The sequence below is a fragment of the Paraburkholderia sp. BCC1884 genome, from assembly GCF_900996225.1.
Lineage (GTDB): Bacteria > Pseudomonadota > Gammaproteobacteria > Burkholderiales > Burkholderiaceae > Paraburkholderia.
In genome coordinates this window covers 1-56558 of record NZ_CAAJGL010000090.1, presented here as the reverse complement: position 1 = coordinate 56558, position 56558 = coordinate 1, and the positions used below count along the sequence as shown (strand labels likewise).

At 62.0% G+C, this 56558-nt stretch carries 51 protein-coding genes and 1 pseudogene (1 of these 52 running past the window's edge); 23 read left to right on the top strand and 29 right to left on the bottom strand.

Translation table 11 applies throughout. The features are described 5' to 3' along the window. The 4 genes from ttcA to FQ705_RS19100 all read left to right on the top strand — a co-directional run. Positions 1-870, top strand: partial view of a tRNA 2-thiocytidine(32) synthetase TtcA gene (ttcA, locus tag FQ705_RS19115; protein ID WP_144143633.1) — the 3' portion only. It extends 105 nt beyond the left edge of the window; the window shows 870 of its 975 coding nt (coding positions 106-975); its start codon lies beyond the left edge, outside the window; its stop codon occupies positions 868-870. Between the two features lie 131 nt (positions 871-1001). Next, a complete protein-coding gene (gene glmU / locus FQ705_RS19110) occupies positions 1002-2363 on the top strand; it encodes a bifunctional UDP-N-acetylglucosamine diphosphorylase/glucosamine-1-phosphate N-acetyltransferase GlmU (protein ID WP_144143632.1) in 1362 nt (453 codons plus the stop codon). Positions 2364-2412: 49 nt separating this feature from the next. Beyond that, a complete protein-coding gene (glmS, locus tag FQ705_RS19105) occupies positions 2413-4230 on the top strand; it encodes a glutamine--fructose-6-phosphate transaminase (isomerizing) (protein ID WP_144143631.1) in 1818 nt (605 codons plus the stop codon). 126 nt (positions 4231-4356) lie between these two features. Beyond that, positions 4357-5055, top strand: a complete 699-nt coding sequence (locus FQ705_RS19100; RefSeq protein WP_144143630.1) for an SDR family NAD(P)-dependent oxidoreductase — start codon at positions 4357-4359, stop codon at positions 5053-5055. Positions 5056-5125: 70 nt separating this feature from the next. Here FQ705_RS19100 and FQ705_RS19095 read toward each other — a convergent pair whose 3' ends face one another. From FQ705_RS19095 to FQ705_RS19080, 4 genes are all read right to left on the bottom strand, one after another. After that, positions 5126-5485 carry a superinfection immunity protein gene (locus FQ705_RS19095; RefSeq protein WP_144143629.1) on the bottom strand — a complete coding sequence of 120 codons (360 nt, stop codon included), beginning with the start codon at positions 5483-5485 and terminating at the stop codon, positions 5126-5128. A gap of 43 nt (positions 5486-5528) precedes the next feature. Then, positions 5529-5804, bottom strand: a complete 276-nt coding sequence (locus tag FQ705_RS19090) for a hypothetical protein (protein ID WP_144143628.1) — start codon at positions 5802-5804, stop codon at positions 5529-5531. Between the two features lie 181 nt (positions 5805-5985). Further along, on the bottom strand, positions 5986-6885 hold the full coding sequence (locus FQ705_RS19085) for a transporter (RefSeq protein ID WP_260854564.1): 900 nt from the start codon (positions 6883-6885) through the stop codon (positions 5986-5988). 120 nt (positions 6886-7005) lie between these two features. Beyond that, a complete protein-coding gene (locus tag FQ705_RS19080) occupies positions 7006-8394 on the bottom strand; it encodes a DUF1254 domain-containing protein (protein ID WP_144143626.1) in 1389 nt (462 codons plus the stop codon). 501 nt (positions 8395-8895) lie between these two features. On the opposite strand from FQ705_RS19080, the gene FQ705_RS19075 reads away from it, so the two are divergent. Together FQ705_RS19075 and FQ705_RS19070 are read left to right on the top strand one after the other, a co-directional pair. Continuing rightward, entirely contained in the window at positions 8896-11316 is a 2421-nt protein-coding gene (locus FQ705_RS19075; RefSeq protein WP_144143625.1) for an arylsulfatase, read from the top strand. 70 nt (positions 11317-11386) lie between these two features. Continuing rightward, entirely contained in the window at positions 11387-11791 is a 405-nt protein-coding gene (locus FQ705_RS19070) for a helix-turn-helix domain-containing protein (protein ID WP_144143624.1), read from the top strand. Positions 11792-11810: 19 nt separating this feature from the next. Here FQ705_RS19070 and FQ705_RS19065 read toward each other — a convergent pair. The 3 genes and pseudogenes from FQ705_RS19065 to FQ705_RS19055 all read right to left on the bottom strand — a co-directional run. After that, positions 11811-11954, bottom strand: a pseudogene (locus tag FQ705_RS19065) (carboxylesterase); the annotation flags it as partial. Between the two features lie 60 nt (positions 11955-12014). Further along, complete coding sequence (locus FQ705_RS19060) at positions 12015-13133, bottom strand: porin (RefSeq protein WP_144143623.1); 1119 nt, start codon at positions 13131-13133, stop codon at positions 12015-12017. Between the two features lie 207 nt (positions 13134-13340). Beyond that, the gene (locus tag FQ705_RS19055; protein WP_144143622.1) at positions 13341-14264 is read right to left on the bottom strand and encodes a LysR family transcriptional regulator; all 924 of its coding nucleotides are present in this window, start codon (positions 14262-14264) and stop codon (positions 13341-13343) included. Between the two features lie 115 nt (positions 14265-14379). Here FQ705_RS19055 and FQ705_RS19050 point away from each other — a divergent pair, with 115 nt between their 5' ends. Continuing rightward, a complete protein-coding gene (locus tag FQ705_RS19050; protein WP_222105662.1) occupies positions 14380-15831 on the top strand; it encodes a DUF1254 domain-containing protein in 1452 nt (483 codons plus the stop codon). Here FQ705_RS19050 and FQ705_RS19045 read toward each other — a convergent pair. After that, positions 15816-16436 (bottom strand): hypothetical protein, encoded by a 621-nt coding sequence (locus FQ705_RS19045; RefSeq protein WP_144143621.1) that lies wholly within the window; start codon positions 16434-16436, stop codon positions 15816-15818. The two genes, FQ705_RS19050 and FQ705_RS19045, sit on opposite strands and share 16 nt — an antisense overlap. Positions 16437-16493: 57 nt before the next feature. Next, positions 16494-16754 (bottom strand): DUF6723 family protein, encoded by a 261-nt coding sequence (locus FQ705_RS19040; protein ID WP_144143620.1) that lies wholly within the window; start codon positions 16752-16754, stop codon positions 16494-16496. A gap of 284 nt (positions 16755-17038) precedes the next feature. On the opposite strand from FQ705_RS19040, the gene FQ705_RS19035 reads away from it, so the two are divergent. The 5 genes from FQ705_RS19035 to FQ705_RS19010 all read left to right on the top strand — a co-directional run bounded on the left by FQ705_RS19035 (position 17039) and on the right by FQ705_RS19010 (position 22164). Next, on the top strand, positions 17039-18268 hold the full coding sequence (locus FQ705_RS19035) for an alkaline phosphatase family protein (RefSeq protein ID WP_144143619.1): 1230 nt from the start codon (positions 17039-17041) through the stop codon (positions 18266-18268). Between the two features lie 8 nt (positions 18269-18276). Beyond that, positions 18277-19563, top strand: coding sequence for a cytochrome-c peroxidase (locus FQ705_RS19030; protein ID WP_144143618.1), 1287 nt, complete (start codon positions 18277-18279; stop codon positions 19561-19563). A 112-nt stretch (positions 19564-19675) separates the two neighbouring features. Then, complete coding sequence (locus FQ705_RS19025) at positions 19676-20305, top strand: lytic transglycosylase domain-containing protein (RefSeq protein WP_144143617.1); 630 nt, start codon at positions 19676-19678, stop codon at positions 20303-20305. A 180-nt stretch (positions 20306-20485) separates the two neighbouring features. Beyond that, the gene (locus FQ705_RS19020; RefSeq protein WP_144143616.1) at positions 20486-21175 is read left to right on the top strand and encodes a DUF2242 domain-containing protein; all 690 of its coding nucleotides are present in this window, start codon (positions 20486-20488) and stop codon (positions 21173-21175) included. A gap of 737 nt (positions 21176-21912) precedes the next feature. Then, a complete protein-coding gene (locus tag FQ705_RS19010; RefSeq protein ID WP_144143614.1) occupies positions 21913-22164 on the top strand; it encodes a hypothetical protein in 252 nt (83 codons plus the stop codon). A gap of 16 nt (positions 22165-22180) precedes the next feature. On the opposite strand, the gene FQ705_RS19005 is transcribed toward FQ705_RS19010, so the two are convergent. Continuing rightward, on the bottom strand, positions 22181-23113 hold the full coding sequence (locus tag FQ705_RS19005) for a DMT family transporter (protein ID WP_144143613.1): 933 nt from the start codon (positions 23111-23113) through the stop codon (positions 22181-22183). A 126-nt stretch (positions 23114-23239) separates the two neighbouring features. On the opposite strand from FQ705_RS19005, the gene FQ705_RS19000 reads away from it, so the two are divergent. Next, positions 23240-23992 carry an IclR family transcriptional regulator C-terminal domain-containing protein gene (locus tag FQ705_RS19000; RefSeq protein WP_144143612.1) on the top strand — a complete coding sequence of 251 codons (753 nt, stop codon included), beginning with the start codon at positions 23240-23242 and terminating at the stop codon, positions 23990-23992. A gap of 224 nt (positions 23993-24216) precedes the next feature. Next, positions 24217-24423, top strand: a complete 207-nt coding sequence (locus FQ705_RS18995) for a hypothetical protein (protein WP_144143611.1) — start codon at positions 24217-24219, stop codon at positions 24421-24423. Positions 24424-24583: 160 nt separating this feature from the next. Here the strand turns inward: FQ705_RS18995 and FQ705_RS18990 are convergent, their stop codons facing one another. Together FQ705_RS18990 and FQ705_RS18985 are read right to left on the bottom strand one after the other, a co-directional pair. Beyond that, the gene (locus tag FQ705_RS18990; RefSeq protein ID WP_144143610.1) at positions 24584-24856 is read right to left on the bottom strand and encodes a hypothetical protein; all 273 of its coding nucleotides are present in this window, start codon (positions 24854-24856) and stop codon (positions 24584-24586) included. Between the two features lie 90 nt (positions 24857-24946). Continuing rightward, a complete protein-coding gene (locus FQ705_RS18985) occupies positions 24947-25702 on the bottom strand; it encodes a Mut7-C RNAse domain-containing protein (RefSeq protein WP_144143609.1) in 756 nt (251 codons plus the stop codon). A 94-nt stretch (positions 25703-25796) separates the two neighbouring features. Between FQ705_RS18985 and FQ705_RS18980 the strand changes: the two genes are divergently transcribed. Both FQ705_RS18980 and FQ705_RS18975 read left to right on the top strand, forming a co-directional pair. Next, a complete protein-coding gene (locus tag FQ705_RS18980; protein ID WP_144143608.1) occupies positions 25797-26666 on the top strand; it encodes an NAD(P)-dependent oxidoreductase in 870 nt (289 codons plus the stop codon). A 151-nt stretch (positions 26667-26817) separates the two neighbouring features. Continuing rightward, complete coding sequence (locus FQ705_RS18975) at positions 26818-27453, top strand: LysE family translocator (protein WP_144143607.1); 636 nt, start codon at positions 26818-26820, stop codon at positions 27451-27453. 277 nt (positions 27454-27730) lie between these two features. Here the strand turns inward: FQ705_RS18975 and FQ705_RS18970 are convergent, their stop codons facing one another. The 6 genes from FQ705_RS18970 to FQ705_RS18945 all read right to left on the bottom strand — a co-directional run bounded on the left by FQ705_RS18970 (position 27731) and on the right by FQ705_RS18945 (position 34367). Then, the gene (locus FQ705_RS18970; RefSeq protein ID WP_144143606.1) at positions 27731-28555 is read right to left on the bottom strand and encodes an OmpW/AlkL family protein; all 825 of its coding nucleotides are present in this window, start codon (positions 28553-28555) and stop codon (positions 27731-27733) included. A 169-nt stretch (positions 28556-28724) separates the two neighbouring features. Continuing rightward, entirely contained in the window at positions 28725-29969 is a 1245-nt protein-coding gene (locus FQ705_RS18965) for a DUF2957 domain-containing protein (protein ID WP_144143605.1), read from the bottom strand. A gap of 99 nt (positions 29970-30068) precedes the next feature. Continuing rightward, complete coding sequence (locus FQ705_RS18960) at positions 30069-31457, bottom strand: DUF2957 domain-containing protein (RefSeq protein WP_144143604.1); 1389 nt, start codon at positions 31455-31457, stop codon at positions 30069-30071. A 490-nt stretch (positions 31458-31947) separates the two neighbouring features. Continuing rightward, complete coding sequence (gene argC, locus FQ705_RS18955) at positions 31948-32895, bottom strand: N-acetyl-gamma-glutamyl-phosphate reductase (RefSeq protein ID WP_144143603.1); 948 nt, start codon at positions 32893-32895, stop codon at positions 31948-31950. A 196-nt stretch (positions 32896-33091) separates the two neighbouring features. Continuing rightward, positions 33092-33661, bottom strand: a complete 570-nt coding sequence (locus FQ705_RS18950; protein ID WP_144143602.1) for a flavodoxin family protein — start codon at positions 33659-33661, stop codon at positions 33092-33094. A 172-nt stretch (positions 33662-33833) separates the two neighbouring features. Beyond that, the gene (locus FQ705_RS18945) at positions 33834-34367 is read right to left on the bottom strand and encodes a YbhB/YbcL family Raf kinase inhibitor-like protein (protein ID WP_409934725.1); all 534 of its coding nucleotides are present in this window, start codon (positions 34365-34367) and stop codon (positions 33834-33836) included. Between the two features lie 332 nt (positions 34368-34699). Between FQ705_RS18945 and FQ705_RS18940 the strand changes: the two genes are divergently transcribed. Further along, a complete protein-coding gene (locus FQ705_RS18940; protein ID WP_144143600.1) occupies positions 34700-35389 on the top strand; it encodes a response regulator in 690 nt (229 codons plus the stop codon). 98 nt (positions 35390-35487) lie between these two features. Here FQ705_RS18940 and FQ705_RS18935 read toward each other — a convergent pair whose 3' ends face one another. Next, a complete protein-coding gene (locus FQ705_RS18935; RefSeq protein ID WP_144143599.1) occupies positions 35488-36174 on the bottom strand; it encodes an orotate phosphoribosyltransferase in 687 nt (228 codons plus the stop codon). A gap of 387 nt (positions 36175-36561) precedes the next feature. On the opposite strand from FQ705_RS18935, the gene FQ705_RS18930 reads away from it, so the two are divergent. Both FQ705_RS18930 and FQ705_RS18925 read left to right on the top strand, forming a co-directional pair. Further along, entirely contained in the window at positions 36562-37794 is a 1233-nt protein-coding gene (locus tag FQ705_RS18930) for an MFS transporter (protein WP_144143598.1), read from the top strand. Positions 37795-38117: 323 nt separating this feature from the next. Next, positions 38118-40400 carry an NADP-dependent malic enzyme gene (locus FQ705_RS18925; protein WP_144143597.1) on the top strand — a complete coding sequence of 761 codons (2283 nt, stop codon included), beginning with the start codon at positions 38118-38120 and terminating at the stop codon, positions 40398-40400. A gap of 137 nt (positions 40401-40537) precedes the next feature. On the opposite strand, the gene FQ705_RS18920 is transcribed toward FQ705_RS18925, so the two are convergent. Then, positions 40538-44137: an indolepyruvate ferredoxin oxidoreductase family protein gene (locus tag FQ705_RS18920; protein WP_144143596.1), complete on the bottom strand. Its 3600-nt coding sequence runs from the start codon at positions 44135-44137 to the stop codon at positions 40538-40540. 360 nt (positions 44138-44497) lie between these two features. Between FQ705_RS18920 and FQ705_RS18915 the strand changes: the two genes are divergently transcribed. Then, positions 44498-44698 (top strand): hypothetical protein, encoded by a 201-nt coding sequence (locus FQ705_RS18915; protein ID WP_144143595.1) that lies wholly within the window; start codon positions 44498-44500, stop codon positions 44696-44698. A gap of 145 nt (positions 44699-44843) precedes the next feature. Here FQ705_RS18915 and hppD read toward each other — a convergent pair whose 3' ends face one another. Continuing rightward, the gene (hppD, locus tag FQ705_RS18910; protein WP_144143594.1) at positions 44844-45941 is read right to left on the bottom strand and encodes a 4-hydroxyphenylpyruvate dioxygenase; all 1098 of its coding nucleotides are present in this window, start codon (positions 45939-45941) and stop codon (positions 44844-44846) included. A 170-nt stretch (positions 45942-46111) separates the two neighbouring features. On the opposite strand from hppD, the gene FQ705_RS18905 reads away from it, so the two are divergent. Continuing rightward, on the top strand, positions 46112-46609 hold the full coding sequence (locus FQ705_RS18905) for an Lrp/AsnC family transcriptional regulator (protein ID WP_144143593.1): 498 nt from the start codon (positions 46112-46114) through the stop codon (positions 46607-46609). Positions 46610-46693: 84 nt separating this feature from the next. On the opposite strand, the gene FQ705_RS18900 is transcribed toward FQ705_RS18905, so the two are convergent. The 8 genes from FQ705_RS18900 to paaA all read right to left on the bottom strand — a co-directional run bounded on the left by FQ705_RS18900 (position 46694) and on the right by paaA (position 52963). Then, a complete protein-coding gene (locus FQ705_RS18900; RefSeq protein WP_144143592.1) occupies positions 46694-47362 on the bottom strand; it encodes a GNAT family N-acetyltransferase in 669 nt (222 codons plus the stop codon). 242 nt (positions 47363-47604) lie between these two features. Continuing rightward, a complete protein-coding gene (locus FQ705_RS18895; RefSeq protein ID WP_144143591.1) occupies positions 47605-48213 on the bottom strand; it encodes a TetR/AcrR family transcriptional regulator in 609 nt (202 codons plus the stop codon). Between the two features lie 14 nt (positions 48214-48227). Beyond that, on the bottom strand, positions 48228-49040 hold the full coding sequence (locus tag FQ705_RS18890) for a DUF1835 domain-containing protein (RefSeq protein WP_144143590.1): 813 nt from the start codon (positions 49038-49040) through the stop codon (positions 48228-48230). Positions 49041-49188: 148 nt separating this feature from the next. Next, entirely contained in the window at positions 49189-50277 is a 1089-nt protein-coding gene (gene paaE, locus FQ705_RS18885; protein ID WP_144143589.1) for a 1,2-phenylacetyl-CoA epoxidase subunit PaaE, read from the bottom strand. Between the two features lies 1 nt (position 50278). After that, positions 50279-50821, bottom strand: a complete 543-nt coding sequence (gene paaD / locus FQ705_RS18880; protein WP_144143588.1) for a 1,2-phenylacetyl-CoA epoxidase subunit PaaD — start codon at positions 50819-50821, stop codon at positions 50279-50281. Positions 50822-50828: 7 nt separating this feature from the next. Next, entirely contained in the window at positions 50829-51632 is an 804-nt protein-coding gene (paaC, locus tag FQ705_RS18875) for a 1,2-phenylacetyl-CoA epoxidase subunit PaaC (RefSeq protein WP_144143587.1), read from the bottom strand. An 8-nt stretch (positions 51633-51640) separates the two neighbouring features. Further along, entirely contained in the window at positions 51641-51925 is a 285-nt protein-coding gene (gene paaB / locus FQ705_RS18870) for a 1,2-phenylacetyl-CoA epoxidase subunit PaaB (protein WP_007179854.1), read from the bottom strand. A gap of 39 nt (positions 51926-51964) precedes the next feature. Next, the gene (paaA, locus tag FQ705_RS18865; protein ID WP_144143586.1) at positions 51965-52963 is read right to left on the bottom strand and encodes a 1,2-phenylacetyl-CoA epoxidase subunit PaaA; all 999 of its coding nucleotides are present in this window, start codon (positions 52961-52963) and stop codon (positions 51965-51967) included. A 219-nt stretch (positions 52964-53182) separates the two neighbouring features. Between paaA and FQ705_RS18860 the strand changes: the two genes are divergently transcribed. Next, positions 53183-54808 (top strand): NAD(P)/FAD-dependent oxidoreductase, encoded by a 1626-nt coding sequence (locus FQ705_RS18860; RefSeq protein WP_144143585.1) that lies wholly within the window; start codon positions 53183-53185, stop codon positions 54806-54808. Between the two features lie 96 nt (positions 54809-54904). Then, positions 54905-56176, top strand: a complete 1272-nt coding sequence (locus tag FQ705_RS18855) for an SGNH/GDSL hydrolase family protein (RefSeq protein ID WP_144143584.1) — start codon at positions 54905-54907, stop codon at positions 56174-56176. Positions 56177-56558 lie beyond the last annotated feature (382 nt).

Sequence of the window (56558 nt, the reverse complement as noted above, 5' to 3'; positions counted from 1 at the left end):
AAGCGCCTCGCGCGCCAGGTCGGCGAGGCGATCGTCGACTTCAACATGATCGAGGACGGCGACAAGGTGATGGTGTGCCTGTCGGGCGGCAAGGACAGCTACGCGATGCTCGAAATCCTGATGCGGCTGCGCGAACGCGCGCCGATCAATTTCGAGATCGTCGCCGTGAATCTCGACCAGAAGCAGCCGGGCTTTCCCGAGCACGTGCTGCCGGAGTATCTGAAGCAACTCGACATTCCGTTTCACATCGAGAACCAGGACACCTACAGCATCGTCAAGCGACTGGTGCCGGAAGGCAAGACCACCTGCTCGCTGTGTTCGCGGCTGCGTCGCGGCATTCTGTATCGCGTGGCGGGCGAACTCGGCGCGACCAAGATTGCGCTCGGCCATCATCGCGACGACATCCTGCAGACGCTGCTGCTGAACATGTTCTACGGCGGCAAGCTGAAGGGCATGCCGCCCAAGCTGCAATCGGACGATGGCAAGAACATCGTGATCCGCCCGCTTGCCTACGTGAAGGAAACCGATCTCGAGAAATACGCCGAGTTGCGCGAATTCCCGATCATTCCGTGCAACCTGTGCGGCAGCCAGCCGAACCTGAAGCGCGCGGAAATGAAGGCGCTGGTGCGCGATTGGGAAAAGCGCTTCCCGGGCCGCATCGAAAATATGTTCAACGCCTTGTCGAACGTCGTGCCGTCGCACTTGATGGATCACAAGCTGTATCCGTTCGCGAATCTGCGAGCGAGCGGCGAAGCCGATCCGCAAGGCGATACCGCCTTCGACGAAGAGCCGTGTTCGACCGACAGCGGTGCCGGCGCCATGCCAGGCATCTCGAAATCGATCTCGATCGTTCAGTTCGACGATCTTTGATAGCGGGTGAAAGCGCCTGATAACCGGCGTTTGCACGTTTTACCGCTCACTATGAGGCCGCGTCTGCGGCCTTTTTCACATGAGGCTGCGTGATAGAATCGTGCGCTCCAAACTTGTCTGGTTGCCGTGCCATGAATATTGTGATTTTGGCGGCAGGCACCGGTAAGCGCATGCGGTCCGCGCTTCCCAAGGTGCTCCATCCTCTGGCCGGTCGGCCTCTTCTCGCTCACGTCATCGACACTGCTCGCACGCTCAAGCCCACGCGGCTCGTCGTGGTGGTCGGCCATGGCGCCGAAGCCGTGCAGAAAGCCGTTGCGGCGCCCGACGTGCAATTCGCCACGCAGGAGCAACAGCTCGGCACCGGCCACGCGGTGCAGCAGGCGTTGCCGCTGCTCGATCCGTCCGTGCCCACGCTCGTGCTGTACGGCGACGTGCCGCTCACGCGCGCGAGCACGCTGCAGGCATTGACCGAACGTGCGGGGCAGGGCGGCTATGGCGTGCTCACCGTCACGCTGGCGGACCCGAGCGGTTACGGGCGCATCGTGCGCGATCAGCACGGCAAGGTGGCACGCATCGTCGAACAGAAAGACGCGAGCGCCGAGCAACTCAAGATCGACGAGATCAACACCGGCATCATCGTCGCGCCAACGGAGCGCCTGGGCGTCTGGCTGGCGGCGTTGAAGAACGACAATGCGCAAGGCGAGTTCTATCTGACGGATGCGGTCGAGATGGCGATCGAAAGCGGTCTCGAAGTCGTCACCTCGCAACCGGACGACGAGTGGGAAACGCTCGGCGTGAACAGCAAGCAACAACTGGCCGAACTCGAACGGATTCACCAGCGCAACGTGGCTGAAGCGTTGCTGGTCGCCGGTGTGACACTCGCCGATCCGGCGCGGCTCGACGTGCGCGGCTCGCTCGAATGCGGCCGCGACGTCTCGATCGATGTGAACTGCGTGTTCGAAGGCCGCGTGACCCTGGCTGACAACGTCACCGTCGGGCCAAACTGCGTGATCCGTAATGCGAACATCGGCGCCGGTACGCGGGTCGACGCGTTCACGCATATCGAAGGCGCCGAAGTCGGCGCGAACGTCGTGCTCGGACCGTATGCGCGCTTGCGCCCGGGTGCGTCGCTGCAGGACGAATCGCACGTCGGCAACTTCGTCGAGGTGAAGAACGCGGTGCTCGGTCGCGGCTCGAAGGCCAACCACCTCACCTATATCGGCGACGCGGATATCGGCGCACGCGTGAATATCGGCGCGGGCACCATCACCTGCAATTACGACGGCGCCAACAAATTCCGCACGATCATCGAAGACGACGTGTTCGTCGGGTCCGACACGCAACTGGTCGCACCCGTGCGCGTGAAGCGCGGCGTGACGATCGCGGCGGGCACCACGGTCTGGAAAGATGTCGAAGCCGACATGCTCGTGCTGAACGACAAGACTCAAACAAGCAAGCCGGGCTTTGTGCGTCCGGTGAAGAAGAAAAACTGAAAGTCGTGACGCGTGCACGAGGCGCGCATTACTGAAAAAGGATTAAGCCATGTGTGGCATTGTCGGCGCGGTTGCGCAACGTAATATCGTTCCCGTCCTGATCGAGGGACTGCGTCGTCTCGAGTATCGTGGCTACGACTCCTGTGGCGTGGCGGTGCTTGGCAAGAACGGCCCGGTTCGCGCGCGCAGCGTGGCGCGGGTTGCCGATCTCGACGATCAGGTGCGCGAGACGCATCTCGAAGGCGTGACCGGTATCGCGCATACGCGCTGGGCGACGCACGGCGCGCCGGTGACGGACAACGCGCATCCGATCTTCTCGAAAGATGCGCTCGCGTTGGTACACAACGGCATCATCGAGAATTACGAGTCGCTGCGTGAAATGCTGCGCGGCAAGGGCTACGAGTTTGTCTCGCAGACCGACACGGAGGTTATCGCTCATCTGGTGCACAGCCTGTATCGGGGCGATCTGTTTGCCACCGTGCGCGAAGCGGTCGGTCAATTGCATGGCGCGTATGCGATCGCGGTGTTGCACAAGGATCAGCCGCAAACGGTGGTCGGCGCGCGCCAGGGTTCGCCGCTGGTAGTGGGCCTCGGCGAGGGTGAGAACTTCCTCGCGTCGGATGCGCTGGCGCTCGCCGGCAGCACCGAGCGCTTCATCTTCCTCGAAGAAGGCGATGTGTGCGAGCTGACGCTCGACGGCGTGCGGATCGCGGATCGCAACGGCTACGAAGCACAGCGCGATGTGCGCCAGGTCGCGGCGTACGGCGGCGCGGTCGAACTCGGCCCGTATCGTCACTTCATGCAGAAGGAAATCTTCGAGCAGCCGCGCGCGATCACCGACACGATTCCGCAAGCGGATTCGTTCGACGCCTCGCTGTTCGGCGAAGGCGCGGACAAGGTGTTCGCGGGTATCGACAGTTTGCTGATTCTGGCGTGCGGCACGAGTTACTACTCGGGGCTGACGGCGAAGTACTGGCTCGAATCGATCGCGAAGATTCCGACGCAGGTCGAAATCGCGAGCGAGTATCGCTATCGCGAGTCGGTGCCGAATCCCAAGTCGCTGGTGGTGGTGATCTCGCAATCGGGCGAAACGGCTGACACGCTGGCGGCGCTCAAGCACGCGCAGTCGCTGGGTCACAAGCACACGCTGGCGGTATGCAACGTCGGCTCGAGCGCGATGGTGCGTCAGACCGAATTCTCGTTCCTCACGCACGCGGGCCGCGAAATCGGTGTGGCGTCGACCAAGGCGTTCACGACGCAACTGGTCGCGCTGTTCGTGCTGGCGTTGACGCTTGCTAAGCTGCGCGGTCATGTGGATGAAGTGCAGGAAGCGGAGTATCTGAAGCAGTTGCGCCACTTGCCGGCGGCGTTGAACAGTGTGCTGGCGCTGGAACCGCAGATCATCGCGTGGTCGGAAGAGTTCTCGCGCAAGGAAAATGCGCTGTTCCTCGGGCGCGGGTTGCATTACCCGATCGCACTCGAAGGCGCGTTGAAGCTCAAGGAGATTTCGTACATTCACGCCGAGGCGTATCCGGCGGGTGAGTTGAAGCACGGGCCGCTGGCGCTCGTGACGGAAGCCATGCCGGTGGTGACGGTGGCGCCGAACGATGCGCTGCTGGAAAAACTGAAGTCGAATATCCAGGAAGTGCGTGCGCGCGGCGGTCAGCTGTATGTGTTCGCCGACGCGGATACGAAGATTGTCAACGATGAAGGCCTGCATGTGATCCGGATGCCGGAGCACTACGGTTTGCTGTCGCCGATCCTGCACGTGGTGCCGCTGCAGTTGCTGGCGTATCACACGGCTTGTGCGCGGGGTACGGATGTGGATAAGCCGCGGAATCTGGCGAAATCTGTGACGGTGGAGTAAAGGGGCTGGGCGCTTTTGCCAATCAACCGCAAAAGCGCCAACGCGATCTATAGTTCAAAACACGCCATGCGAGCGCGTGCAACGACGTGCTCCGAATCGCTGTCCCTAATTGCATCAGGAGGCGTCGTGAGTCGAACTGAAACAGCATTGATCGTGGGTGCGGGAAAGGGCTTGAGCGCATCGCTCGCGCGCCTGTTTGCTGCGGAAGGCATGCAGGTCGCGCTGGCCGCGCGAGACATCGGCAAGCTGACGGATCTGGTGGACGAAACCGGCGCCTTGCCGGTGAGTTGCGACGCAAGCCGGCCGGAAGACGTCGACGCGCTCTTTACGCGCATCGAGCAGACCTTCGGTGCGCCCGACCTCGTGGTGTACAACGCGAGCGGCCGGTATCGCGCGGCGGTCGAAGCCATCGAGCCGGCCAGGCTCGAGGAGTCGATCAAAGTGTCCGCCATCGGCGGCTTTCTGGTGGCTCAGGCCGCCGCTGTGCGCATGCTGGCGCGAGGCAGCGGTTCGATTCTGCTGACGGGCGCCACGGCTAGCGTGAAAGGCCTCCCCGGCTCTACGCCTTTCGCCATGGGCAAATTCGCGCTGCGAGGCATGGCGCAATGTCTGGCGCGCGAACTTGCTCCGAAGAATGTTCACGTCGCACACTTTGTGATTGACGGCGGCATTGCGAGTAGTTGGGCCAAGCCGGAGGACACCAGCGCCGACGACAAATGGCTGGAGCCTGACGCGATCGCGCGGGAATATCTGCACATCCATCGTCAGCACCGGAGTGCGTGGACATGGGAAGTCGAATTGCGGCCCTGGCTGGAGAAATTCTGAGCGGCACGTCGTCGCCAAAACGAAACGGCCGGGCTCGAAAGCCCGGCCGTTCCTGTGCTGCTGCACCAGCTCAAATGTGCGGCCGGCGATGACTGTGCGCTGCAATCCGCGCAACGACGGGCACGAGGCGGCGATTAAACATAGGAATCGAACTATTGCGGTTGCTGGCTCGCGCCACGATACCGTCGATCGTGGCGCGGGCCACGGCGCGCTGCGCCCGCTTCGCGAAATGCCTGAGATTGCGACCGCTGACGGGGTGCCTTGCCCACACTAACGCTGCAAACCAGCCGATCACTGTCCATCCAAGCAGAATGTTCACCATGGTCAGCGCGAAAGCGTCTTCACGGTTTCTGGCGTCCGCGATGATGGCGGGCGTCAGGTAAAGCGCTAACGCACCGAGAAACACTGCACCTTCGATAATTTTCAACATTTCAACACCTCGCAACAGCCGTACTCAGCGAACGAACTTCACATTAATGAGCGTTGTACAGACGGGTGAAGCCCTCTGCCGATTGACGGCGGCCGGATGCCGAGGACGACGCCACCACGCCACCGTACGAGTCGTTCACCGAGCCGACCGCATTGCTCTGCTCGGCGGCGACGGTCTGTGCGCTTTGGCCGCGTTGCGAAGCAGGCGCACCAACCGACGGACGATAGGACGGCGCCGGGCCGTAGCCGCTGGCGAATGCCGGTGCGGCGATCGAGGCAGTAACGGCGACCAGCAGGGCTGCAAGAAGTTTGCTTTTCATGATGACTCTCCAATCCGGTTTTAAGGGCGCCGCGCTTCGGTGAGTTGCGCGCAGCTGATAGAGAGCAGTTTAGATCTTGCCTATCTTTTTTCTATGCCGATAGCGTGAAATCACAATTGCTGCAGACCGAACAATGCCGCGCGGCCGCGCCCATTGCGGGTTGCCGGATCGAATCCCCTTGCTACTGGAAAGTCGCGCTGATCGACAGCTCCACGGCGTTGCCCTTCGGGCGATTGCTCGTGTTGAATTCGTTCACCCAGCGCAAGGTCGCCGAAACGGGTGTTTTCTCGACTTTCCCCGCCCACGTGACCATCGGGCCGATGCCGACCGCATGCCCTTGTGTGCCGCCCGTCAAGCGGGCGATGCCGCCGGTGTCGTTGCCGATCTGCTGGATGTAGCCGCCCACCACGCCGATGCCCCAGCCGCTGGCGAACCGCTTGAGCGCGAGCAGGTCGAGTACGCTAACCGGCGCGTTGTGATAGTGGGTCTGATCGTTGCCCGTGTAGAACTCCAGACCGTAGTTGAGAGATAGTTCGATGTTCTGCGAGGGAATCAGATGCGTGTACGCGACGGTCGGCGTGAAGGTCCACGTGTTTTGCCCTGCGTTGGCCAAACGGCTCGAGTTGTAGGCACCCGTCGGCGCGTACATCTGCACGCTCAACGCGATGTGATCCGTTTTGCTGAAGTGATAACCGGCCACGACGGGCGTGAAGAAAATGTCCGCGAATTGTGTCGCATGGTCGTTGGGCAGCACGCCCCGAAAGCTCGACGCGTTGGTGTACTGGAACGGCACGCCAAACGACGACGCGAAATTCCATCCGCCGGCGGTGATGCCCCAGGTCTTCACCAGATTCGCCATCGTGTAGATGACCTGGTAGTTCAAGCCCTGCGTGACGGTACCGGCGACGGGCAGGGTCTTCGTGGCACCGAGCGAGCCCTGGTAGTAGATCGTCGACAGCGACACGATCCAGTCCGACGTCGGCGGAACGATGCCGGCGTACGGCGTGATCTGCTCGCCGGTGATCGGGCGCCCAATCCCGCCTTCGGTGGCCTGCGCCACCTGCGCGCTGGCGAGACTCATGGCCCCGCACAACGCTGCCAAACGCCACGCCGGGCACGATACTGAGTGGTTCCGTCTATTCATACCGATCTCCACAGGTCTTTGCCGATCTGTTCGCGCCTGCCGAACCGCTTGATGCGCTTATCGTTTCTGGGGAACGGGGAATGTCCACGTTCCGTTGAACACCGATTCTTCAGGCCCATAGATTCGCGCGATGACGTTGTACGGACCCGCCGGTGCCGGAAGCCAGTTCGATTGTTTGTCCGGCCCTGGCGATGCTTGCTGGACGTAGATGTCGAGCGAACCGTCGGCGCCGTATTTGAGGCCGTGGGTCCGGTCGCCGATGGAATAGCGGTTGATCGGATTGGCCACCAGGTGACGCGCGGGAAGGTCGTACATCGTCATCGACCAGAAGAACTTCGCAGGCGGTAGATCTTTCTTGTCGAAGTGAATGACGTAGGGTTGGGCGCCCACCAACTGCTGATGCTCGGCGTTCAGGCGCGTGCCGACATACACCGCTTCCTGCCTGGTGTTGCCGTAGATACCCATCGCGGCGGCGACCGCACGTTTGGTGTAATCGCCGTTGAGATCCTGGCGCGTGCCGAACAGGTCGTAGGAACTGGTGGTGTGTTTTTCGGCGTCGGCAAGCGCGGCTTTGCCGTCGGCGATACCGGCCTCGATGGCCTGGCGCGTCTGCGGCGGCAACGCCGCTGCGTCGAAGTGCCGGCCTGGCGCAATGCCGATCCGCGCGAAGCGCTGCATCAATTCCGTTTCCGACGCTGCGCCCGGCTGAGTGAACTGCAGCAGAAAATTCAGGTACGAGATGAAATCGATCGAGGTGGCGTCGGCTTCGTTCCACTTCGGGAAATTCACGCCCGGCGCGGCAGGTGGCGCCGGGCGGTGTTCGAACGCCGAGAGCGAGGTGAGCCTGTAGCCGCGCTGGATCGCCTGCATGTTCTTCACGTCGGCAGGGCCGTTGAGCGCGGTGCGGCCCAGTGTCACGATGAAGTCGGTCTCGGAACGGAACACCTTGTCGATACCCTTGGGCGTCTCGCCGTTCCAGTCAGGCCCGGCGAAGAGGTAATGCCCCGCACCTTCGCCGGTCGTGCGCGAGCCGACATACGCGAAGTTGTAGGTGAAGAGATCGATCCACTGGAACACGTAGTAACGCTTGTCGAGTATGGCCGGCACCGTCAGCACCCATGGCTCGCGCCGCAGATCGAGCCATGCCCACGAGTAAGGCGTGTCGTTGTTGGGCGTGACGATGTCCTTGTTCTCGGGACCGTACGGCTTCGAATAGTGACGGAATTTCCCGAAGCCGCCAACGTAGGCCTTCGCCTTCGGATCGACGGCCTGCTCGTACATCGTCTTGTAGTTGTAGAGCATCGGGTACGCGTAGATGAACGCGTCCCTGGCGATGGCGCGCGCTTCTTCCGGTGATGCAGTGAGACTCGACGAATGATTGTTTTTGTCGGCATCGGCTGCCGGGTTCTGCGCCATGATCGGCATGCTGAAAAACACAGCAAGCATACCGATTAATAATCCACCGAGATGAAGCCGACCTTTAGCCATTAAATAACCCGAATAGTGTCGAGCGGGCAATCAATCGCCTCGCATAAAAATAAATGACGAAACGAGACGATGCCCAGTCCACTCGAGGCTTCGAGGTAGCGCTCAAGCGCAATGGATAGCAGGTCATTGCCGCAGCCGCGCGATGTCAGCAGCCGCTCGCGTGATGGACCGCAACTTAACAAAGTCTTACATACGATAGATAACGTTTTGACAAATGGCAAGGGGAGAATTTGTCGCTCCTGAATATCACAAGTGATCCTACATTTTTCAGGTTTTGCGGTATATCATCCGCTGACATTGGATGCGCAATCGGGTTGGATCGCACACTCATCGACTGCGAAGAATAATCGACGTTGCGTCTGAAAAAAGCCATTGGATTTTATGTCGCATGTGCGCTCCGAATCAATTCTGCTGGGCGCGAGAATTTATTTCGCATGACTCACCGATGAGGAGCCGGCAATGCGTGCATGTGGAACGCTTCGAGTTCAGTCTCTCGTGTCCGCTCTGGTGGCGATCTGCTGCGTCAGTATCGCGGCTGCCCAAACCGTTCTGCCCATTCCGCCCGCGCCGTTCAAAGGCAAAATCGAACTCGGGGCGAAGGATTCCAAACCCGACTTTCCCAAGCCCGTTCAGGCGCCCGCCGGCGCGCCCAACATTTTGCTCGTGCTGCTCGACGACGTAGGCTATAGCGCGTCCGACACATTCGGCGGACCGGTCAACACGCCGACGCTCGACAAGCTCGCCTCGGAAGGCTTGCGCTACAACCAGTTTCACACCACGGCGATGTGCTCTCCCACGCGCGCCGCGTTGCTGACCGGCCACAACCATCATTCGGCGCACGTCGGCCAGATCATGGAGATGGCGACCGGCTATCCGGGCTATGACTCGTTGACCGGCAAGGACACCGCGACAGTCGGGGAAATCCTGCGCGACAACGGCTGGAACACCGCCTGGTTCGGCAAGGACCACAACGTGCCCGACTGGGAAGGCAGCCAGGCCGGTCCATTCGACCGTTGGCCGACGGGCCTTGGCTTCGAGTATTTCTATGGCTTTATCGGCGGCGACACCAATCAGTGGCGCCCGGGTGTGTTCGAAGGAACCAGGCCGATCGAGCCGTATCTCGGCAAGCCGGACTACAACCTGGACTACGACCTCGCGGATCAGGCTATCAAATGGATGCGCACCCAGCATTCGCTCGCGCCCAACCGTCCGTTCCTGATGTACTACGCGCCGGGCGCTACGCATGCGCCGCACCAGCCGCGTAAGGAGTGGATCGCGAAGTACAGCGGCAAGTTCGACCAGGGTTGGGACGCGTTGCGCGAGCAGACGCTGGCCCGGCAGAAGCAACTCGGCATCGTGCCGCCCGATACGCAACTGACGCCGCGTCCACCGGCGATTCCCGCGTGGGACTCGCTCAACGCGGATCAGAAGAAGCTGTACTCGTACATGATGGAAGTGTATGCGGGCTATCTCGAGCAGACGGACTACAACGTGGGGCGCGTGCTTCAGGCGGTCGACGATCTCGGGTTGAAGGACAACACGCTCGTGATCTACATCGTCGGGGATAACGGCGCGAGCGGCGAAGGCACGCTCGAAGGCTCGACGAATATTCCCGCGGAGATGAACGGCATCTTCCAGAACTACAAGCAGATGCTCGCGCAGAAGGACGACATCGGCACCTGGAAAACTTATAACCACTTTCCGGTGGGCTGGGCGCACGCCATGGACACGCCGTTCCAGTGGATGAAGCAGATCGCCTCCCACTACGGCGGCACGGCAAACGGCATGGTGATTTCCTGGCCGTCGCATATCAAGGAGGTGGGGCAGTTGCGCACGCAATGGCATCACGTGATCGATATCCTGCCGACCATTCTGGAAGCCTCGCATCTGCCGCAGCCCACCATGGTCGACGGCGTTAAACAGAAGCCGATCGAAGGCGTGAGCATGGAATACACGTTCGACAATCCCTCGGCACCGTCGCGGCGCACCACCCAATACTTCGAGCTGTTCGGCAACCGGGCGATTTATCACGACGGCTGGGTGGCCGGCACGACGCCGGCCGGCAATCCGTGGGACACCGTGCAGCCGAGCGTCGACGTCATCACCGGCTACAAGTGGGAGCTGTATCACGTCGCCGACGACTTCAGCGAGTCGAAGGATCTGGCCGCCACGATGCCCGCGAAACTAGACAGCATGCAGAAGCTGTTTTACGCGGAAGCGAAGAAATACAACGTGCTGCCGCTGGACAACAGCCGTACCGATCGTCTGAATCCGGCGATCAGACCGAGCCTGAATAAAGGCCGCACCAGCTACACCTATTACGAAGGTGCGGTGCGGATTCCGGAAGGCGTCGCGCCTGACGTGAAGAACAAATCCTGGACCATCAACGCGTCGGTGGAGATGGCGCAGCAGGGTGCGACGAACGGCATCATCGTGACCGAGGGCGGCTTGTTCGACGGCTGGGCGCTGTATCTGGACAAGGGCGTGCCGGTGTTTCACTACAACTACGGCAATATCGACCACTACGAGATTCGCGGCTCGAGCGCGGTCGCCGCGGGCGCGCATACGGTCACGATGGCCTTTACCTATGACGGCAAGGGGCTCGGAAAGGGCGGCAACGTGATCCTCTCCGTCGATGGGCAACAGGTTGCGCAAGGCCGCGTAGACAAAACAGTGCCGGTGCGCTTTACGTTGGATGAGACCTTCGACGTCGGCATGGACACGGGCACGCCGGTTACGGAGAAATACGACGTGCCGTTCACGTTCAGCGGAAAGATCGACAAGGTCACCATCGATCTGAAGCCGCAGGAACCCGCGGTCGCCACCGAGTACGAAAAGGCCAAGGGGCTCATGGCACGCGCGATCGCCGAGCAGGAGTAGCGCTTATCTGTCGGTCAGCGTTCCTGTAGCGGTTGTCTGGAAGCGCGGCAGCTCGTTCAAAGGATGCGATATGGCGTCTCAAGCGGATGAACTGCCGAGCGTCGCCCGCAGAATGACGGCGGGAAAAATGCTGGCGGAAGGCGCGTCGGTCGCGCACGTCGTCGAGGTGCTGCGGATGTCGCCGCAGACCGTCGAACGCTACAAGGCGATTCTCGACGAAGGCGGCCTCGACGCGCTGCGACAGATGAGCATTGGCGGCCGCCCTTCGGCACTCGATGACGACGCGCGCCAGTGGCTCGCCGCCGCGCTGAACGACTCCGCCCGCGCGCATGGTTTTCCCACCGATGCCTGGACTAACGCCCGCGTCCGCGAACTGCTGACGACGAATTTCGGCGTCAGCTTTTCACGCGTCTATACGTGGCAGCTGGTCAGCAAGTTGGGACTCGCGCACCGCCTGTCGAAATCGACGAAGTAGTGCGCAGCACATCACGGGCTCAATTGACAGGCACGGGAGCCGGAAACTTCCATGCACCGCTCAGGATTTCCTCGCGTGGACGGTAAAGCCGCACGGTGTAGTTCCAGCCTGGCGTGATGGGCAGGCAGTTGGCAATCTGCCCTTCGCAGCCGCCGAACTGAATAAGGCGCAACGGTCCCATTCAAACTCATTCGACGAGCGCGCGCAAAACGCGGTGTGTCGATCAGAAGCGGTGTGTCATGCCGAGCGTCGCCAGAACCTGCCTGGTGCCGGGCTCGCTGACGGTGATGCCCGGCCAGCTGACCGTCGCGCTGCCGTTGTTCTTCATATAGCCCGCGCGCGCATAGAGGCTGGTGCGTCTGGAAAGCGAATGATCGAAGCCGAGCTGCACGCCGAGGGTGTTGTCATGCGCACCGCGTACGTTGCGCTGCACGCCGGCGATCTCGATCGAATCGGCGGCGGTTGCCTGGATCGTGGCACCGAGTTCGGCGACGCTCAGCGAATGCGCCGTGCCGAGCAGCGCGGCCAGCGATCGCGCGGGGGCGTCTTTGGCGTGCTGATACGAGTAGTTGAACGTGAGGTTCACGATACCGATCTGGTAGCCTAGCGCGCCGATGAAGTGCTCAGTGCCGAGCAGACCCAGCGAGCCCGGCAAACCGGTGATGGTCTCCTGGCCCGCATGCTGATTCACGTAGGACAGCGCCGCATAGAAACCATAGCCCGAGTAGGTCGCGGCCACGTTCAGCATATTGCCGGTGGTGGAGGGGACAGGCTGGGCGACGGTGGCAGAGAATGCGTACATGCCGTAGAACTGCAGGCCCTGCAGATTCGGCGATTGATAGAGGATGGAGTTGCTCGCCCGCCCGCTATCGTATTGCGTCGACAGCGTGTTGCGGTCCACCGCGAGCACGAGCGCGGAAAACGGCGACATGATTTCGTTGGCGCGAAACGGATCGCTCGGATAAATGGCCCGAAAGCTCGGCTCGTACTGACGACCGAAGGTGAGGGCGCCGTATTTCATGTCGTTCAGACCCACCCAGGCCTGGCGATAGAAAAGCGCCGACGTGTCGACAAAGGCACTGCCGTTGTTGATGTTGAAGCCGCTTTCCACGTCGAACTGCGCGGCTAGGCCGCCGCCGAGGTCCTCGTTACCCTTGAGGCCGAACAGCGAACCGGTCGAGCCGCCGCTTCGTTCGGAAAACGAATGGGCGCCGCCGTTGTCGAGGTATTGAATAAAGCTGTCGGCCACGCCGTACAAGGTGACGCTCGAATCCGCCGCCATCGCGCTACCGGCGGCCAGAATCAGCGTCGCGCCGCACATACCCTGAGTGATCAAACGCATGCATGTCTCCTCTCTTATGATCTCCGCTGATTGCGGATCTGTTTGGGTGGGCGTGGTTCACGCCCACCGTTCTCTTCGCCGCGACGGGGCCAGGGCCGGGAGAAATAGAACGAATGTGCTAATTTGAGAGGAAAGCGTCCCTTACCGCTATTGCATTATTTTCATGGGAAGCTTGCAGTGCCTGCATGGCACGCAAAACGCGGTGAATCAGGTCGCGGCGGGGGGCGTGTTGGCGTCGTTGAGCATCTGTTTGGCGAGCGCCAGGGCGATCTCGCCGGCCGGAGACATCGTGCGATCGGCGAGACTCACCAGCGCCATTTCGAGCGCCATGCGCGGCGCGTCCCTCACGGGCAAGGGCGCCAGCGTGCCGGCCGCGAGTTCCTTGCGTACCGCCGACGCGGTGGCGAACAACAGGGCATCGGTCTGTTCGACGAACGATTTCAAGATGCGCAAATCGTTGCATTCGAGCTGCAGCGGAATCTTTTCGTGAGAGCGGATTTTCAACAGACGGTGTACCGCACTCTGCATGAAGGGCGGCAAAGGCACGGAGACCAGTGGGAAATCGCGCAGCGCGCCGACCGCCAGACTGTCGCGCCCGGCCAGCGGATGCTCGGGACGGACGAACCACGCGCCGTCGTGACGCGGCAGCGACCGGACGGCGAGTGCCGGATTGTCGGGCAACACGCGCTTGTCCATCACGAGGAAATCGATCTGCTCGGCCAGCAACATATCGATCATCGTGTCGGCGTGATTCAACTCCAGCTTGATCTCGACCCGCGGATGACGGCGGGCAAACTCGATCAGCAGATCGGGCAATAAAACCATCGCGGGATAGGGGCCGAGGCCGATGCGCACCTCGCCGGCCTCGTGCGTTTTGAGCAGTTCGGCGTCGCGTACGAGGCGGTTCGCTTCGAACAGCACGCGACGCGCACGCTCGACGACCAGCTTTCCGGCTTGCGTGATCGCCACCCCGCGCGCCGCGCGATCGAACAGACGCAGGCCGAGTTCGTCCTCGATGGTCTGAATGCTGCGGCTCAGCGCCGGCTGGCTGAGGTGCACGCGTTCGGCGGCCCGCGCGAAGCTGCCTTCCTCGGCCAGCGCGACGACGTGATGCAGGCGGCGAACACTCAATTCATGCACGGTTTGCAAGCTCGCGATGAGAATAATGCATTGGGATTATCGCGGAGTTTACCGTGAAATTGGCGGCGCGCTGACGTGCCTCCGTTCAACTCTGCTACCGAAAACCATGAAATTATCGACGCGATCACTGTTCACCCGGACCCTGCTGGCCGCCACGATCGCAACCGGGTTCGCCGGGTTCGCCACCGCTGCGACGCCTTTGGCGACGCAGCATCCCGCGCCGGCCATGTCGATGGCCGAGATCCAGTCGCTGGCTCGTGACCTGTACTACTACGCCTATCCGATCGTGCTCATGGACATCACCATGAAGCAGGCCACTCACGTCGCGGATGCGAATTCCGTCCCGATGCGCGCGCCCGTCAATCAATTCGCCCATTTCCGGACCTATCCGAAGGCAGAGGCGAAAGACGTGGTGCGCTTCAACTTCGACACGCTGTATTCGCTGGCGTGGGTCGATCTCAGTCACGGGCCGGTGATCCTGAGCGTTCCCGATACGCATGGACGCTACTACCTCGTGCCGTCGCTGGATATGTGGACGGATGTGTTCGCTTCAGTTGGCTCGCGCACCACGGGCACCCAGACCGGCGACTATGCATACGTGCCGCCGGGTTGGCAGGGCGCCTTGCCGGAAGGCGTACAGCGAATCGACGCGCCGACCTCGATGATCTGGCTGATGGGGCGCACGCAAACCAATGGTGTCGACGACTATGAAAACGTTCATCGGATTCAGAGCGGTCTCAAGCTCACTCCGTTGAGCCAGTGGGGCAAAGACGCGACGACGCCTGAAGCGGCGCCGTTCGATGCCAATGTCGATACGAAGACGCCGCCGCTGGTGCAGGCAAACCGGTTGAGCGGCATCGATATGCTGACGCGACTGTCGGCGCTGATGCAGCGCTACCCGGCGCACGGCAACGATTACCCGATCCTGTTCCGCGCCAGGGCGCTCGGTTTCGAACCCGGCAAGAGGTGGGACCCGTCGCAACTGGACAGCGCCACACGCGATGCAATCGATGCCGGTGCAAAGGACGCTCGCGAAGGCATGATCCGGTCCATCAAGACGATCGGGCAGCACGTCAACGGCTGGTCGATTCTGGTCGACGATACCGGCACCTATGGCACGTCGTATCGTCAGCGCGCGGTGATCGCGCTCGGCGGGCTCGGCGCCAATCTGCCGGCCGACGCGATCTATCCGACCGCATTCCGCGACAGCGACGGTGCCTTGCTCGACGGCGCGAACCGCTACGTGCTGCACTTCGACAAGGACAAACTGCCGCCGGCCAACGCGTTCTGGTCATTGACCATGTACGACAATCAGGGCTTCCAGGTGCCGAACCCGCTGCAGCGTTTTTCGCTCGGCAGTCACGACAAGCTCGCATTCAATGCCGACGGATCGCTCGACCTGTATGTCCAGCACGACTCGCCCGGCGCGGACAAGGTATCGAACTGGCTGCCTTCGCCGGCAGCGGGGCAATTGGGACCCACGCTGCGGGTCTACTCGCCGCGCGCCGATGCGCTGAACGGCGACTGGGTGCCACCCGGCTTTCAGCGCGTCGAGTGAGGTTCCTGCACCAGTTCCACGGCGGCCGCCGAGATAAACTCGGCGCGCACGCTGTCGCCGACGTTCAGATCGTCGAGTGAAATCGTGTGCGCGGCACGGAGTAGTTGCCGATGCTTCGGGCCGCGCAACGTGACGAGTCGGCGCTTGCGATCGATCTTCGTCACGGTCGCCACGACCTGCACGCGATGAGCCGACGACGTATACCCGGCCGATGCCGGAATCGCGACGGTCGTCTCGATCCGTTCGCGCACGCCTTTGGTCGCCAGCTTGTCGATATGAATCAGCAGGGCCTGCTGATACGCCACGTTCAGCCGGTCGCCCACGTGCAATCGGTCGACATGGGCCACGGCCGGATTGACATCTACGTCGGCGAGATTGCCGCGCGGACCGCGAATCGTGACACTGTTGGTGGCGACATCGATCGCCACCACGCGGACCTGCGCGTGAATGACTTCGGCGTTTTCGAGCGCTTTTTGTCCCGCTTCGGGATCGTCGTCGTCTTGCGCGAAGGTGGGATAGGAGGCGACGGCCATCAGCCCGGCGGCCAGCGTCAACGTGCGCGCCGCGTTAGCCGCAAAGGCGCCGATTTTGCGCAGACAGGTCATTCGTAGCTCCCGAAAAACACTGCGCGCGACCGACGCCAGACCGGCGACTGTTCGCGCCTACAACTCCGGATGCGCGAGATCGCTCGCGACGATGTGCTCACCGTACACCTGTGCCGCCGCCACCGCTTCCAGTTTGGTCGGGTAGGGGCCGAGTTCCGGCGCGCCGTCGAAGGGAAACAGCACGCGGCCGTCAGTGGTTCTCACCACCCTCAATACGCCGAAAAAGCGGCGATAGCCCGCCAGTTTCGACGCAGCGGAGACGGCGAAGTCGTCCTCCGAACTGGCGGGAACGCTGGGAATAAATGCGGTCTTGCTCATGCCTGAAGCATCTCGTGTTCAATGGGCCGGCACCTGCGCGCTAGGCGAGGACGACACCCGGTTGTCGCGGAAAAACGTTCGCCGGCGAGCCCCATTGTCTCAAATAAGGGTGAACCAGGGCGGCAGCGCGACAAACCGCCCGTCCTGAGCGCACTCTCGCGATTGTTGCAATACGCCGTGCCGTATATGGAATATGCGACGGTATTGTTGTGCGATTCACGCCATCGTCATACGTGACGCCTAAATTCTGCCCCCACTAAAACGCCATTACTCAGGGGCACACCATGTCACAACGCAGCGGGTTGCGTGCATTCCTCGCGGTCGTATGCGCGACGCTCATCGGTTTGATCGTCGCGGCGTGCGGCTCGTCGTCTTCCTCGCTGAAGGTGACCGGACAGCAACAGATCCGGCACGTCTTCGTGATCACGCTCGAAAACGAAAATTACGCGACCACCTTCGGCGCGAACAGCAAGGCGCCGTATCTGTCGCAGACGCTCGCCGCGCAGGGTGCAATGGTGCAGCAGTACTACGGCACGGGGCACGTGAGCCTCGACAACTACATCTCGATGATCAGCGGTCAGGCGCCGACGCCGGAAACGGATAACGACTGCGTCACCTACGAGGACTACAAGCTCACGGGTACGACGTCGGACGGCCAGGCGATCGGTTCGGGCTGCGTGTATCCCGCCAGCATCAAGACGCTGCCTGACCAGTTAAAGGCAGCGGGCTACACGTGGAAGGGCTACGAAGGCGACATGGGCAACGACCCGGCGCGCGAAGCGGCCACCTGCGGTCATCCGACGCTCAACACCACCGATCTGACGCAGGTTGCGCAAGCGCCGAGCGCGGCCGTGCCGCTGGGCGATCAGTACGCGACGCGTCACAACCCGTTCATGTACTTCCACTCGATCATCGATTCGGCGGACTGCGGACAGAACGTCGTCAATCTGAACAAGCTGGCGACGGATCTGCAATCGGTCTCGACCACCGCCAACTTCAATATGATCACGCCGAGCCTGTGCGACGACGGCCATGATTCCCCGTGCGTCAACGGCCAGCCGGGCGGCCTGACGAGCGCGAACACCTTCCTGCAGAAGTGGGTGCCGATTATCACCGCTTCGCCGGCGTTCCAGCAGGACGGTCTGCTGATCATCAACTTCGACGAAAGCAGTTATGCGACGGTCACGCAGACCGGCGCGGTCACGAATCTGATCTTCTCCGGCTCGACCTGCTGCAGCCAGCAGCCGGGCCCGAACCTGCCGTCGTTCCCGCAGACGTCGACGCTGACGTATCAGGGCGCAACGATCAGCCTGACCAAGCAAAGCTACGGCGGCGACCAGACCGGCGCGGTGATGATCTCGAAGTTCATCAAGCCGGGCACGGTGTCGACGGTGCAGTACAACCACTACTCGATGCTCAAGAGTATCGAAGACATCTTCCAGCTGGATCACCTCGGTTATGCGGGGCAAGCCGGTCTGGTCGGCTTCGGTGGCGATATTTTCACGAACCTGTAAGCGACTCGATGCTGTTTTCTGCAACGCGATTCAATTCGCTCGTGGTCGTCCGACGGGCGGCAGTCGCGGCGCTCGTTGGCGTCGCCCTGCTGCCTGGCGCGGCAGGGGCGGCTGGCGTAGCGCCGCAGAACTCGGTGCCGGCCGCCGCGGCACCCGTTTTTAGCGACGCAGCCGCGCTCGGCAAGCTGATGTTCTTCGACGCCTCGTTGTCGGCCTCCGGCAAGATGTCGTGCGCGAGTTGTCACAGTCCGTCGCATGCTTACGGGCCGCCCAACGGGCTGGCTGCGCAGCTCGGCGGCCCCGATATGCGGCACCAGGGCACGCGCGCCGTGCCGAGCCTGCGCTACGTGCTCAACCGCACGCCGATGTGGAGCCACGCGCAAGCGGCGAGTCTGTCCGAACGGTTGAGCGAAACCGACAACGCGCCGGTGGGCGGCTTCGGCTGGGATGGACGTTTCAATCGCCTGCACGATCAGGCGAGCTTCCCGTTGTTCAATCCCGACGAGATGGCCAACAAAGATCCGGCGGCGGTGCTGGGCAAGCTGGAGCATGCGCCGTACGCGGGCCGCTTCAAGGAAGTGTTCGGCCAGAACATTTTCGCCGACCCGTCGAAAGCATTCACGCAAGCGATGTATGCGATCGAGCGCTTTGAACTCGAAGACCCGAGTTTTCATCCCTACGACAGCAAGTTCGATTATTACCTCGACGGCAAATTGCAACTAACCGATCAGGAATCCAGAGGCAAAAAGCTGTTCGACAATCCAGCTGCGGGCAATTGCGCCTCCTGTCACATCGACCAGAAGGGTGTCGACGGCTCGCACCCACTGTTCACCGACTTCAATTTCCAGGCACTCGGCGTGCCGCGCAATCCGGAGCTAAGAGCTAACGCCGATCCGAAGTACTTCGATATGGGTTTGTGCGGGCCGCTGCGCAAGGATCAATCGGCGGACAAAGCCAACTGTGGTCTCTTCAAGTCGGTGTCGCTGCGCAATACGGCGACGCGTCAGGTGTTCTTCCACAATGGCCGTTTTCATACGCTGAAGGACGCTTTGCGCTTCTACGTGCAACGCGATACGAACCCGGCGAAGTGGTATCCGAAAGACGCGCACGGCAAGGTCGACAAATTCAATGATTTACCGCTCGCTTTGCGTGCGAACGTCGACACGACCGATGAGCCGCTGACGCGCAAAAAAGGCGAGCGTCCCGTGTGGTCCGAACAGGATATCGACGACGTCGCCGCTTTTCTCACCACGCTCAACGACGGCTACGTACTGAAGCCGGCACAGGCGAAGTGAAGGCCGCTCCAGGCGCCATCCTCGGGCATTAATAGGACGAAATTGGGAACGACGGGAAGTCTATTAGGGGCAGAGCTATAATGGTGAATTCCCTTTCTTCCCGTCCTCCGTTATGAGCCGGTTACTTTGCCTGATCGTGCTGTCGCTCGGCCTGATGCAAACCGCAACGGCTGACGAAAACACCGACCGCATGTCCGCGTATCTCACGCAAAAATTCGGTCTGGCAAAGGAAAAGGCTCAGAAGATTTCCGATGCGGTGCAGGCCGCCGCGTCGAAATATTCGCTGCCGCCGGCGCTTCTGCTGGCAATCATCTCGATCGAATCGCGCTTCAAGGAAAAGGCCAAGGGCGCCAATGGCGCGACCGGGCTGATGCAGGTCGTGCCGGGCGCGCATCGTGGGCTGTTGAGGAATGTCAAGGATCTCACCGAGCCGACGGCCAATATCGAAGTGGGCTCGGCCATTCTCTACGGCTACATGCGCTCGGCAAATGGCGATCTGAACGCGGCGCTGAAAAGCTACGGCGGCTCGCAGGCGTATGCCCAGAAAGTGAGTCTGAAGGCGGGAGACTTCGCCGACATCGCCACGCCGCAAGACACCGTTCAGAACTCGAATGCGAAGTGTGAAGCGGGCGTTTCCGGCGGCTGCGCTGCGCCCGACGACTGGATCGACGCATTCACGCTACCTGCCGTGAAAGGCGTCGCCGCGAGCGGTGGGGCCGCACCTTCGAGCGCGTCGCACTGAGCTTTCGCTCCTTCTCATGATTTCCTTGATTTGCAGCGGCAAGGGTGGCCGCAGTCATCGCACGTCACGCTGCCTGGCGTGATCCGATGACGTCTGCTGCGCGCTTTTTACGCACGCGCGGCAACCCCTCTACAATGCATTCCCATTCGCGCTCAATAGAGCGCTCCCTTCCGATTGACCATGTCGACCTCGTTCTCCAAGACCACCGCCGCCTCACTGCTCGGCTTGCTGGCGCTTGCCGCCTGCAGCAGTTCGCCACAGCCAAAATTCCAGCAGGAGCTGTTCGAAACCGGCGCGAGCCCCTACGCACGCAATTTCAACTCGAGCACCACGGATTCCTGTGAGGCCGCGCGTCGCGCGTTGCTCAGCCAGGGCTATCTGACGACGATGACGCGTATCGACACCGTCGACGGCATCAAGAACTTCCAGCCGACCGGCGATACGCACGTCGTGGTCGAGTTTCATGTGGTGTGTACGCCGGGCGAAGAGGCGAGCGACACGAGCATCGTCTACGTCAACGCAGTGCAGAACGGCTTCGCGCTGAAGAAAAGCGATACATCGGCGAGCGTCGGGTTGAGCGTGCTCGGATCGCTGTCGCTGCCGATTCGCTCGAACAGCGACGCGATGGTGAAGATTTCCAGCGAGACGATTCCGTCGGGCAAGTTCTACGACCGCTTCTTCGGCCTCGTCGATCACTATCTGCAAACGGTGGTGCGTACGCAGCCGGTGGTGAACAACCGCATCGAGACGCGCCTGCTGCCTGTGCCGGTCGAAGCCGCGAGACCCGCGCCACTTCCCGACATGCCCGACGCGATCGACAAAGCCGCCGCGGTGCAACCCGCGAGCGACGTGAGCCTCGTTGCGCCGTGATCGGGCGCTGGTCAGCCTTTGATCTTGGCACGATGCGCCACTTATCCTATGTCTTTTACTTCATACGTATATATATGTAGTAATAGTTAACAAGGGTTAACCCCTTCTGTGGATAACTGGCAAAAATCGCGTCGCATCAAGGCGATGCAGATTCCATAACCCTGCGGAACAAGCCTGTAGAAAAACTACAGAAGCGGGATAACTCTGCCGGGCCTGGTTCTCAGGCCCGGGTTATCAAGATTCCGCGCACAGGCTGTCCCATGCGCTATCCCGAAGTTATTCATAGGGCATTGTGGATAACTCTGCTCGCATGGCACTTTTTCGGGCACGCGCTACGACTCAGACCAAGCGCTCGCCAGCGTACATACGCCCCTGCGTCAGACGCGCACATTCGAAACGGGCGGTACAAAGATTGCGTCTCTGTTTTTGCAAGCGCAACTGTTGCTATTTAGTCAAAACCATTTCGGCAACGCCCGATCCAGGCATAGAGTTAAAGTGTTTTCTGAAGTTCTTGGTGCAGTGCGGGGGTGTGGAATGAAACGCAGAACAGCACGACAGCTAGTCCGTCTTCTTTCGGATATTCGCCATGCCACGCATTGCACTACGCTACGCGCGGCAGCCACCAACCGGGCGATCATCCTCGCCAGCGGTGAACATGACACCGACGCCGCAGACGGCGAAGACAGCACGGAAGCTACCCGCGAAACCCATCAGGACAAGCCGGCCAGGAGTGGATCATGAGAGCCGCGAGCGAACAGTCGCTGCGTTTTCTGGTTGAGAAATGGCTCGCGCCGGAGTCGTCCGCGCAAATTCACGTGACTGAATTCAGCCGCACGCGTATCGGCGGGCGGCGTTATGTGCGCGTCGAAACGTCGTTCGAATCGGGCCCGCGCGGTCTGTTCTTCTTCCGCCACGACGACGGCTGCTGGTGCGTTTTTCCGCCGACCGCCGATACCCCGAGTTTCTTCGCGCATCCGCGCGCCGCTTAGAGCCGACCGGCTTTTGTTACGACGATGCCTGTGGCCGGCGAGCGCGTCCGCGCTGCCACGCCGGCATTACCTGACAGACGATCAGCCCCGCCAGCATCAGCGCGCATCCGCACAACGCCCGCGCTGTCAGCGTTTCGCCGAGTACGAGCCAGCCGGCTAACGCGGCGAACACGCCTTCCATACTGAAGATGACCGCAGCATGAGAGGGTGCCGCATGCTTCTGCGCGACTACCTGAATCGTATAGGCGACGCCTACCGAGAGCGCTCCGCCATACAGAATCGTCGGCGCGGCTCGTTTGAGCACGGAGAGGCTCACCGGCTCGATAACGAGCCCGATCAGAAGACAGACCATCCCGCACGTCACGAACTGGATGAGCGCGAGCATGAGGGTGTCGTGACGCAAAGCGAAGCGGCCGACCAGCATCATCTGTACGGAAATCGCGAGTGCGCCGGCAAGCTGATACCAGTCGCCGTACAGCATCGAAAAGTGCTCGTTGACGCTCAGAAAGTACATGCCGATGGCCGCGAGCGTCGCACCAAGCCACGTGCCGATACCCGTTCGATGCCGAAACAGCACGCCGAGCAATGGCACGATCACCACGTAGAGCGAACTGATAAATCCGGCGTTGGCGATTTTCGTGTACTGCAAGCCGATCTGCTGCAACGAGATCGACACCGACAGCACTAGTCCGAGCATGACGCCCGCGCCGACCAGCTCACGAACGCCGCCGGGTTCGAGGTTCGACAGTTCGCCCAGCGCGGCGCGGCGCACGCAGACGATCATGGTCAGCACGACCAGCGCGCCGAGCAGGAAGCGCAGTCCGGTGAAGAGAAATGGGCCGATGCTGTCGAGACTCAGGCGCTGGGCGACGAATGCGGAGCCCCAGATGATCGCGGCGATCAGCATCAGCAGATTGGCGCGCAGGTGTTGGTGAGTATCGGATTTCAAAGGTGGCTTTTCGAATGAATGCGCTGGGATTGTAAATAATCCCCGAGGGTAATCAGGCGCTCGCCGCTCGAACGGCCTCGCGCGATAATCGCGCCTTCCGGCCCGGCGGCTGTTCAGGCATATGCAATGGACGAGAAAGACTGGATTGCCGGCGCCGCCAAGGCGCTGGCGATCATCGAAGCATTCGACGAAGAACACGCGCGCATGACGCCGACCATGGTCGCCGGCCGCGCGGGCCTGTCACGCACGGCCGCGCGCCGCTATCTGTTGACGCTGCGCGAACTCGGCTATGTCGACAGCGACGGCAAGCTGTTCTGGCTTGCGCCCCGCGTCCTGCGGCTCGGTCAATCGTATCTGGATTCGGCGCGCTTGCCGCGCACCGTGCAGCCGTTTCTCCAGCGCATCACCGCGACCGTGCAGGAAACCGCGCTGGTCGCGATCCTCGACGAACACGATGTGGTCTACGTGGCGCGCAACGGCGTGAATCGGGCGATGGCGGTCGGCTTCGTGCTGGGTTCGCGGGCGCCCGCGCCGCTGTCGTCGGCGGGCTTGGTTTTGTTGGCGTTCCAGGCGCCGGAAAACATCGAGCCGTGGCTCGCGTCGTATCCGATCAAGGTGTTCACGCCGCACACCTATCCGACGATCGAACGCTTGCGCGAAGTGATCGGCGAAATCCGTCGCAATGGGTACGTCGTCACCGACCAGCAACTCGAGTTGGGTGTACGCGGCGTCGCGGTGCCTTTACGTGACCGGCACGGCTCGGTCGTGGCGGCGATCAGCGTGAGCATGCCGATCGGCCAGGAGTCGGCCAATGCCGCGCTGCATCGGGTTTTGCCGACGCTGCTGGAGACCGCCAGCCTGTTGCGCAACCTCGTTTGACGGGAACTAGGTAATCCCCCTGGTACGGGGTGCTTAATGAGTGAAAGCGTGTAGAAAGGCAGCTGTCTCCCGGAAAATACAGATCGAGTTTTGGGCATGACAAACCGCCTACACTGGGTAATACTCTCCCGCGGGGAGCGGGAAGGCGCCTCCAGCCCTGTCTGCTTCACCGTGTAGCTATTTCATTCACATTGACTCAGTCGTCCAGGTTTGGGGAACAACACATGAAAAAATTTATCGTCTCGCTCGCAGCAGCTTCGATCGCGCTGGTCTCCGTTCAAGCTTTCGCACAAGCATCGGATGCAGCAGCACCGGCTGCAGCAGCTACCACGAAGAAGTCGCATAAGAAGCTGAAGACGCACGGCAAGCGCGCTCCGGTTTCGTCGGCCGCTTCGGCAGCTGGCACGAACGACAAGGGCACGCCGAACTAAGCCGACGCCCGATTCGTCGGGCCAGGTGTCCGGTTCAGCATCGTGCCGCACGTCGGTCAGCGCAGCGTGAATCAGGATTGAGGCAGCGCCAGCAAAAAGGCCAGAGCTTGTGCTCTGGCCTTTTTGCATTTTGCGACGCATTTTCTGTTGCCGGCCTGGATTAGCCCGCAAGACCACGCTTGATCACTTCGTTGAGCAAGCCGCTCATGCCTTCGGGATGCGTGGCGGCGCGCTCTTTCAATTCGTCGACCAGCTCGCCGTTCAGCTTGCACGCGAACGCGACGAGGCCTTGCGCCTGATCGAGTTTGCGCTGTTCGCGGCGATCCAGCTTCGGATCGGCGGCCTTGCCGAAGCGGTCGGCGGTGGACAGCTTCATCGCGTTGTTCAGCTTGAGTGCCTTGTTTTTCTCAAGGTCGGTCTTTTTCATCGCCATACGGAAGGCCTCTGCCAGATAAGTAATCCCGCATTGTACGCATCGCGCCGCGCGTGCGATGCGCCCATGCGTTGCTTGTGCCGACGCCGTTCAGTCCGGCCCTTGCGCCGTCGCGGCCATGCTGTCCATCAGCGCACGCATTTTCTGCCAATGCGTGCCTTCCCAGAACACCCGTCGACACACATCGCACGTGACGAATTGCGCATGCCGTTCCAGCACGCCGTCAGGCGCGCGGCGACCGACCTCCTCCTTGGCGATGCGGCGCAGCGGCGCATTGCACATCAGACACAAGCGGAATGGCTGGGCGCTGCCCGCCAGATCGAGGCGGGCAAACACCTCGCGCAATTGTTCGCGCGGTCGGAGCGTACGCACGTAGCATCCGTGCGTGATGCTGCGGCGTTTCAGCAACTCGCGATCGCGTGTCAGGACGATGCGCTGTTCGGCGGCCGCGAGCGCTTCGATGTCGGCGTCGGGATAATGGTTGTCATAGAGTGTGTCGAAGCCGGCCAGCCGCAGCAGCGGCGCCAGTCCCCCGAGATGGGCGTCGGCGATGAAGCGCATCACCCGCAGCGGTCGTTCGCGGACGCGCAGGAGTGGCTGAATGTCGAGGGCTTCGAACTTCGGATAGACCGCTAGGCGATCGCCGTCCGAGAGCGGATGATTGAAGCCGACCGATTCGCCGTTCACCAGAATCAGTTCGACCTCGGTATGCGGCACGCCGAGCGCTTCGATCATGTGTTTCGCGGTGGCGCCGCGCGCACAGGCGCAACTGAACGTGCGGCGGCGCAGGGGCCGGGCGAGAAAATCGTTCAGCTCCTCGTAGAAGCGGAATGTCGCGGTGACCATCGCAGCAGTATCTCACCGTGTTTCGTTGCGCGCTGTCCTGCATCTGTCGCATGGGTGTGCTTTACTTCCAGTTCTTTAGAAGACGGAGCATCAGATGGACATCGGTTTTATCGGTCTCGGCGAAATGGGCGCCGCAATGGTCGCAAACATTTTGAAAGCCGGGCACGAGGTGCGCGTGTGGAATCGCTCGCCGGAACGCGCGCGGCCGCTCGCCGAAGCAGGCGCGCGCATCGTCGCGACGCCCGCCGAAGCGTTTGCCGGCGACGCCGTGTTCTCCATGCTCGCCGACGACAACGCATTGCGCGAACTCATCACCCCGTCGTTGCTCGAGCATGCGCCGCGCGGTTTGATCCACGTGAACATGGCGACGATTTCGGTGGCGTTGGCCGAAGAACTCGCGACGGCGCACGCGTCGCGCGGGATTCACTATGTCGCCGCGCCGGTGCTGGGACGTCCCGATGTCGCCGCCGCGGGCAAGTTGACGATCGTCGCCGGCGGTCCGGCGGAGTCGATCGACCGCGTGCAGCCGGTGTTCGACGCGATCGGGCAGAAAACCTGGCGCATCGGCTCGCTGCCGCAACAGGCGAACGTGATGAAGCTGGCCGCTAACTTCATGCTGGGCGCGGCCGTCGAAACACTCGGCGAAGCGGCCACCCTGGTGACCGGCCACGGCCTCGCCATGCAGGATTTTCTCGACGTCATTACCAGCGGTTTGTTTCCGGGACCGGTTTACGCGGGCTACGGCAAGCTGATCGCGGAACAGCAGTACGAACCGGCGCTCTTCAAGGCGCGGCTCGGATTGAAGGACTTGCGTCTGGCACTGGCCGCGGCCGACGCGGTGACCACACCGATGCCGATCGCCAGCGTCGTGCGCGACAGTCTGATGGAAGCCGTGGCGCATGGAGACGGCGAGAAGGATTTCGCGGTGTTGGGTAAGGTGGCGGCGCGTCGAGCGGGTCGTTGATCCGTAAAGAGCGACGCGGATCGACGCGGTTGGTACGGCAGCTGGCTCTGCCGATCCACTGCGTCGTTCGACGGTGCTGACGGGCGCTCACAGGCGCTCACAGGCGCGGGCGGGCATAATAGCCGCCCAATCCTCAACCCGCCTGATCCCCATGACTCTGCATACCTGGTGGCTGTTCGTCGCCACTGTTTTCGTCGTTTCCGCGATTCCCGGTCCGAACATGCTGCTGGTGATGACGCATGGCGCCCAACACGGCCTGCGTCGCTCGAGTGCGACCATGGCGGGCTGTCTGTCGGCGCTGGTGCTGATGCTCGCAGTGTCGGCGGCAGGGCTGGGCGTGTTTCTCGAGGCCTGGCCGGCCATGTTCAACGTGCTGCGGATGATCGGCGCAGCGTATCTCGTTTACCTGGGCGTCAAGGCATGGCGCGCGCCGGCCGACGAAGCCGCTGCCGGTGACGTCGACGATCTGGCCGCCAAGCCGGTGCGTTCGCGTTTTGCGTTGTTTCGCAACGGCTTTCTCGTCGCGGGGAGCAATCCGAAGGCGATTCTGTTCGCCGCAGCGCTGCTGCCCCAATTTATCGATGCCGCGCAGCCCAAGCTCGCGCAGTTCGGTGTCCTAGTTGCGACGTTCGCCGTGATCGAAGTGAGCTGGTATCTGGTGTACGCCGGTTTCGGCACGCGGATCGGCGCGAAATTGAAGAGCCGCAGTGTCGCGCGGATGTTCAATCGCTTGACGGGCGGGGTGTTCGTCGGTTTTGGCGCGATGATGGCGCTGGTGCGTCACTAGACCAATCGTTCCGTCAGCAGGTGTTGCAATTTTGCAACTCGAGGGTCAACCCTAATTTGCATGTTGCAACGCACCACGCGGTTTGCTATATTCTGTCTTGTCTCCTCCATGTCTCCTCTGATATGGATTCAGCCCGCCAAATTAGGCGGGCTTTTTTTTGCCTTGAATCAAGGCACCTGTCCCCAGTTTCCAGAAATGACAAAGCCGGCAGACCTCTCGCACAGGGCCGCCGGCTTTTTCGCTTGAAGCGCCTGGTTCGCGTCGCCGCGGCGCTCGTTCAGAACCGGTATGAAACGGCGAGGAAGGAAATAATCGGATCGGCTTTCAGATCCGCCTTCGACACGCTCAACTCCGAGCCGTCCGCCGCCTTGATGATCACCGACGACGTCGTCTTCAGCGGAATGTACGTGACCGACGCCACCAGACCCCAGTGGTCAGTGATGTTGTACGCGAGACCCGCATTGAACACCGGCGCCCACGACGACGAAGCCTTCGCCGACACCTGCGTCTGTCCCGGCTTGCCCGCTCCCGCGGCCAGCACGGCGCCGAGGTTGTTCTGCGTCGACGTCACGAAATTCTGGCTCAGTTGAATGTCCGAGAACCAGTTGTACGACACGCCGATACCCACGAACGGCCGGAACTTGGCTTCCGGTGCGTTGAAGTAGTACTGGAAAATCAGCGCCGGGCTCCACTGGCGCACGCTCTTCACGATCGGATTGGAGGCCGGATCGCCCAGATTCTGCTGACCCAGCGCGCCCGCCGGTCCGGGCGGTTGAATCGTGCCGTGGCCGTAAATCTTGAAGACGGGCGGCACGCCTGCCACCGAACTCACCGCGATGTGATCGGTGATGTAGTGGCTAAACACCAGACCCACGGTATCGGCGCTATTGGTCGACAAACTCGTGCCGGCCGACGTGAACGAGTTCGGCAAACGCAGTGGCGTATTGATCGGTGTCGGCGCCACGCTGGTGGTGAGCGGCGTGCTCGAATCCTGCGGCATCACGTGAAACCAGCCGAGCACGGCGACGTTGTCGCCCGCGTGCTGGGCGTACGCACTGGCCGACAGCAAAGTGGCCAGTATGGCGAAACAGATTCTTTTCATGTTCTTCCTCCTCAGGCGCGCGTGACGGTCCTCGCGCGCGGCGAGCGGCAGCAGGTTGGCGACCCGGCCGGTGCGTTGGATGTTCGGTGGGCGCCGGTTGTCGCGCAGGCAATCTGCGCGACAACCGGCACGCGAGCGCCGCGTTGCGTGGCGCCGCGGGGTTCGTCCATTACTGGACGAAGGCGCCGATCGTGAAGTACGGCGAGGCCGCGTTGGTCATGTCGAGGTAGCCGAACACACCGCCGGTGAAGACCATCTTTCCGGTCGGCGTCGTGCCCGTCGATGCGTTCACCTGCGTCGTCGTCACCACACCCGGCACGGCCTGCGTGAAGTCCAGATTCAGCGCCGTCGCGAGCGAGGCCTGCGAGGCGTTGAACGGATCGAGCAGGGTGGCCTGCGTGCCGGAGAGCGCCGTGGTGCGATAGTCGAACTGGCTATCCACGCCGATGTACTCGCCGTTCTGCGAGTTCACCGCCACCGAGGTTTGCGGCGACAGAATCGAGATGCCCGATTCGTCGTCTGCATACGGTCCCAGTGCGCCGTTTTGCGGCACCGTCACCGACGAGTTCGCGGCACCCGTGCGTACCAGAATCGGCACCAACTGGTTACGCAGCTTGCCGACGATCATGTAGCCGCGCGCTTCCGGCGTGGCCGCGAGTGTCGGTTTCGCCTGACCCTGGAAATTGTTGGTCTGGAACGCGCCGCTGCCGTCCGCCGCCGGTGCGAAGTTGCCGCCCGGTTGCTGGCACTTGCCCGCGTTGACGCCGGAGTTGTCGCACTCGCTCCACGTGCCGTCCGCGTTGATCGTGATCTTCGAATCGACCGCGACCGGCAGGAAGTTCTGCGACGGCACCTGGTGATAGCCGAGCTGGTTGTAGGTGCCGGCCACGTTCGCAAGATTCGTTTCAATCGACGAAAAGCCGATGAACGGGTAGTACGGGAACGTGGTGTCAGGCACCGCGCCGACGCCGAGAATCCCGCCGAACGAAATTTCCGCACCGGGGATCGTGCCGCCCGCCACACCTTCGCCGACGAAAATCCGCGCCGGACGATTCGGATCGAGGCTCGCGCCGTTCAGGCGGAACGCACACTGGTTGAGCTTGTTGGTCGGCAGCAGGGTTTCCTGAGTCAGCGTGCCGCTGGCGGTCTGGCCTGCGCGTGTCGGCACGACGGTGCCGGTGGCCGCCGGAATCGGCGACTCGACGTAGTTGAGCTGCCACGTCATCCTGGTCGTATCGAGTTGCAGCTTGACGAGCTCGCCGTCACCGCCGCCGCCCGTGAATGTCGTCGTGTAGTCGAGCGACGACGGACACAGGCGCACTTCCGTCACCGGACCATCGCCGCCGCCTCCACCACCGCACGCCCCCAGCAACGGTGCAGCAAGAGCGAGCACCGAAAGGAATCTCCATTTCATACCGCCTCCAGAATTTTCTCGTTGTGTGTGGCCGGCTCCCAGTCCGGCCACCTTTTGCTTATGTGTGTCTCGTGCTGCGCACTGCTGACGCGTCCTGCGTTATTTGCTGATCTGGGCTCCGATGCCGAAGTAGGGGGCGTTCGGCGTATCGGAGTTGGCCGAAGTCGGTGCAAGGCCTCCGTTCACCGTCCCCTGGATCTCGATCGCGTACAGGCCGCCGGAGGAAATGGCGAGGCCGGTTTGACCGTTGGCTTGTCCGACACCGATCAGCCCCGGACTTGCCAGACCGTATTGCAGGCCGAAGGCGTCTTCGCCCGCGGAGGTCGACGGGTTGATGAACGTGCCGACCGTGCCCTGGATCAACGTCGCGGTGGATTTGAAGTTCGAGTCCGCGCCGACATAACCGCCGTCGAAGCCGCCGGATGCGAGCGGCGTGGCGGCAGCGAGCATGGCGATGCCGGATTCGTCGTCGACCTTGGCGGTCAGCAGATTGCTCGTGTCGACAAAACCAGTGCGGACGACCACCGGGATCGTGGCGCCGTTGAGTTGGCCGATGATCATGTGCGCGGTGCCCGAAAGGCCGCCGAGACGCAGCGGATTGCTGCCTGTCGTCGAACCCGTGCTTGGCACGATCTGCGGCGCGCTGGTGCTGTCGAAGTAGCCGTTGCTGTTCAGTGTCAGCGCGTTGCCAGTCGACAGACAGCCGGTGGAGCTCGGCGAGGTGCAGTTGCCGCTCGCGTCGAAGGTTTCGACCGAATTAGTGGCAACGGTCTCGTAGTTCGCCGTCGGCGAGAGGTGATACAACAAGCCGTTGTAGGTGCCTGGCAGCTTGGTGATGTCCGTCGTCGTGCTGGCGAAACCAAGGAACGGATAGAAATCGAAGTGCCGTTTATTGACAGTGCCGATGACCACGCCTGGGAGAATTTGCTGGCCTGCATATTCCACCGTCGCGCCAGGAATGCCGCCACCCGCAACACCCAGTCCAACGAGGACCATCGGCGGGTTCGGGTTGTTGACGAAATCAGGCGTTGTGTAGGTCGTGCCGTCCGATGCGGTGCCGGTGCCGGCGCCCAGGACAAACGCACAGCGTGTCTGTTCGGCGGTAGGCAGCGCACCAGTCGGCGGATGAATCACCGCGCCGGTAATCGTCGTGCCTTTACGCGTGACCGAGACGCTCGCGCTCGTCAACGGAATCGGCGACTCCAGCCACTTGAGCGTGTACTTCATGGCCGTCGCGTCGATATTCAACTGGACCACTTCGCCGCTTCCCGCGCCACCCAGGAAAGTGCTCTTGACGATATCGGCAGTCGCAGGACACAGCGCCGCTGTCGTGCCCGAGGTGGGCGGACCTTGCACACCGCAGCTCGCGCCCGAGCATTGCGGCGCGTTGATCGCGCCCGGACTATCGGCTTTGCCGCCGCCGCAAGCGATAAGGAATGGGGCCGTGGCAATGGCCATCGCCAGGCCTCGGGTAATGGCGTGCGACATGCGTCTGTCTCCCTTCATGTAATTGTGCGAACTAATTTCGCCGCGCGGTTAATGCCTGTCAATTGAGCGTGCCGTCTAAAAAGACCGATTCAAACAACGCAATTTTGGACAAACACACACCGCATGGACAACAGCGCCCCTTTTAAACAAAAAAGGAAATTTGGCTAAAAAGAAAGCGCCGTTGCTTCGCCGCACGCCCTTATTGGGCAGGCGTTGCAGCAAAATGGCTCTATCATCTGCGAACGACCGTTCGCTTAAGAATCCGGAGTTTCCCTATGCGGAAAACTATGCTGGGCGGGTCAATGTCGCGAATGAATTACCGGCGATTGGTGAGCGATCCGATTTTTAATTTTCAAGTAATACGGGCTACTACTGATTAACGAGCCGAATAAAAATTCATGTGAGATGCTTTTAAAACAAAAAAGCCGGTCTGCAAAGACCGGCTTTTCATTGGATGGACGGCGCGTTGCCGTCCATATTGCTGACGCGTTTAGCGTTTCAAGCCGCTTTCTTCGGGGGCACCGATGGCGAGGTTCATGCACTGGATCGCCGCGCCCGAGGCGCCCTTGCCGAGATTGTCCAGTCGAGCGACGGTCACGAAGCGCTCTGCGTTGCCGAACACGAACAGGTCGACACGGTTGGTGTCGTTGTTCGCCTGCACATCGAAGAAGCCGGCGTCCAGATTCGCTTCTGCGTCGAACGGCGCCACGCGCACGAAGGCCTCGCCCGCGTAGTACTCGGCGAACAGCGCCTGAATGTCTTGCGGCGCGGTTTTCTTGGCCAACTGGTTCGGTGAGAAGAACGTGGTGACCGCGAGACCCTTGTAGAAATCGCCGACGATCGGCGTGAACACCGGCGCCGACTTCAAACCCGTGTGCGCCGCCATTTCCGGCAGATGCTTGTGCGTGAGAGCCAGCGCGTAAGGACGCGGGCTCTTGAGCTTGTCGTTACCGCCCGCTTCGTAGTCGGCAATCATCTTCTTGCCGCCGCCGCTGTAGCCCGTGATCGAATAGGCGTGCGCGCCGAACTCGGGCGGCACCACGCCGGCTTCGACGAGCGGGCGCATGGCGAGTACGAAGGCCGAGGCGTGGCAGCCCGGCACGGCGATGCGTTTCGCGTTGCGCAGACGCTCGCGTTGCGAGTGGGCCAGTTCGGGCAGGCCGTATGCCCAGTCGGCGGAGGTACGGAACGCGGTGCTCGCATCGATCAGCACCGTGTGATCGTTGGCGACGAGCGAGGCCGATTCGCGCGAGGCAACATCCGGCAGACACAGGAACGTGACGTCCGACGCGTTGATGAGACGACGGCGCTCCTCGAGGTCCTTGCGCTTCGCGTCTTCGATGCGCAGGATCTCCACGTCGGCGCGTTGCGACAGGTATTCAAAAATCTTCAGGCCGGTCGTGCCTTCCTGTCCGTCGACAAAAACTTTCGTGCTCATCTCGATCTCACTGGCTGCTGGAAACGGGGCGCGACGCGGCGCCGGAACGTTATTTTAAGACCTCACGGCCGCGCACGTGCAAAACGGGGTGAAAAAACACGATGCGCGCCGAAAGTGACATCGGCATGACCTGTTGTGTGACAGATGCCAGCCGATGTCAGCCGATGTCAGTCGGACTGCAACAAACGGCGTGCTACTAGGCGCCGGCGATCCAGCGCGCGGTGACGCCGGCAATGCGAATGCCGAACATGCGCGCCGTTTCGAGGTCGCCGGCGGGCGGCGCTTCGTCGGGCGTGGCGTCGGCGGGCGACTGCGTGAGCAGGCCGGTGAAGCCGCCCACGTAGTTCAGATCGTTGCGTGTCGCGGCCTTGGTGTTCGACGGCATCATGCCCGTGCCTGCCCAGATCATGCTGTGCTGCATGGCGAGCGTAACGAAATACTGGATGGTCGAAAATTTGTCGCCATTCATGGTCGCCGAATTGGTGAAGCCGGCGGCGATCTTGTCCTTCCATTGCTGACCGAACCAGGGCTTGGAACTCGCATCGGCGAATTTCTTGAAGTCGGCGGACGGGCCGCCCATATACGTCGGCGCGCCGAAGATGATGGCGTCGGCGGCGGCCAGCTCGGCCCATGCGGCGTCGTCCATCTCGCCGACCGGTATCAGTCTGGCGTCCGCGCCGGCTTCGAGGGCGCCCGCCAGCACGGCCTCGGCGGCTTTTTTGGTATGGCCGTAGCCGCTGTGATAAACGATGACGATCTTCGACATGACACGCTCCAGCAGGGTGGAAGAAGTGAATAAGGCACGGCCGTGGTGCCCGGAATGGCGGTGCCACGCCGGCAAGCCTGGTTGGCTGCGCTTCGTTGCACGTTAGCGTGCGCGGATGACAGCAATTCCGCGCGCGCCACAATGCGATGCAAACGCCACGCCAAGCGGCGGCCTAGCGCCCGTAGGTCACGGTTATGCGTGCGCTGCCGAGGGTCGCGGTGCCGATTTCGTGGTCGAACATGAGCGCAGGGCGGCCTTGCGCGAGGCGCAGATCGGACGTGCTTAGCGCATAAACGGTGATGACGTAACGGTGCGGCTTGCCCGGCGGCGGGCACGGGCCGCCATAGCCGTCGATATCGAAATCGTTGCGCGCCTCGACCGCGCCGAGTTTGCTGAGAAAGCCCGAGGAACTGGCGTTCTCCGGCACGCCGGCGACGCTGGCGGGAATGCCCGCCACCGCCCAATGCCACCAGCCGCGGCCGGGCGCGTCCTGATCGAATATCGTGACGGCAAAGCTGCGCGTACCCGGCGGCGCGTCGTGCCAGGAGAGTTGTGGCGAACGGTTGCCACCTTTGCAGTCGTCCTGATTGAAAACCTGTGCGGCCTCGACCGTGCCGCTCTTGGGAAAGCTCGCGCTGCTCAGTGCGAATGTGCCTTCGGCGAGCGCGCGAGGTCCATGCGTGACGAATAGCGCCATGCCCAGCATGATCCAGGCAAAGGATGGTGTGCGGCGTAACGGCGTGGGAAGCGCAACAACCAGGCAACGCGAGCGCATGTGCCGGTTCTCCTGTCAGGGCGCGAGGCGGGTGTCCTCGCGCTCATTATTGTCCCTATTTTGTGACCGGGGGTCGAATCAAGTCTAACATTAGCTCTACGATGCTTCATTGTTGGAAGAGGCTGCGGTCGGCAGGGTGAAATCGGCTATAGTCGGAAGAATTGTCACGCGAAGCCGGATCGCGTACCGGTCCGTTTAAGTACTACGAAAAGAAAGGCATGTCAGAAGTTCTGGAGAGCGGTTTATCCGTCGAGGGGAGGGCAATGCAAGATCCAGTCAGGGTCGTGATCGCTGACGACCATCCCGTAATTCTGTTCGGCGCCGAGCAGGCCTTGCTCAAGTTTCCCGGTATGCAAGTCGTCGCACGTGCACGGCAATCCACCGAACTGATCAAAACGTTGCAAACCGTTGCTTGCGACGTACTCGTCACGGATCTGGCAATGCCAGGCGGACAGTACGGCGACGGCTTGCCGTTGATCGGCTATCTACGCCGCAATTTCCCGGAGCTACCCATCGTCGTGCTAACGATGCTGGAAAACGCCGCGTTGCTGAAGCGGCTGAGCGAGCTTGGCGTGACCTCGGTGGTCAACAAGTCCGACGACCTGAGCCACATCGGGCTCGCGGTCCAACACGTGGCCCGCAAGCTCGAATACATGAGCCCGACCGTCAAGGCATCGCTCGATGCGTTACGCATGAATTCCGGCGGCAAGAACGACGACGTCATGCTATCCCGGCGCGAACTGGAGGTCGTGCGCCTGTTCGTTTCCGGCATGACGATCAAGGAAATTTCCGAGCAGCTGAACCGCAGCATCAAGACGATCAGCACGCAGAAGAACACGGCGATGCGCAAGCTCGGCATCGAACGCGATTCCGAATTGTTTCAGTACGCGCAGAGCAACGGCTTGCTGAATCTGTCGTCGAATTCGTTTGAGGATCCGGGCAATCCGTCCTGAGATTGTGTGCGCTCACGTGCCGGACGAGAAATGAAAAAAGGCCGCCTGTCGATGAGACAGGCGGCCTTTTTATTCGCTTTTGCGTATGACGCGGGCGCTTACTGCGGCGAGGAAGTCGCGCCACCGTGCGCTGCAGACCATTCAGCCGGTGCGTGCAGGAATTTCTCCACTTCGTCGAGCGTCTTCGTGTCGAAGTAGTTGTTTGCCTTGGCGACGCGCAACACGTCCCACCACGTAGCGAGCGCGTGCAGATCGACATCGATGTCTTTCAGCACCGACACGCTTTCCTTGAAGATGTTGTAGTGGAACAGCACGAAGCAGTGATTCACCGTGGCGCCGGCGGTGCGCAGCGCGTTGATGAAGTTGATCTTGCTGCGGCTGTCCGTGGTCAGGTCTTCGACCAGCAGCACGCGCTGACCTTCGGTCAGCAGGCCTTCGATCTGCGCGTTACGGCCGAAACCCTTCGGCTTCTTGCGCACGTATTGCATCGGCACCATCAGACGGTCGGAGAGCCATGCCGCAAATGGGATGCCGGCGGTTTCGCCACCGGCGACCGCGTCGATCTGCTCGTAGCCGACGTCGCGCAGGATGGTGGCTTCAGCCATTTCCATCAGACCACGGCGCACGCGCGGATACGAGATCAGCTTGCGGCAGTCGATGTAAACCGGGCTCGCCCAGCCGGACGTGAAAATGTACGGTTTCTCCGCGTTGAAATGCACTGCTTGCACTTCCAGCAGCATCTTGGCGGTGGTGTCGGAGATCGTCTGGCGATCGAAGCCTGTCATGGGCGGATCCTTGGGTGAGAGCGGGGAGAAGCGGGCGCGAGGCCCGGTGGCGCAGCAAGTGGGGTATGCAGCGCCATGTGGGCGGCGCCTTGAGGGGCAAATACACTGCCGGGCAGCGGTGTACAGGCCGGTTTTGCTGCGCGCGTAGGCCGACATTTTACCCGAAACAGGCTCTTTCGAGGAGGCCGTTGTGCGGCGCGGCGGGGAATGGCGGTCATTACGGCGACGCCGGGCGGGCAACGGCAACGTGGGCAAGCTCCGCGCCGGGGTACGCGGCTTCGTCGCTTATTGGTCGGCTTGTGAGCGGCAAATGGCGCCTTTACACTCACGCGAATTTCTTGGAACGCGGTCAGCGCCGCGTCCTCTTCGACCTACGGAATGCTTTCAATGACCACCGCTCCCGCCGCTACCGACACCCGCGCATCCGTCAAGCGAGGCTACGCCGGACGCGCGTTGCTCGCCGCGGTGCTCGGTTACGCGATGGACGGCTTCGATCTGCTGATCCTCGGTTTCATGCTGCCCGTGATCGCCGCGGACCTGCACCTGAGTTCCGCGCAGGCGGGCTCGCTCGTCACGTGGACGTTGATTGGCGCGGTGGCGGGCGGTTTGATCTTCGGCGTGTTGAGCGACTATTTCGGACGCGTGCGCATGCTCACGTGGACGATCCTGATCTTCGCCGTGTTCACCGGCCTCTGCGCCCTCGCACAAGGCTATGCCGATCTGCTGACGTACCGGACCGTCGCCGGGATCGGGTTGGGCGGCGAGTTCGGCATCGGCATGACGTTGGTGGCCGAAGCCTGGCCGGCGTCGCAACGCGCACGCGTCTCGTCGTATGTCGGGCTCGGCTGGCAGCTCGGCGTGCTGGCGGCCGCGTTGCTGACGCCGTTGCTGTTGCCGGTGATCGGCTGGCGCGGCATGTTCGCAATCGGTTTGCTGCCCGCTGTGGTGTCGTTCTTCGTGCGCCGCCGCGTCGAGGAACCGGCGCTCTTCACCGAGCGCGTGTCGCGCGGCATGCGCAAGCTGCCGCTCAAACTGCTGATTGCCGATGGCCGCACGACCCGCGCGAGCATCGGCGTCGCGATTCTCTGTTCGGTGCAGAACTTCGGCTATTACGGTCTGATGATCTGGCTTCCGAGCTATCTGTCGACAACCTTCGGCTATTCGCTGACCAAATCCGGACTGTGGACCGCCGCGACGATTCTCGGCATGGCTTGCGGCATCTGGCTCTTCGGCATCGCGGCCGACCGTTTCGGTCGCAAGCCGACCTTCCTGTTCTATCAGGCGGGCGCCGTGGTGATGGTGTTCGTCTACGCCCACCTGGCCACGCCGATGGCGTTGCTGATCGGCGGCGCGGCGATGGGCGTATTCGTCAACGGAATGATCGGCGGATATGGCGCGCTGATCTCCGAGCTCTATCCCACCGAGGCACGCGCGACTGCGCAAAACGTGCTGTTCAACGTGGGTCGTGCGGTCGGCGGATTTGGTCCGGTCGCGGTGGGCGCACTAGCCGCACGCTACTCGTTTGGTGCAGCGCTCGCGCTGCTCGCGTCGATCTATCTGCTCGACATTTTCGCGACCCTTTTCCTCATTCCCGAACGCCGCGGCGCCGAGCTGGAGTAAGCGTAACGCGCACTCGCACCACACGCTTGTGAGCGGCAGACGACACGCCGCAAAGCGGCCTCTGCATGCGGCGCTGCAGCATGAAAAAGGCCTGTTTCGCTGATGGTGAGCAGTGTTAACCAGTCAGTGCATCGCCGCTTTCGGGGTGTACACTGATCGACCCGCGAAGCATTCCGCACCGTCCTGTCTTGCGCCGAGGTTCGACGCCGCGCCCAACCGGCGCATGCGAAAACCGCCTCGGTCGATTACCCATTCGACAGATGGACGCGCCGTCAGCGGTGCGATGTGCCGGGCCCGATTACTTACGTCTCGCAGGTCAAAAAATGGACGAACAACTTAAGCAAAGCGCTCTCGCATATCACCAGAATCCGAAGCCTGGCAAGATTTCGGTCACGCCCACCAAACCGCTGTCGAACCAGCTCGATCTGTCGCTCGCGTATTCGCCGGGCGTCGCCGCAGCCTGTATGGCGATTTACGACGAACCGCTCGACGCGCAGAAGTACACCTCGCGCGGCAACCTCGTCGGCGTGATTACGAACGGCACGGCGGTGCTGGGGCTTGGCAACATCGGCCCGCTCGCAGCGAAGCCGGTGATGGAAGGCAAGGGCTGTCTCTTCAAGAAGTTCGCGGGCATCGACGTGTTCGACATCGAACTCGCCGAGTCCGACCCGGACAAGCTCGTCGAAGCGATCGCGATGCTCGAGCCGACGCTCGGCGGCATCAACCTCGAAGACATCAAGGCGCCCGAGTGCTTCTACATTGAGAAGAAGCTGCGCGAGCGCATGAAGATTCCGGTTTTCCACGACGATCAGCACGGCACGGCGATCATCGCGTCGGCGGCGATCCTGAACGGCTTGAAAGTGGTCGGCAAGAAGCTCGACGAAGTGAAGCTGGTGTGTTCGGGTGCGGGTGCGGCGGCGATCGCGTGTCTGGATCTGCTGGTGAACCTGGGGCTGTCGAAGAAAAACGTTCTCGTCACCGATTCGAAGGGCGTGATCTACGAAGGTCGCGGCAATCTCGATCCGTCGAAGGAACGTTACGCGGCGAACACCGAAGCGCGCACGCTGGCTGATGCCATCCGTGGCGCCGACGTGTTCCTCGGCTGCTCGAGCGCAGGCGTGCTGAAGCCGGAAATGGTCGTCGAGATGGGCACCCGGCCGCTGATCCTCGCGCTGGCCAATCCGGAGCCGGAAATCCGTCCGGAAGACGCGAAGAAGGTGCGCCCGGACTGCATCATCGCCACCGGCCGTTCGGACTACCCGAACCAGGTCAACAACGTGTTGTGCTTCCCGTTCATCTTCCGTGGCGCGCTGGATGTCGGTGCGACCACGATCACGGAAGAGATGAAGCTCGCCTGCGTGCGCGCGATCGCCGAACTGGCCGAAGAAACCGATCAGGGCGATGAAGTCGCGAAGGCCTACGAAGGCCACTCGCTGGAATTCGGTCCGGACTACCTGATCCCGAAGCCGTTCGATCCGCGCCTCATCATCAAGATCGCGCCGGCTGTCGCGCAGGCCGCCATGGACTCGGGCGTCGCGACCCGTCCGATCGCGGACATGGACGCCTACCGCGAAGAACTCGCCACGACCGTGTATCGCACAGGCATGGTGATGCGTCCGGTGTTTGCGGCCGCGAAGTCGGAACCGGCGCGCATCGTGTTCGCCGAAGGTGAAGACGAGCGCGTGCTGCGTGCCGCGCAATTCGTGCTGCTGGAAAAGATCGCCAAGCCGATTCTGGTCGGCCGTCCTTCGGTGATCGACATGCGTCTGAAGAAGATGGGCTCGAAGCTCAAGTGCGGTGAAGACTTCGAGATCGTCGATCCGGAAGACGATCCGCGCTATCAGCAATGCTGGCAGGCGTACCACGAACTCGGCGCGCGCGAAGGTGTCACGCCGGACGTGGCCAAGGCCGCAATGCGCAAGTTCAACACGCTGATCGGCGCGATACTTGTGAGTCTGGGCGAAGCCGACGGCATGATCTGCGGCATGATCGGCCAGTACCATGCGCATCTGAAGTTCATCGAGCAGGTGCTGGGCAAGGCGGACAACGTGCAGAATTTCGCCGCCATGAATCTGCTGATGCTACCGGGCCGCAATCTGTTCATCTGCGATACGTACGTGAACGAAACGCCGACCGCCGAGCAACTCGCCGATATGACGATGCTGGCATCGCGCGAAATCGAAAAATTCGGTATCACGCCGAAGGTGGCGTTGCTGTCGAACTCGAACTTCGGCAGCGCGCCGTCGTCGTCGTCGCAACGGATGGCGGCGGCTCGCAAGCTGATCGCCGAACGTGCGCCGACGCTTGAAATCGATGGCGAAATGCATGGCGACGCGGCGTTGTCGGAGGCCGTGCGCAAAGCGGCGTTCCCGGGCACGACGTTGTCGGGCGAAGCGAACCTGCTGATCATGCCGAACGTGGAAGCGGCAAACATCACGTACAACCTGCTGAAGATGATCGGCGGCGAAGGCGTGACGGTCGGCCCGTTCCTGTTGGGCGCGGAAAAGCCGGTGCACATCCTGACGCCGGCCGCGACCGTGCGCCGGATCATCAACATGACAGCGGTGGCTTCGGCTAACGCGCGCAAGCCGGCCAAAGCGAAGTAATACGGACGGTTTGACGATTGAAGCGATGCCTCGACGAGGTGTTCGCTTCACACACATCGCTCCATGAAAAAACGCCACGGAAGTTGATTCCGTGGCGTTTTTTTTGGGGAAGACTACGGCTTGATAACCGCTAACGATCAGGCCGCGTGTTGCGTCTTGCCAGCGTCCGGCGAACGCCAGCGCGCCAGCAACTCGGTCCACTTGACCCGCACGCCCTTCAGGTTGTTTTCCTTCACGTGACCATAGCCGCGGATGCCGTCCGGCAGCGTCGCCAGTTCCACTGCCAGTTCACGCTTCGGCACGCTCAAGCCGGCGATCAGTTCACGCACCAGCGCTTCGTACTCGCCGATCAACGCACGTTCGGTACGACGCTCTTCGGTCTTGCCGAACACATCGAGTGCGGTACCGCGCAGGAACTTGAACTTCGCCAGCACATGCATCGCGCTGAAGACCCAGGGACCGTATTTCTTCTTCACCAGACGGCCTTGCGCATCCTTCTTCGAGAAAGTCGGCGGCGCGAGGTGAATGTGCAGTTTCCAGTCGCCTTCGAAATTCGCCTTCAGTTTTTCGATGAATGCCGGATCGCTGTACAGGCGCGCGACTTCGTATTCGTCCTTGTAGGCCATCAGCTTGTGCAGGTTCTTCGCGACCGCTTCGGTCAGCGGCAGTTGGCCGTCGATCGAATCGAGCGCCGATTCCGCCGCACGCACTTGTGACACCAGGGCGCGATAGCGCTCGGCGTACGCCGCGTTCTGCCATGCCGCCAGATACTCGGCACGCTTGTCGATCAACGTATCCAGCGCCTTCGGCGTGTGCAGCGAGATGATCTTGCTGCTGGCCTTTTCCACTGCGCCACCGCGGCTTTGCGATTGCGCAATCTGACGCACTGCGGCCAGATCGTGCGCAGCGCGACGGCCCCACTCGAATGCCGCGCGGTTCTTGTCGACCTGCACGGCGTTCAACTCGATGGCACGCATCAGCGATTGATACGTGAGCGGCACCCAGCCGCGCTGCCATGCGTAACCCAGCACGAACGGATTCGTGTAGATCGCGTCGCCGAGCAACGCGACGGCGAAGTGATTCGCGTCGATTGCATCGACGCCGTCGTCGCCCGCACCGGCACGCACGTCGGCCTCGGTGCTGCTGCCCGGGAAACGCCAGTTCGGGTTCTTGATGAGCGCCGCGGTCGGCGTTTGCGCGCTGTTCAACACGACGCGCGTGCGGCCCACCTGCATCCGCGAAACGCATTCGTCGCTTGCCGTGACGATCGCGTCGCAGCCGATCACGAGACTCGCTTCGCCCATCGCGATACGGGTTGCGTGGATGTCGGCCGGATTGCGCGCGATCTGCACGTGGCTCATCACAGCGCCGCCTTTCTGCGCGAGGCCAGTGACGTCGAGGACGGTGACGCCCTTGTTCTCCAGATGCGCGGCCATGCCGAGCAGCGCGCCGATCGTCACGACGCCCGTGCCGCCGACGCCCGTCACCAGCACCCCATAAGGACGGTCGATCGACGGCAGTTCCGGTTCCGGCACCGGCGGCATGGACTCGCCGGCCACGCCGGAAGCCGCCTTGGGTTTGCGCAACTGACCGCCTTCAACCGAGACGAAGCTCGGGCAAAAGCCGTTCACGCACGAGAAGTCCTTGTTGCAGCTCGACTGATTGATCTGGCGCTTGGTGCCGAATTCGGTATCGAGCGGTTCCACCGACAGGCAATTCGACTTCACCGAGCAATCGCCGCAACCTTCGCACACGGCCTCGTTGATCACGACGCGGCGTGCCGGGTCCGGATACGTGCCGCGTTTCCGGCGACGGCGCTTCTCGGTCGCACAGGTCTGGTCGTAGATCAGGATCGTGGTGCCGCCGATCTCGCGCAACTGCCGCTGAATCTCGTCGAGCTTGTCGCGATGGTGAATATCGATGCCCGGAGCCAGGCCCACGTTCGCCGAATACTTCTCCGGTTCGTCGGTGACGATCACGATTTTCGTCGCGCCTTCGGCGGCGAGTTGATGCGTGATCTGCGGCACGGTCAGCACGCCGTCGACCGGCTGGCCGCCCGTCATCGCAACCGCATCGTTGTAGAGCAGCTTGTAGGTGATGTTCACCTTTGCGGCGATCGCCGCGCGAATGGCCAGCAGCCCGGAGTGAAAATAGGTGCCGTCGCCGAGGTTGGCGAACACGTGCTGGTCATTGGTGAACGGCGCCTGACCGACCCACGCGACGCCTTCGCCGCCCATCTGGCTGAACGTGCTGGTGCTGCGGTCCATCCACACGGTCATGTAGTGGCAGCCGATGCCGGCCATCGCGCGCGAACCTTCCGGCACATTGGTCGACGTGTTGTGCGGGCAGCCCGAGCAGAACCACGGCTTGCGCTCGGCTTCGACGCGCGGACGCGCCAGCGCTCTTTCCTTGGCTTCGATCACCGCGATGCGCGAGGCGATACGCGCGCGTACGTCGGACGGCAGATCGAACTTGTCCAGACGCGTGGCAATGGCCTTGGCGATGATCGCCGGCGAGAGCTCGTAGTGCGCGGGCAGCAGCCAGTTGCCCATCGGCACCGACCATTCGCCGCCTGCGCCGTCTTTCTCGTCGAACTTGCCGAACACGCGCGGACGCTGTGCATCGGGCCAGTTGTACAACTCTTCCTTGATGGCGTATTCGAGAATCTGGCGCTTTTCTTCGACCACCAGGATTTCTTCGAGGCCCTTGGCGAACGCGTGGGCGCCTTGCGCTTCGAGCGGCCACACACAGCCGACCTTATACAGACGGATGCCGATGCGCGAGCAGGTTTCGTCGTCGAGACCGAGGTCGGTCAGTGCCTGACGCACATCGAGATAAGCCTTGCCGCCGGTCATGATGCCGAAGCGCGCATGCGGCGAATCGATTTCGACGCGGTCCAGCTTGTTCGCGCGCACGTAGGCGAGGGCGGCGTACCACTTGTAGTCGAGCAGACGCGCTTCCTGCACCAGCGGCGGGTCCGGCCAGCGGATATTCAGGCCGCCGTCAGGCATCGCGAAGTCTTCCGGCAGGATGATTTTGGTGCGATGCGGGTCGATATCGACCGAGGCCGACGATTCGACCACATCGGTCACGCACTTCATCGCGACCCACAGGCCGGAGTAGCGGCTCATCGCCCAGCCGTGCAGACCGAAGTCGAGATATTCCTGCACGTTCGACGGAAACAGCACCGGCAGGCCGCAAGCTTTGAAGATGTGTTCGGACTGGTGCGCAAGTGTGGAGGACTTGGCCGCGTGGTCGTCGCCGGCAAGCACCAGCACGCCACCGTGCTGCGCCGAGCCGGCCGAGTTGCCGTGCTTGAAGACGTCGCCGGAACGGTCGACACCGGGACCCTTGCCGTACCACATGGAGAACACGCCGTCGTATTTGGCGCTGGGGTACAGATTGACTTGCTGCGAACCCCAGACGGCGGTCGCCGCGAGGTCTTCGTTGACGCCAGGCTGGAACACGACCTGATGCGCGGCGAGATGCTGTTTCGCCTTCCACAAGGATTGGTCGAGTCCGCCGAGTGGCGATCCACGGTAACCGGAGATGAAGCCGGCGGTATTGAGCCCGGCGGCCCGGTCGCGTTCCTGTTGCAGCATCGGCAGACGGACCAGCGCCTGGATACCGCTCATGTACGCGCGGCCGCGTTCGAGGGTGTATTTGTCGTCGAGCGTGACGGAAGATAGCGCGGCTTCGAGCGAGGCTCGCTGACCGGCGTCTAGCGGGGCATTCATTATGTGTACTCCTCCAACCAGTTTGGGATCACCAAAACTTTTTTTGGGCCGCGGCATCTTGTGAATGCGTGGGGCCGGGGCCGCCATATTGACGTGTTTTAAGTGATGGTAGCACTGGTGAAAACCCGCCGCAGGCTGCCAAAAATGCGGCTCCGCAAGGCTTTCGAGGAGGAATTGGCATTGGGCGTGTTGGCGGGCGAGTCTTCTCTACCAGGCCGTCTGTAACAAGCTGTAAAAACTACAAATTTGCGGAACCGTAGGTGAAATTTCTGTCTAACTGCCACCTGCGAGCGATGTCAGCGCAACGCTCCGCATTCGGCGGAGCTTCACGGCAGCAGGGTAGTTAGAAAAGGAGTACGCATGCACACAAGGAACATTCAAACTTTCCTGATGGTTTCGGCAGCATTTTTTGCCATGAGCGCCCCGGTGCGCTCGAACACGAGTACCGGCGGTGCGGAAGCATTGTCGAACGCGGTGACGCGCACGGCGCAAGTGGCGCCGATTGCCACGGGGCGCGTCTCGCGCTCCACCCGGTCCGATGAGGAAGACCAGAATTCGTGATGCGAGGCTAACGCGGCGTATCGGTTGTTAACCGGCTGTCGTCCCATTTGAGGCGGCGGCGCAAGTAAAAAGGGCGAGGATCGTGAGATCCTCGCCCTTGTTTTTTCTGCCGCTCAGTTCTGTCTGCGACGCTGACTGCCTGCCGTCAAACTTTATCCTGCACAACGCCGCGGCGAATCTGATCCAGTTCGATCGATTCGAAGAGCGCCTTGAAATTGCCTTCGCCAAAGCCCTGATTGCCCTTGCGCTGAATGATCTCGAAGAAAATCGGGCCGATCTGGTTTTCGGTGAAGATCTGCAGCAGCAAATCGTCCGGTGCGCCGTCGATCAGGATCTTGCGCTTGCGCAGCTCGTCGAGCGGCTCGCCGTGATCGGGTACGCGGCGGTTGACCAGTTCGTAGTAAGTGTCGATCGTGTCGAGCAGCGAGATGTTCGCTTCGCGCAGACCGTCCACCGTGCGATAGATGTCGTTGCTGCCGAGAGCAATGTGCTGAATGCCTTCGCCGTGATACGCGTCGAGATATTCCTGAATCTGGCCGGCGGTGTCCGAGCCCTCTTCGTTGATCGGAATGCGGATCTTGCCGCACGGCGAGGTCATCGCTTTCGACTTCACGCCGGTTACCTTGCCTTCGATATCGAAGTAACGCACTTCGCGGAAGTTGAACAGGCGCTCATAGAATTCCGCCCATTCCTGCATGCGGCCGCGATGCACGTTGTGCGTCAGGTGGTCGATGTAGGTCAGGCCGTGGCCAACCGGATTCGGCTCCGCGCCAGGAATCGGTTCGAAATCGACATCGTAAATATCGATGTTGCCGATGCTGTTCGGCTCGGCGCCGTTCTTGCCGCGCCAGCGGTCGACGAAATAGATCAGCGAATCGCCGATGCCCTTGATTGCCGGAATGTTGAGTTCCATCGGGCCGGTTTTGTTGTCGAAGCCCCATGCGCCTTTTTCAAGCGCCTGCTGGTAGGCCTTGCCGGCATCCTGAACGCGGAAAGCGATCGCGCAGATCGACGGGCCGTGCAGACGCGTGAAGCGCTGCGCAAACGAATCCTGTTCCCCGTTGACGATGAAGTTGATCTCGCCCTGGCGATACAGCGTCACGTTTTTATGACGATGGCGTGCCACGGCAGTGAAGCCCATCTGTTCAAACAGCTTGCCGAGCGCTATCGGGTCCGGTGCGGTGTATTCGATGAATTCGAAGCCGTCGGTGCCGACCGGGTTGTCCCAAGTTGAAACCTGCATGTGTCTGTCTCCTGTGAGGCCGGCGTAGGGCGCAAGCGGAATTGTGCGTTTGAGCGCGACCGAATGACGCAAGTGTAAGTGGGTGTCGGCGACGAAAACTTGCGAACTTAATCGTGCGTGGATACGCTGACGCTAGTTTCTAGCTCAACATTTCAATCTGGCGGCAGAAAATGGCCAATATAGAGATAGACGCCATCGACCGGCGTATTCTGGCAATCCTTCAGGAGAACGGCCGGCTGTCGAATCAGGAGATTGCCGAACGAATCAATCTGTCGCCGAGTCCTTGTCTGCGACGGATTCGACGGCTGGAAGAAAGCGGCGTGATTCGCGGCTATGTCGCATTGCTGGACGCGCAGCTCCTCGGACTCGATCTGCTCGCTTACGTAAATGTGCGCTTGGAAAAGCGGGGCGGGTCGGTGCAGAGTCCGCGTGGGGACGCGACGCACGCGGACCTGTTTCGCGCGGCCGTGCAGACGTGGCCGGAAGTGGTCGCGTGCCACGCAATGACAGGCGATATGGATTACCTGCTACGCGTGCAGGTAGAAGATATGGCGCACTTTTCGCGTTTTGTGCAGGATCAACTGCTGCACCATCCATCGGTGATCGATGTGAAGTCGAGCTTTTCGCTCGAAAAGTTCAAGGAAACGACGGCGTTGCCAATTTTGTGAGCGTTGGGTCGAGAGCGAGAGAGTTGAAAAGCAAAAAGGCAGCCGCGAGGCTGCCTTTTGTCATTTCGCCGAAGCGAAGGCCTGTCAGGCCGCCGCGGCCGTCGGCATGAACGATTCGAACAACTTGGACGCCTGACGCGCCTGACGCTTGAGCGCGTAGTCGAACACGGCGGCTTGTTCCTGCAGCATTTCCGCGATGATGCTCGACTGGTCCGCCGGCGCAAGCGTGAGATACGCATCGGCTTCGCCGTAAGCGTATTCGATCTTCATGCCTGCCTTCTTGGCGATGTGCATCATGGTCGAGTTACGCGACAGGCAGTGCACGTAAAGCGTGGTGACGTGCGTATTGCGGCTACGAATGGCGGCGCGCTCGAACAGCTTCGAGCCAATGCCTTGGCCGCGCGCGCTTTCCAGCACCGACACGCCGAATTCAGCCGTGCGCTTGTCGCCTTCAGCCGGCAGGTAAGCCAAATGACCGACGCCGGTGAGTTGCAACTGGCTGTTGAACACACCAAACACGGTGTCGCGCGTGAAGTCGATCGCGCGGACATAGTTTTCGATGACGTGGTTAGGCGTGATCTGACCGAAGCGCAGCAGGCGGTCGTCTTCGTCCAGCGCGAGGAAGTGGGTCAGCAGGCGCTCGCGATCGACCGCAGTGAGTTCGCGGACCAGAGCAGGCGTACGACCGGCAGGCTGCGACAGGCGATCGCGCGGGACGATCGGCTCGGCGGCGCGGGGTGTAATCAGGTTCATGGTCGGGTTCTCCTTTGATCGAGCGGTATGGTGCACCGCAAAAAGCATTTTAGCGGAAAGCCGCCTCGATCACTAGGGAAAACCCGTATCAAATTCTGAAGAAAATGCCTAAAAGAGTTGCGCCCTATTTTTATGTCTTTGATTTACAAGGGAACGAAAATTGAACGAGCGTTCGTGATGAGATGTCGCACGGGCGCAACTGGTCGATCACTATTTGTTCGGAAGAATGTTGCTGTGCGGAATCAGGCTGCTTTTACGCTCAAGCCGTGGTCCACCATGTTCACCACCTGCTCGGCGAATTCGCGATAGCCCATGCGTCCGTCTGGCTTGAGCCAGGTGAACGTCCAGTTGATCATGCCGAACACCATCATGGTGAGCGCAGTCTGGTTTTCACGCGTGGCGCGTTCCGGATAAGCACGCGCCAGCTGCCGCGCGAAAGCGGCCACCACGTCGCGCTGTCGGTTCAGGATCACCTCGCGCTGCGTGTCGACCAGATACTTCACATCGTTGAGCAAGGCCACGTGCCGGCTGTGAGACGTCTCGTATTCCGACAAAAACGCGCGGATCAGCTCGGCGAACGTCTCCCGTTCGGTGAGACCGCGCCGCTGGCTCGCGCCTTCGACCTCGGCGATGATCAGCATCAGCCGCTTGGTGTAGCGGTCCAGCAGATCGAACAGGATTGCTTCCTTGCTAGCGTAATAGTGGTACAGACGCGCTTTCGAGGTACCGCTCGCCGCGGCCAGATCCGCCATGGACGTGCTCGGATAACTGGTCTGGGCGAATTTGGCCGCGGCCAGTTCGAGAATCTGCTCGCGTTGGGTTTCGTGGTCGGGGGCTCGGGTGCGGGCCATAGTCGTTGGTTTTATTAGTGTGGACAGGGGGCGAGCGCGGCGCACAACTCCAGCGTGCGCCACGCGCTCACATCGCCACGCAGCCGGATGCGACGCGCCGCGGCCAGCTCGCGCAGACGCCACAACGCAACGGTGTCGCTCACGAGAAAGCCGAGTTCAGCGGTCATCAGTTCGGCGGCGACGCGCGCGGCGGGCCGCCAATCGTCGGCGCGGTGTTCGAGAATGAGCGCGTCGAGCTCGGCATAGCTGCCGCTGGTGAAGGTGTTGTCGCGCCAGCGACGCGTTTCGCCGTTCGCGTGTTTGACTTCCTGCCACTCCAGCGCGAGCCGGCTGATACGCAGCACGGAAATCGGCGCGGCGTCGGCGAGTCGCGCCTGCAGCACGGCCGGCGCGAACATGCCGACGGAGGTCGCGTGGTCTTTGCGGCTATGCGCCCACGCTCCCGGATCGGTGAGATCGCGGATCGACAGACGCACCTCGTTCAAGCGCTGCGGGCTGTTGCGCAGGTAATAGCTGACACGGCGCAGCATCAACTGATCGGCCGCGCTTTCGGCGTGCCAGACCACCAGATTGGCTTCGCCACGCGCGATGTTCTCCAGCGCGGCAGCCTGTTCGCGGAATTCGCGCAGGAAATCGCGCCTGGTGTCCGTGCTGATGCGATCCCAGAAGTCGGCGCGCACGTCGGGGCCGTCGTCCACGCCGCGTAGCGGGCCAACCGCCAGATCGTCGCGCAAGGCGATCACACGATCGTCGCGGCCCGCTGCCTGTAGCGCGGCACGCAAGGATTCGGCGGCGACATCGCCATTGGTGAGGTGGATCGTGCTCATCGGCAGGGGCCTGGACGCTTGGACGGTTAACAAAAAGGGGCCGCCCGGCGACCGGAACAGGTGTCCGATCGCGAGCGGCCCCTAGTGTAAGCGGATCGCGAAGCGGCTGAAAGCGCGACGCAGACCGCGCATCCAGTCGCGGGCCAGTTCAACGTTCGTCGTAGCTCACCACCACGCGATCGCTGATCGGGTGGCATTGGCATGTGAGCACGAAACCGTCGCGGATTTCGTGCTCTTCCAGCGTGTAGTTCTTTTCCATCTTCACTTCGCCTTCCAGCACCTTCGCGCGACAGGTGCAGCAGACGCCGCCCTTGCACGCATACGGCAGCGCGAGGCCGGCTTTCAGGCCGACGTCGAGCACGCTCACGCCCTGATACGGCAGACGCAGCTTGCGCCGTTTGCCGTCGAGGACGATTTCGAGGTCGGCGGCCGGTGTGTCTTCGGTGATTTCGACGGGCGGCACGCCCGCTTGCGGCAGCGGCGAGCCGAAGCGCTCCACGTGTACTTTTTGAGCCGGCACGCCCGCTTCTTTCAAAGCGGCCTCGGCGGCGTCCATCATCGGGCCGGGACCGCAGATGAAGGCTTCGTCGATGGCGTCGGCCGGCAGCAGATTCTCGATGAAAGCCGCGCACTTCTGCTGATCCAGCACGCCGTTGAACAGCTCGACATCCTGTAGATCGTCGGACAGCACGTGATACAGCACGAAGCGGTTCATGAAACGGTTTTTCAGATCTTCGAGTTCCTCGGCGAACATGATCTGATCCACGCTGCGGTTGCCGTACACCAGCGTGAAGGTGCTGCGCGGCTCGACTTCGAGCGTGCTCTTGATGATCGCCAGCACCGGCGTGATGCCCGAGCCGCCGGAGAACGCGATGTACTGCTGACCCTGATCGGCGTTCAGGTGGGTGAAGAAGCGGCCGTCCGGCGTCATCACGTCGATCGTGTGACCCGGCTGCAACGTATCGAACGCGAAGTTCGAGAAGCGGCCGCCGCGCACGCGCTTGATGCCGATGCGCAATTCGCCGTCACGGTCGTAATCGGTGACGCCGACGCAGATCGAATACGAGCGGCGCGTTTCCTCACCGTCGATGTGCGTCTTCAGCGTAACGAACTGGCCCTGCGTGAAGCGATAGTGATCGCGCAGTTCGACGGGGACTTCGAAAGCAACCGAGACCGCGTCGGCGGTTTCGGGCCGCACTTCGCGGATACGCAGCGGGTGAAATTGCGGGGTAGCCATATCAGTATGGTTTGAAGTAGTCGAAGGGTTCGCGGCAGTCGATGCAGCGGTACAAGGCTTTGCAGGCCGTCGAGCCGAATTGCGCGAGGCGCTCGGTGTGCGCCGAACCGCAGCGCGGGCACGCTGGCGCGGGCAGCGCGCGCGGTACGAAGCGCATCACTTTTTCCTGCGGCACGGCCGCGGAACCGCAATTGCCAGTCGGCGGCGCGATGCCATAAGCGCGCAGCTTTTCGCGGGCGTCGGCGGTCATCCAGTCGGTGGTCCAGGCCGGCGCGAGCACGGTGGCGACACGGTACGGCTTGATCTCGGCGACGTCGAGCGCGTGCGCGACGTCCTCGGCGATTTGCGACATCGCCGGACAACCGGAGTAAGTCGGCGTGATCACGACTTCGAGCGTGCCGTCGGCGGCGCGCCGCACGTCGCGCAGAATGCCGAGTTCGCGAATCGATACCACCGGAATCTCCGGATCAGGCACCGTTTCGAGCACGGCCCATGCACGTTCGAGCGTGGCGTCGGTCGTCGGGGAGGCGGTCGAGGTCGTCATCGTCGGATTACCAGGTGGCGCCGGGGTGCTGGCGCGCGAGGCTCTGCATTTCGGCCAGCACGAAACCCATGTGCTCGGAATGCTCACCGTGCTTGCCAGTCGTGATGTGCTTGACCGCTTCGGGCAGCTTCAACGTGGCTTCGTCGAGGGTGGCGCGCACGTCGTCGAGCCAGGCGGCTTCCAGATCCACGGTCTGCGGGCCGATGCCGGCTGCTGCAATGGTTTCCTCCACGGCGTCCGCGCTGAAGAATTCGCGCGTGTACGGCAGCAGATAGTCCAGCGCGGCTTGGGCGCGGCGATGCGATTCGTCGGTGCCGTCGCCGAAACGGATCAGCCATTCGCGGGCGTGATGCACGTGGTAGCTGGTTTCCTTGATCGACTTCGAGGCAATCGCGGCCAGTTGCTCGTCGGTGGACGCGGTGAGCGCCGTCCACAGATGTGCCATCAGCGTCGAGTAAAGGAAATTGCGCACGATCGTGACCGCGTAGTCCTTCTCGGTTTGCGCGGTGCCGCTCAGCGGACCGAAATGCGGCAGTTCGGCGAGCGTGTAGTTGGCAAATTCGCGCTCGGCGCGGAAGTAGGCGTAATCGTCTTCCGTGCGGGTCTTGCCGGTGAGCTGCTGCTCGAGCGTGGTGGCGTGCGTGTAGAGCAAGCGCGCTTGGCCGATCAGATCGAGGCTCATGTTCGACAGCGCGATGTCCTCTTCGAGGATCGGGCCGTGGCCGCACCATTCGGTATTACGCTGACCGAGAATCAGCGCGGTATCCGCGAGGCGCAGCACGTACTGGAGATGTTGGGGCGTGATGTCCATGGCCGCGCTTACATGTGGTTGACTTCGTCGGGGAGCGTGTAGAACGTCGGATGGCGGTAAATCTTGTCGCCGGCCGGTTCGAACAGCTCCGCCTTGTCTTCCGGTGCGGAAGCGGTGATCGCCGAAGACGGCACCACCCAGATGCTCACGCCTTCCTGGCGGCGCGTGTAGACGTCACGCGCCATGCGCAGCGCCATTGGCGCGTCCGCGGCGTGCAGGCTGCCGCAGTGCTTGTGGTCGAGTCCCTGCTTGCTGCGCACGAAGACTTCCCAAATCGGCCATTCCTTGTTCATTGCAGATCTCCTGATTCTTTGTCCGGCGTGCCGCGCGGGTCAGGCGGCGTGCTGTTGGGCGCGTTGACGCTGTTTTTCGGCATGGGCGAGGGCCGCTTCACGGACCCAGGTGCCTTCGTCATGGGCTTTGACGCGGGTCGCGAGACGCTCGCGGTTGCACGGGCCGTCGCCATTCACGACGCGCCAGAATTCTTCCCAGTCGATGTCGCCATAGTCGTGCTGGCCGCGCGCTTCGTTCCACTTCAGGTCCGGGTCCGGCAACGTGACACCGAGGATCCTGGCCTGGTCGACGGTGGCGTCGACGAATTTCTGGCGCAGGTCGTCGTTGGAAATGCGCTTGATGCCCCATTTCGACGACTGGTTGCTGTGGATCGAATCCTTGTCGCTCGGGCCGAACATCATCAGCACCGGCCACCACCAGCGGTTCACCGCCTGCTGGACCAGTTCGCGCTGCGCTTCGGTGCCGGCCATCATCGACATGAGCGCGTCGAAACCCTGACGCTGATGGAACGACTCTTCCTTGCAGATGCGGATCATGGCGCGCGCGTACGGGCCATAGGTGCAGCGGCACAGCGGAATCTGGTTCATGATCGCCGCGCCGTCCACCAGCCAGCCGATCACGCCGACGTCCGCCCACGTGGGCGTCGGGTAATTGAAGATGCTCGAATATTTGGCTTTGCCGGAATGCAGCGCCGCGATCAGCTGGTCGCGCGAGACGCCGAGCGTTTCCGCCGCGCTATATAGATAGAGGCCGTGGCCGGCTTCGTCCTGCACCTTGGCGAGCAGAATCGCCTTGCGCTTCAGGCTGGGTGCGCGCGAGATCCAGTTGCCTTCCGGCAGCATGCCGACGATTTCCGAATGCGCGTGCTGCGAGATTTGCCGTACCAGCGTTTTGCGGTATGCCTCGGGCATCCAGTCCTGAGCTTCGATCTTGCCGTCGGCGGCCATGACCGCATCGAACTGCGCCTGCTCGGATGAACTCGCGCCTGCATCGAGCGGGGCGACGTTGCCGGGAATATCCAGGGATTGCGTGTACATGGGGACGCTCTCTGCGGAAGTTGTCTGTGTTGACGGAGTATAAACCAACCGACCGGTCGGTTAATAAATTTTTTGAGACGGGTTTATCCGATTGATAGGAAGGCCCGGTTTCGCCGCTGAAGGCGTTTCGTCAGCGGTGCCGCCCCGCGCCGACACTTAACCTATAAAATTGCGAATTGGCCGTGATTTTCGGCCCACCTACCTGCATCCCCGGTACTCATGTTACGTCTAAGCGAAATCAAACTCCCGCTCGATCATCCCGAAAGCGCCCTCGAAGCGGCCGTGCGTGCGCGCCTCGCGGAACTCGGCGTGCCCGCGGACGGGCTGATCCGATACACCGTGTTTCGCCGTGCGCACGACGCACGCAAGCGCGCCGACATCAAGCTGACCTACATCGTCGATGTCGAGGTCACGGATGAAGCGGCCGCGCTCAAGCGGCTCGCCGACGTGCCGCACTGCAACGTGACGCCCGACATGGCGTACAAGTTCGTCGCCAGGGCGCCCGCGCAGATGACGGCGCCGCGTCCGGTGGTGATCGGCATGGGCCCATGCGGCCTGTTCGCCGGGCTGATTCTTGCGCAGATGGGTTTCCGGCCGATCATCCTCGAGCGCGGCAAGGCCGTGCGCGAGCGGACCAAAGACACGTTTGGGTTGTGGCGCAAGTCGGTGCTCAATCCTGAATCGAACGTGCAGTTCGGCGAAGGCGGGGCGGGCACTTTCTCCGACGGCAAACTCTATAGTCAGATCAAGGATCCGAAACATTACGGCCGCAAGGTGCTCGACGAATTCGTCAGGGCTGGCGCGCCGGAAGACATTCTGTATCTGAGTCGGCCCCATATCGGCACGTTTCGTCTTGTCAGCATGGTCGAAAAGATGCGTGCGACCATTCACGAGCTGGGCGGTGAGGTGCGTTTCGAAAGCCGGGTCGACGATATCGAGATCGAGGACGGCAAGGTGCGCGGGTTGAAGCTCTCGACCGGCGAGACGCTGCGCTGCGACCATGTGGTGCTGGCGGTTGGCCACAGTGCGCGCGATACCTTCGAGATGCTGCACGAACGCGGCGTCTATATCGAGGCGAAGCCGTTTTCGCTCGGTTTTCGGATCGAACATCCGCAGGGCTTGATCGATCGCAGCCGTTTCGGCAAATTTGCTGGTCACAAACAGCTGGGCGCCGCCGACTATAAGGTGGTGCATCACTGCAGCAACGGTCGTGCGGTCTATAGCTTCTGTATGTGCCCAGGCGGCACGGTGGTGGCGGCGACGTCCGAGCCGGGCCGGGTGGTGACCAATGGCATGAGCCAGTATTCCCGCGCGGAGCGTAATGCGAATGCGGGGATTGTCGTCGGCATCACGCCGGAAGACTTTCCCGGCGGCCCGCTTGCGGGTATCGCGTTCCAGCGCAAGTGGGAGGAGCGGGCGTTCGAACTCGGTGGCGGCAACTATATGGCGCCGGGGCAACTCGTCGGTGACTTTATCGCTGGGCGGCCGTCTACCTCGCTGGGTTCGGTCGTGCCGTCCTACAAGCCGGGCGTCCATCCGACCGATCTGAGCACTGCGCTCCCCGATTACGTGATCGAGGCGATTCGCGAAGCCTTGCCGCAGATGGACAAGAAGATCGCCGGATTTGCCATGCACGACGCGGTGTTGACGGGGGTCGAGACGCGCACGTCGTCGCCGATTCGGGTACGTCGCCGGGACGATTATCAGAGCATGAACGTCGAGGGGCTGTATCCGGCTGGTGAGGGCGCGGGGTATGCGGGTGGGATCTATTCGGCAGCTATCGACGGGATCGAAGTCGCCGAAGCGCTTGCCTTGAATATGGTTGGGGCGCAGCCGGCGGCCTGATTGCCTGCTACAGAGCGATCGCGGTCTGCCGGCGATTTGCCTTGGCATTGGGACGTTCGGGCACAATGCTCGTTTCGCCTCGAACCGACCATCCGAATGACCCTTCGCACTCTGGCTGCCGCGTGTGGCGCGGCGCTTCTTTGCCAATTCGCCGTCTCACCGACGGTTTTCGCTGCCGGCGCACCCGACCACTGGGTCTCTGCCTGGGCGACTGCGCTGCAGCCCATCCCGCAGCAGGCAGACTTGCCGCCGCTCTACCGTGCACCGGAAGTCGCGGGGCGCACGGTTCGGCAGATCGTCTATCCGACGCTGTCGGGACGGTCCGCGCGAATTCATCTCAGTAATGAGTACGGCAAGACGCCGCTCGTGATCGAAGGCTTGTGGATCGCGCGCTCGACGGGCGGCGCGGCCGCTTCGCCGAGTGGCGGCGCGCGGGTGACATTCGGTGGCAAAGGTGCCGTGAGCATTCCGGCTGGTGGAGAGCTGGACAGCGATCCGATTGGGGTCGATATCGCCGAAGGCGCGCCGTATGCCATCAGTGCTTACATGGGGCCAGAGCAGCGTATCGTGGCTTGGCATCGGGTGTCGAGTCAGGTGAACTATGTTTCGGCGCCAGGCAACCACGCTGAGGATGCATCGGCGGCGGCGTTTCGCGGTCGATTTACGCAATATGTGTGGGTGACGGGGTTGTCCGTCGAGGCGGTGGCGCCGACGGCGGCGGTTGCCGCGATCGGCGACTCCATCACGGATGGGATGCGCTCGAGCCTGAATCAGAATCGCCGCTGGCCGGACGCGCTGGCGCGTCGCCTCGCGAGCAGCAGCGACCATTCGACGGCCATCGTCAATCTCGGTATTAGCGGCAACCGTCTTCTGAGCGACTCGCAGTGTTACGGCGACGCGCTCGCGCGGCGTTTTGAGCGCGACGTGCTGGCCCGGCCGGGCGTCAAGACGGCGATTTTGCTGATCGGTATCAACGACATCAATTTTGCGTCGATGCCGCAGCGTAGCGGGCTCGACTGCGATTCGCCGCATACCGCGGTGACGGCGGCTGACCTGATCGCCGGATACCAGCGCGTGATCGCCGCCGCGCATCGTTCCGGGGTGAAGGTTTTCGGGGCGACGTTGACGCCGGCGTCTTTGCCGGCCGAGCGCGAAAGCATCCGGCTTGCAGTGAACCAGTGGATTCGCAGCAGCCGGGTCTTCGACGGAATTGTGGATTTCGACGCTGCCCTACGTGACCCGGCGCAAGCAGACCGCCTGCAACGGGGCTTCGACAGCGGCGACCACATTCACCCTAGCGACGCAGGCTATACGGCGATGGCACAAGCGGTGCCGCTGGAGGCGGTAGTAAATTCCACTCGCCGCTGAGCGAGAGAAAAATAGTTCTGTCAAACCCTTGTCACATGGCGAATCTTCACCTAAGATTCGCTTCCTCGTTGCGAACGAGGGCCGCGGCAGAAACCAGCGGCCGTAGCGTCAACAAAGTTTTAAGCGAAAGCAAAAAAAGTTGTTGACAAAACGAAAAAGAGACTTCATAATCTCGTTTCTCTGCTGCAAGTGCAGCGACGCAGAACGAAGCGGTACAGGTGGTTGTGAAGTTGGCAGCCGCGGTGGCCGGTGAGGTAGTGGATGCGTACTCGATCTTTAAAAATTAACAGCCGATAAGTGTGGGCGCTTGATGCGCGATGCGAGCCGGGTCCTTCGGGGTCTGGCGCAAAGCAGAAGTATCAAGTCTCACACAGTAATGAAA

What these genes read in the sequence shown, in the direction of transcription:
- glmU (WP_144143632.1), top strand. Translation starts at nt 1,002, where the DNA reads ATGAATATTGTGATTTTGGCGGCAGGCACCGGTAAGCGCATGCGGTCC.
- glmS (WP_144143631.1), top strand. Translation starts at nt 2,413, where the DNA reads ATGTGTGGCATTGTCGGCGCGGTTGCGCAACGTAATATCGTTCCCGTC.
- FQ705_RS19095 (WP_144143629.1), bottom strand. Translation starts at nt 5,485, where the DNA reads ATGTTGAAAATTATCGAAGGTGCAGTGTTTCTCGGTGCGTTAGCGCTT.
- FQ705_RS19090 (WP_144143628.1), bottom strand. Translation starts at nt 5,804, where the DNA reads ATGAAAAGCAAACTTCTTGCAGCCCTGCTGGTCGCCGTTACTGCCTCG.
- FQ705_RS19085 (WP_260854564.1), bottom strand. Translation starts at nt 6,885, where the DNA reads ATGAGTCTCGCCAGCGCGCAGGTGGCGCAGGCCACCGAAGGCGGGATT.
- FQ705_RS19080 (WP_144143626.1), bottom strand. Translation starts at nt 8,394, where the DNA reads ATGCTTGCTGTGTTTTTCAGCATGCCGATCATGGCGCAGAACCCGGCA.
- FQ705_RS19075 (WP_144143625.1), top strand. Translation starts at nt 8,896, where the DNA reads ATGCGTGCATGTGGAACGCTTCGAGTTCAGTCTCTCGTGTCCGCTCTG.
- FQ705_RS19070 (WP_144143624.1), top strand. Translation starts at nt 11,387, where the DNA reads ATGGCGTCTCAAGCGGATGAACTGCCGAGCGTCGCCCGCAGAATGACG.
- FQ705_RS19060 (WP_144143623.1), bottom strand. Translation starts at nt 13,133, where the DNA reads ATGCGTTTGATCACTCAGGGTATGTGCGGCGCGACGCTGATTCTGGCC.
- FQ705_RS19050 (WP_222105662.1), top strand. Translation starts at nt 14,380, where the DNA reads ATGAAATTATCGACGCGATCACTGTTCACCCGGACCCTGCTGGCCGCC.
- FQ705_RS19045 (WP_144143621.1), bottom strand. Translation starts at nt 16,436, where the DNA reads ATGACCTGTCTGCGCAAAATCGGCGCCTTTGCGGCTAACGCGGCGCGC.
- FQ705_RS19040 (WP_144143620.1), bottom strand. Translation starts at nt 16,754, where the DNA reads ATGAGCAAGACCGCATTTATTCCCAGCGTTCCCGCCAGTTCGGAGGAC.
- FQ705_RS19035 (WP_144143619.1), top strand. Translation starts at nt 17,039, where the DNA reads ATGTCACAACGCAGCGGGTTGCGTGCATTCCTCGCGGTCGTATGCGCG.
- FQ705_RS19030 (WP_144143618.1), top strand. Translation starts at nt 18,277, where the DNA reads ATGCTGTTTTCTGCAACGCGATTCAATTCGCTCGTGGTCGTCCGACGG.
- FQ705_RS19025 (WP_144143617.1), top strand. Translation starts at nt 19,676, where the DNA reads ATGAGCCGGTTACTTTGCCTGATCGTGCTGTCGCTCGGCCTGATGCAA.
- FQ705_RS19020 (WP_144143616.1), top strand. Translation starts at nt 20,486, where the DNA reads ATGTCGACCTCGTTCTCCAAGACCACCGCCGCCTCACTGCTCGGCTTG.
- FQ705_RS19010 (WP_144143614.1), top strand. Translation starts at nt 21,913, where the DNA reads ATGAGAGCCGCGAGCGAACAGTCGCTGCGTTTTCTGGTTGAGAAATGG.
- FQ705_RS19000 (WP_144143612.1), top strand. Translation starts at nt 23,240, where the DNA reads ATGGACGAGAAAGACTGGATTGCCGGCGCCGCCAAGGCGCTGGCGATC.
- FQ705_RS18995 (WP_144143611.1), top strand. Translation starts at nt 24,217, where the DNA reads ATGAAAAAATTTATCGTCTCGCTCGCAGCAGCTTCGATCGCGCTGGTC.
- FQ705_RS18990 (WP_144143610.1), bottom strand. Translation starts at nt 24,856, where the DNA reads ATGGCGATGAAAAAGACCGACCTTGAGAAAAACAAGGCACTCAAGCTG.
- FQ705_RS18985 (WP_144143609.1), bottom strand. Translation starts at nt 25,702, where the DNA reads ATGGTCACCGCGACATTCCGCTTCTACGAGGAGCTGAACGATTTTCTC.
- FQ705_RS18980 (WP_144143608.1), top strand. Translation starts at nt 25,797, where the DNA reads ATGGACATCGGTTTTATCGGTCTCGGCGAAATGGGCGCCGCAATGGTC.
- FQ705_RS18975 (WP_144143607.1), top strand. Translation starts at nt 26,818, where the DNA reads ATGACTCTGCATACCTGGTGGCTGTTCGTCGCCACTGTTTTCGTCGTT.
- FQ705_RS18970 (WP_144143606.1), bottom strand. Translation starts at nt 28,555, where the DNA reads ATGAAAAGAATCTGTTTCGCCATACTGGCCACTTTGCTGTCGGCCAGT.
- FQ705_RS18965 (WP_144143605.1), bottom strand. Translation starts at nt 29,969, where the DNA reads ATGAAATGGAGATTCCTTTCGGTGCTCGCTCTTGCTGCACCGTTGCTG.
- FQ705_RS18960 (WP_144143604.1), bottom strand. Translation starts at nt 31,457, where the DNA reads ATGTCGCACGCCATTACCCGAGGCCTGGCGATGGCCATTGCCACGGCC.
- argC (WP_144143603.1), bottom strand. Translation starts at nt 32,895, where the DNA reads ATGAGCACGAAAGTTTTTGTCGACGGACAGGAAGGCACGACCGGCCTG.
- FQ705_RS18950 (WP_144143602.1), bottom strand. Translation starts at nt 33,661, where the DNA reads ATGTCGAAGATCGTCATCGTTTATCACAGCGGCTACGGCCATACCAAA.
- FQ705_RS18945 (WP_409934725.1), bottom strand. Translation starts at nt 34,367, where the DNA reads ATGCTGGGCATGGCGCTATTCGTCACGCATGGACCTCGCGCGCTCGCC.
- FQ705_RS18940 (WP_144143600.1), top strand. Translation starts at nt 34,700, where the DNA reads ATGCAAGATCCAGTCAGGGTCGTGATCGCTGACGACCATCCCGTAATT.
- FQ705_RS18935 (WP_144143599.1), bottom strand. Translation starts at nt 36,174, where the DNA reads ATGACAGGCTTCGATCGCCAGACGATCTCCGACACCACCGCCAAGATG.
- FQ705_RS18930 (WP_144143598.1), top strand. Translation starts at nt 36,562, where the DNA reads ATGACCACCGCTCCCGCCGCTACCGACACCCGCGCATCCGTCAAGCGA.
- FQ705_RS18925 (WP_144143597.1), top strand. Translation starts at nt 38,118, where the DNA reads ATGGACGAACAACTTAAGCAAAGCGCTCTCGCATATCACCAGAATCCG.
- FQ705_RS18920 (WP_144143596.1), bottom strand. Translation starts at nt 44,137, where the DNA reads ATGAATGCCCCGCTAGACGCCGGTCAGCGAGCCTCGCTCGAAGCCGCG.
- FQ705_RS18915 (WP_144143595.1), top strand. Translation starts at nt 44,498, where the DNA reads ATGCACACAAGGAACATTCAAACTTTCCTGATGGTTTCGGCAGCATTT.
- hppD (WP_144143594.1), bottom strand. Translation starts at nt 45,941, where the DNA reads ATGCAGGTTTCAACTTGGGACAACCCGGTCGGCACCGACGGCTTCGAA.
- FQ705_RS18905 (WP_144143593.1), top strand. Translation starts at nt 46,112, where the DNA reads ATGGCCAATATAGAGATAGACGCCATCGACCGGCGTATTCTGGCAATC.
- FQ705_RS18900 (WP_144143592.1), bottom strand. Translation starts at nt 47,362, where the DNA reads ATGAACCTGATTACACCCCGCGCCGCCGAGCCGATCGTCCCGCGCGAT.
- FQ705_RS18895 (WP_144143591.1), bottom strand. Translation starts at nt 48,213, where the DNA reads ATGGCCCGCACCCGAGCCCCCGACCACGAAACCCAACGCGAGCAGATT.
- FQ705_RS18890 (WP_144143590.1), bottom strand. Translation starts at nt 49,040, where the DNA reads ATGAGCACGATCCACCTCACCAATGGCGATGTCGCCGCCGAATCCTTG.
- paaE (WP_144143589.1), bottom strand. Translation starts at nt 50,277, where the DNA reads ATGGCTACCCCGCAATTTCACCCGCTGCGTATCCGCGAAGTGCGGCCC.
- paaD (WP_144143588.1), bottom strand. Translation starts at nt 50,821, where the DNA reads ATGACGACCTCGACCGCCTCCCCGACGACCGACGCCACGCTCGAACGT.
- paaC (WP_144143587.1), bottom strand. Translation starts at nt 51,632, where the DNA reads ATGGACATCACGCCCCAACATCTCCAGTACGTGCTGCGCCTCGCGGAT.
- paaB (WP_007179854.1), bottom strand. Translation starts at nt 51,925, where the DNA reads ATGAACAAGGAATGGCCGATTTGGGAAGTCTTCGTGCGCAGCAAGCAG.
- paaA (WP_144143586.1), bottom strand. Translation starts at nt 52,963, where the DNA reads ATGTACACGCAATCCCTGGATATTCCCGGCAACGTCGCCCCGCTCGAT.
- FQ705_RS18860 (WP_144143585.1), top strand. Translation starts at nt 53,183, where the DNA reads ATGTTACGTCTAAGCGAAATCAAACTCCCGCTCGATCATCCCGAAAGC.
- FQ705_RS18855 (WP_144143584.1), top strand. Translation starts at nt 54,905, where the DNA reads ATGACCCTTCGCACTCTGGCTGCCGCGTGTGGCGCGGCGCTTCTTTGC.